Source organism: Gilliamella sp. CG16 (assembly GCF_046635785.1).
Taxonomy (GTDB): Bacteria; Pseudomonadota; Gammaproteobacteria; order Enterobacterales; family Orbaceae; genus Gilliamella; species Gilliamella apicola_I.
Map to the genome: position 1 here is coordinate 1 of NZ_JBIDFL010000002.1, position 57,671 is coordinate 57,671.

Annotated in this window: 51 protein-coding genes, 2 CRISPR repeat arrays and 1 riboswitch (1 of these 54 running past the window's edge); of the genes, 14 read left to right on the top strand and 37 right to left on the bottom strand. The window is 35.1% G+C overall.

All coding sequences use genetic code 11. The features are described 5' to 3' along the window. Positions 1-764 precede the first annotated feature (764 nt). The 13 genes from ACGH47_RS02525 to coaA form a co-directional block, all read right to left on the bottom strand. Positions 765-1,067, bottom strand: a complete 303-nt coding sequence (locus ACGH47_RS02525; protein WP_411622626.1) for a helix-turn-helix domain-containing protein — start codon at positions 1,065-1,067, stop codon at positions 765-767. A gap of 136 nt (positions 1,068-1,203) precedes the next feature. Then, a CRISPR array of direct repeats spans positions 1,204-2,270; the repeat unit is 29 nt; unit sequence CGGTTTATCCCTATGTGTATAGGGAACAC. A 455-nt stretch (positions 2,271-2,725) separates the two neighbouring features. Then, positions 2,726-3,430, bottom strand: coding sequence for an OB-fold protein (locus tag ACGH47_RS02530; RefSeq protein ID WP_411622628.1), 705 nt, complete (start codon positions 3,428-3,430; stop codon positions 2,726-2,728). Positions 3,431-3,854: 424 nt separating this feature from the next. After that, positions 3,855-4,268 (bottom strand): type II toxin-antitoxin system HicB family antitoxin, encoded by a 414-nt coding sequence (locus ACGH47_RS02535; RefSeq protein ID WP_411598771.1) that lies wholly within the window; start codon positions 4,266-4,268, stop codon positions 3,855-3,857. Between the two features lie 61 nt (positions 4,269-4,329). Then, complete coding sequence (locus tag ACGH47_RS02540) at positions 4,330-4,503, bottom strand: type II toxin-antitoxin system HicA family toxin (protein WP_267361297.1); 174 nt, start codon at positions 4,501-4,503, stop codon at positions 4,330-4,332. A gap of 123 nt (positions 4,504-4,626) precedes the next feature. Continuing rightward, positions 4,627-5,021: a CRISPR direct-repeat array (repeat unit 29 nt; unit sequence CGGTTTATCCCTGTGTATACAGGGAACAC). A 583-nt stretch (positions 5,022-5,604) separates the two neighbouring features. Then, entirely contained in the window at positions 5,605-6,114 is a 510-nt protein-coding gene (locus ACGH47_RS02545) for a hypothetical protein (protein ID WP_411622629.1), read from the bottom strand. 175 nt (positions 6,115-6,289) lie between these two features. After that, the gene (gene ndk / locus ACGH47_RS02550; RefSeq protein WP_411622630.1) at positions 6,290-6,742 is read right to left on the bottom strand and encodes a nucleoside-diphosphate kinase; all 453 of its coding nucleotides are present in this window, start codon (positions 6,740-6,742) and stop codon (positions 6,290-6,292) included. Between the two features lie 15 nt (positions 6,743-6,757). Further along, positions 6,758-8,989 carry a penicillin-binding protein 1C gene (gene pbpC, locus ACGH47_RS02555; RefSeq protein WP_411622631.1) on the bottom strand — a complete coding sequence of 744 codons (2,232 nt, stop codon included), beginning with the start codon at positions 8,987-8,989 and terminating at the stop codon, positions 6,758-6,760. A 175-nt stretch (positions 8,990-9,164) separates the two neighbouring features. Then, entirely contained in the window at positions 9,165-14,264 is a 5,100-nt protein-coding gene (locus ACGH47_RS02560) for an MG2 domain-containing protein (RefSeq protein ID WP_411622633.1), read from the bottom strand. A 269-nt stretch (positions 14,265-14,533) separates the two neighbouring features. Then, on the bottom strand, positions 14,534-15,217 hold the full coding sequence (locus ACGH47_RS02565; RefSeq protein WP_411597258.1) for a 7-cyano-7-deazaguanine/7-aminomethyl-7-deazaguanine transporter: 684 nt from the start codon (positions 15,215-15,217) through the stop codon (positions 14,534-14,536). A 197-nt stretch (positions 15,218-15,414) separates the two neighbouring features. After that, on the bottom strand, positions 15,415-16,074 hold the full coding sequence (gene queC / locus ACGH47_RS02570; protein ID WP_411622634.1) for a 7-cyano-7-deazaguanine synthase QueC: 660 nt from the start codon (positions 16,072-16,074) through the stop codon (positions 15,415-15,417). 27 nt (positions 16,075-16,101) lie between these two features. Continuing rightward, on the bottom strand, positions 16,102-16,575 hold the full coding sequence (gene queF, locus ACGH47_RS02575; protein WP_220216824.1) for a preQ(1) synthase: 474 nt from the start codon (positions 16,573-16,575) through the stop codon (positions 16,102-16,104). Between the two features lie 2 nt (positions 16,576-16,577). Beyond that, positions 16,578-16,622: riboswitch (PreQ1 riboswitch) on the bottom strand. 241 nt (positions 16,623-16,863) lie between these two features. Next, positions 16,864-17,301, bottom strand: coding sequence for a DUF1090 domain-containing protein (locus tag ACGH47_RS02580; protein WP_267361285.1), 438 nt, complete (start codon positions 17,299-17,301; stop codon positions 16,864-16,866). Positions 17,302-17,318: 17 nt separating this feature from the next. After that, positions 17,319-18,257 (bottom strand): type I pantothenate kinase, encoded by a 939-nt coding sequence (coaA, locus tag ACGH47_RS02585; RefSeq protein ID WP_267351425.1) that lies wholly within the window; start codon positions 18,255-18,257, stop codon positions 17,319-17,321. 167 nt (positions 18,258-18,424) lie between these two features. Between coaA and yihI the strand changes: the two genes are divergently transcribed. Further along, positions 18,425-18,913 (top strand): Der GTPase-activating protein YihI, encoded by a 489-nt coding sequence (gene yihI / locus ACGH47_RS02590; RefSeq protein WP_267361281.1) that lies wholly within the window; start codon positions 18,425-18,427, stop codon positions 18,911-18,913. 280 nt (positions 18,914-19,193) lie between these two features. After that, the gene (gene hemN / locus ACGH47_RS02595; RefSeq protein ID WP_411622636.1) at positions 19,194-20,597 is read left to right on the top strand and encodes an oxygen-independent coproporphyrinogen III oxidase; all 1,404 of its coding nucleotides are present in this window, start codon (positions 19,194-19,196) and stop codon (positions 20,595-20,597) included. Between the two features lie 90 nt (positions 20,598-20,687). On the opposite strand, the gene rsmC is transcribed toward hemN, so the two are convergent. Continuing rightward, complete coding sequence (rsmC, locus tag ACGH47_RS02600) at positions 20,688-21,728, bottom strand: 16S rRNA (guanine(1207)-N(2))-methyltransferase RsmC (RefSeq protein WP_267351420.1); 1,041 nt, start codon at positions 21,726-21,728, stop codon at positions 20,688-20,690. A gap of 78 nt (positions 21,729-21,806) precedes the next feature. Here rsmC and ACGH47_RS02605 point away from each other — a divergent pair, with 78 nt between their 5' ends. The 6 genes from ACGH47_RS02605 to cyaY all read left to right on the top strand — a co-directional run bounded on the left by ACGH47_RS02605 (position 21,807) and on the right by cyaY (position 25,101). Beyond that, positions 21,807-22,223: a DNA polymerase III subunit psi gene (locus tag ACGH47_RS02605; RefSeq protein WP_267351418.1), complete on the top strand. Its 417-nt coding sequence runs from the start codon at positions 21,807-21,809 to the stop codon at positions 22,221-22,223. Further along, the gene (gene rimI, locus ACGH47_RS02610; RefSeq protein ID WP_267351416.1) at positions 22,192-22,656 is read left to right on the top strand and encodes a ribosomal protein S18-alanine N-acetyltransferase; all 465 of its coding nucleotides are present in this window, start codon (positions 22,192-22,194) and stop codon (positions 22,654-22,656) included. Before ACGH47_RS02605 ends, rimI begins: the two co-directional genes overlap by 32 nt. A gap of 25 nt (positions 22,657-22,681) precedes the next feature. After that, positions 22,682-23,317: a thiamine diphosphokinase gene (locus ACGH47_RS02615; protein ID WP_411622638.1), complete on the top strand. Its 636-nt coding sequence runs from the start codon at positions 22,682-22,684 to the stop codon at positions 23,315-23,317. 71 nt (positions 23,318-23,388) lie between these two features. Further along, the gene (locus tag ACGH47_RS02620) at positions 23,389-24,159 is read left to right on the top strand and encodes a hypothetical protein (RefSeq protein WP_411622639.1); all 771 of its coding nucleotides are present in this window, start codon (positions 23,389-23,391) and stop codon (positions 24,157-24,159) included. 19 nt (positions 24,160-24,178) lie between these two features. Then, positions 24,179-24,694, top strand: coding sequence for a surface-adhesin E family protein (locus tag ACGH47_RS02625; RefSeq protein ID WP_267351411.1), 516 nt, complete (start codon positions 24,179-24,181; stop codon positions 24,692-24,694). A 98-nt stretch (positions 24,695-24,792) separates the two neighbouring features. Next, positions 24,793-25,101 carry an iron donor protein CyaY gene (gene cyaY, locus ACGH47_RS02630; protein ID WP_411622640.1) on the top strand — a complete coding sequence of 103 codons (309 nt, stop codon included), beginning with the start codon at positions 24,793-24,795 and terminating at the stop codon, positions 25,099-25,101. Positions 25,102-25,190: 89 nt separating this feature from the next. On the opposite strand, the gene uvrD is transcribed toward cyaY, so the two are convergent. The 7 genes from uvrD to lptM all read right to left on the bottom strand — a co-directional run bounded on the left by uvrD (position 25,191) and on the right by lptM (position 32,512). Continuing rightward, complete coding sequence (uvrD, locus tag ACGH47_RS02635; RefSeq protein WP_267351407.1) at positions 25,191-27,419, bottom strand: DNA helicase II; 2,229 nt, start codon at positions 27,417-27,419, stop codon at positions 25,191-25,193. Positions 27,420-27,609: 190 nt separating this feature from the next. After that, a complete protein-coding gene (gene yigB / locus ACGH47_RS02640; protein ID WP_411598819.1) occupies positions 27,610-28,323 on the bottom strand; it encodes a 5-amino-6-(5-phospho-D-ribitylamino)uracil phosphatase YigB in 714 nt (237 codons plus the stop codon). After that, positions 28,323-29,246 carry a tyrosine recombinase XerC gene (gene xerC, locus ACGH47_RS02645; RefSeq protein ID WP_065559259.1) on the bottom strand — a complete coding sequence of 308 codons (924 nt, stop codon included), beginning with the start codon at positions 29,244-29,246 and terminating at the stop codon, positions 28,323-28,325. Before xerC ends, yigB begins: the two co-directional genes overlap by 1 nt. Positions 29,247-29,255: 9 nt before the next feature. Then, the gene (locus ACGH47_RS02650; protein ID WP_411598820.1) at positions 29,256-29,990 is read right to left on the bottom strand and encodes a DUF484 family protein; all 735 of its coding nucleotides are present in this window, start codon (positions 29,988-29,990) and stop codon (positions 29,256-29,258) included. 118 nt (positions 29,991-30,108) lie between these two features. Then, a complete protein-coding gene (gene dapF, locus ACGH47_RS02655) occupies positions 30,109-30,933 on the bottom strand; it encodes a diaminopimelate epimerase (RefSeq protein WP_267351401.1) in 825 nt (274 codons plus the stop codon). A 142-nt stretch (positions 30,934-31,075) separates the two neighbouring features. Next, on the bottom strand, positions 31,076-32,329 hold the full coding sequence (gene lysA / locus ACGH47_RS02660) for a diaminopimelate decarboxylase (protein WP_411622641.1): 1,254 nt from the start codon (positions 32,327-32,329) through the stop codon (positions 31,076-31,078). Positions 32,330-32,344: 15 nt separating this feature from the next. Beyond that, positions 32,345-32,512, bottom strand: a complete 168-nt coding sequence (gene lptM / locus ACGH47_RS02665; protein ID WP_267351398.1) for an LPS translocon maturation chaperone LptM — start codon at positions 32,510-32,512, stop codon at positions 32,345-32,347. 170 nt (positions 32,513-32,682) lie between these two features. Between lptM and ACGH47_RS02670 the strand changes: the two genes are divergently transcribed. After that, the gene (locus ACGH47_RS02670) at positions 32,683-33,018 is read left to right on the top strand and encodes a zinc ribbon domain-containing protein YjdM (protein ID WP_220216805.1); all 336 of its coding nucleotides are present in this window, start codon (positions 32,683-32,685) and stop codon (positions 33,016-33,018) included. Between the two features lie 67 nt (positions 33,019-33,085). Here the strand turns inward: ACGH47_RS02670 and ACGH47_RS02675 are convergent, their stop codons facing one another. The 5 genes from ACGH47_RS02675 to ACGH47_RS02695 form a co-directional block, all read right to left on the bottom strand. After that, a complete protein-coding gene (locus tag ACGH47_RS02675) occupies positions 33,086-33,982 on the bottom strand; it encodes an L-ribulose-5-phosphate 3-epimerase (protein WP_411622643.1) in 897 nt (298 codons plus the stop codon). A gap of 67 nt (positions 33,983-34,049) precedes the next feature. Then, positions 34,050-34,694, bottom strand: a complete 645-nt coding sequence (locus ACGH47_RS02680; protein WP_267351393.1) for a 3-keto-L-gulonate-6-phosphate decarboxylase UlaD — start codon at positions 34,692-34,694, stop codon at positions 34,050-34,052. A 19-nt stretch (positions 34,695-34,713) separates the two neighbouring features. After that, complete coding sequence (locus tag ACGH47_RS02685; RefSeq protein WP_411622644.1) at positions 34,714-35,406, bottom strand: L-ribulose-5-phosphate 4-epimerase; 693 nt, start codon at positions 35,404-35,406, stop codon at positions 34,714-34,716. Positions 35,407-35,409: 3 nt separating this feature from the next. After that, the gene (locus tag ACGH47_RS02690) at positions 35,410-35,883 is read right to left on the bottom strand and encodes a PTS sugar transporter subunit IIA (protein ID WP_267351391.1); all 474 of its coding nucleotides are present in this window, start codon (positions 35,881-35,883) and stop codon (positions 35,410-35,412) included. 25 nt (positions 35,884-35,908) lie between these two features. After that, positions 35,909-37,678, bottom strand: a complete 1,770-nt coding sequence (locus tag ACGH47_RS02695; protein WP_411598826.1) for a PTS ascorbate-specific subunit IIBC — start codon at positions 37,676-37,678, stop codon at positions 35,909-35,911. 426 nt (positions 37,679-38,104) lie between these two features. Between ACGH47_RS02695 and ulaR the strand changes: the two genes are divergently transcribed. Together ulaR and ulaG are read left to right on the top strand one after the other, a co-directional pair. After that, a complete protein-coding gene (ulaR, locus tag ACGH47_RS02700) occupies positions 38,105-38,866 on the top strand; it encodes an HTH-type transcriptional regulator UlaR (RefSeq protein ID WP_267378223.1) in 762 nt (253 codons plus the stop codon). A gap of 26 nt (positions 38,867-38,892) precedes the next feature. Continuing rightward, entirely contained in the window at positions 38,893-39,960 is a 1,068-nt protein-coding gene (gene ulaG / locus ACGH47_RS02705; RefSeq protein ID WP_065559249.1) for an L-ascorbate 6-phosphate lactonase, read from the top strand. A gap of 152 nt (positions 39,961-40,112) precedes the next feature. Here ulaG and recG read toward each other — a convergent pair whose 3' ends face one another. The 6 genes from recG to pmbA all read right to left on the bottom strand — a co-directional run bounded on the left by recG (position 40,113) and on the right by pmbA (position 49,154). Next, positions 40,113-42,206, bottom strand: coding sequence for an ATP-dependent DNA helicase RecG (recG, locus tag ACGH47_RS02710; RefSeq protein ID WP_411622646.1), 2,094 nt, complete (start codon positions 42,204-42,206; stop codon positions 40,113-40,115). Next, a complete protein-coding gene (gene spoT / locus ACGH47_RS02715; RefSeq protein ID WP_267351382.1) occupies positions 42,206-44,320 on the bottom strand; it encodes a bifunctional GTP diphosphokinase/guanosine-3',5'-bis pyrophosphate 3'-pyrophosphohydrolase in 2,115 nt (704 codons plus the stop codon). The genes recG and spoT overlap by 1 nt, the downstream gene beginning before the upstream one ends. Positions 44,321-44,338: 18 nt before the next feature. Further along, on the bottom strand, positions 44,339-44,629 hold the full coding sequence (gene rpoZ / locus ACGH47_RS02720) for a DNA-directed RNA polymerase subunit omega (RefSeq protein WP_220216796.1): 291 nt from the start codon (positions 44,627-44,629) through the stop codon (positions 44,339-44,341). A 154-nt stretch (positions 44,630-44,783) separates the two neighbouring features. Beyond that, on the bottom strand, positions 44,784-46,007 hold the full coding sequence (locus tag ACGH47_RS02725; protein WP_411622647.1) for a CinA family nicotinamide mononucleotide deamidase-related protein: 1,224 nt from the start codon (positions 46,005-46,007) through the stop codon (positions 44,784-44,786). 49 nt (positions 46,008-46,056) lie between these two features. Continuing rightward, entirely contained in the window at positions 46,057-47,793 is a 1,737-nt protein-coding gene (locus tag ACGH47_RS02730) for a SulP family inorganic anion transporter (RefSeq protein ID WP_267361245.1), read from the bottom strand. Between the two features lie 8 nt (positions 47,794-47,801). Continuing rightward, positions 47,802-49,154: a metalloprotease PmbA gene (gene pmbA / locus ACGH47_RS02735; protein WP_267361243.1), complete on the bottom strand. Its 1,353-nt coding sequence runs from the start codon at positions 49,152-49,154 to the stop codon at positions 47,802-47,804. A gap of 84 nt (positions 49,155-49,238) precedes the next feature. Here pmbA and yjgA point away from each other — a divergent pair, with 84 nt between their 5' ends. From yjgA to ACGH47_RS02750, 3 genes are all read left to right on the top strand, one after another. Further along, positions 49,239-49,772: a ribosome biogenesis factor YjgA gene (gene yjgA, locus ACGH47_RS02740; protein ID WP_267361241.1), complete on the top strand. Its 534-nt coding sequence runs from the start codon at positions 49,239-49,241 to the stop codon at positions 49,770-49,772. 72 nt (positions 49,773-49,844) lie between these two features. After that, on the top strand, positions 49,845-50,372 hold the full coding sequence (gene ppa, locus ACGH47_RS02745; protein ID WP_065559243.1) for an inorganic diphosphatase: 528 nt from the start codon (positions 49,845-49,847) through the stop codon (positions 50,370-50,372). A 733-nt stretch (positions 50,373-51,105) separates the two neighbouring features. Further along, positions 51,106-51,315, top strand: a complete 210-nt coding sequence (locus ACGH47_RS02750; RefSeq protein WP_065559242.1) for a cold shock domain-containing protein — start codon at positions 51,106-51,108, stop codon at positions 51,313-51,315. Between the two features lie 134 nt (positions 51,316-51,449). On the opposite strand, the gene gapA is transcribed toward ACGH47_RS02750, so the two are convergent. From gapA to ACGH47_RS02775, 5 genes are all read right to left on the bottom strand, one after another. After that, positions 51,450-52,448: a glyceraldehyde-3-phosphate dehydrogenase gene (gene gapA / locus ACGH47_RS02755; protein ID WP_065559241.1), complete on the bottom strand. Its 999-nt coding sequence runs from the start codon at positions 52,446-52,448 to the stop codon at positions 51,450-51,452. A gap of 394 nt (positions 52,449-52,842) precedes the next feature. Continuing rightward, a complete protein-coding gene (locus tag ACGH47_RS02760; RefSeq protein WP_411622649.1) occupies positions 52,843-54,228 on the bottom strand; it encodes a hypothetical protein in 1,386 nt (461 codons plus the stop codon). A 416-nt stretch (positions 54,229-54,644) separates the two neighbouring features. Then, complete coding sequence (locus ACGH47_RS02765; protein ID WP_411622651.1) at positions 54,645-55,679, bottom strand: hypothetical protein; 1,035 nt, start codon at positions 55,677-55,679, stop codon at positions 54,645-54,647. Positions 55,680-55,720: 41 nt separating this feature from the next. Beyond that, positions 55,721-57,499, bottom strand: coding sequence for a restriction system-associated AAA family ATPase (locus ACGH47_RS02770; protein ID WP_411622652.1), 1,779 nt, complete (start codon positions 57,497-57,499; stop codon positions 55,721-55,723). A 20-nt stretch (positions 57,500-57,519) separates the two neighbouring features. Further along, positions 57,520-57,671: the end of a restriction endonuclease subunit S gene (locus ACGH47_RS02775; protein WP_411622654.1), read on the bottom strand. It continues 1,492 nt past the right edge of the window; 152 of the gene's 1,644 nt are visible here — the last part of the coding sequence; its start codon lies beyond the right edge, outside the window; it ends in the stop codon at positions 57,520-57,522.

Sequence of the window (57,671 nt, forward strand, 5' to 3'; positions counted from 1 at the left end):
TCTTTACCTTCAAGTGATAATATTGATATTGTTGTCAGTAAATCTACACCATCAATTGAAAGGGAATAATTATTTTGTGCTGAATGTCCAGTTAATAAGTTTCCTGCTAAAGAAGACAAACTGTCTATCAACTGCTCCTTTGTTTTCATAACCTTGTTCCCTTATATTCTATTACTTAACTTTAATAACAAAACTCTGCATTTATTTTCATCATATTATCATAAAATTTACATAATAATACTTACAAAATACATTTTTTTAGAAATGTATCACAAAGATATTTAAATACGAGTTTAATCAAGAAAACATCCATTTAAATAGTATGGGTAATCAAAGGGGAATAATAATTTTATTTTTTGTCACAATTACACGATTCAACTTTTTAATAATCTTTTATTTTGAGCTGATAAACTTTGCCTGTATTTAAGGTTGGTCACTTTACACAACGCAATTAAGTTTTGGTTTATCCCTGTGTATACAGGGAACATTTTTTTAAGTCATCGTATATATTACTAATACAAATCCCTGGTTTATCCCTATGTATATAGGGAACACTCCGCTTTTGCTATGTCCTGCTCCAGCGAATCCGGTTTATTATAGGGAACACATCAACAGCGCTTTTTAAATTTATAACAAACACTTTCATCAATTAACAATTCTCAATCACAATTTGCAATATCAATAATTGTTAACTATATGATTAATTCAATTAATTGACAATAACCTGTAACTAATAATTTAGTATAACTTATTGTAAACGATCGTTATTTGTTGCCAGGTATTACAAAATCGACGTCCGCGTTACACGCGTCCAGATATTTAAAAATTGTTTTTATATTGGCATGATCTGGGTTGTTTTCAATTCTACTGATATTTGACGGCGACACGTCTAACTGTGCAGCCAAATCGGTTTGTGTAAACCCCGCGCGTTCACGCGCGTTAATCAGAAATGCCCTCAATTTCCACGTTTTTTGGGATTCGCGATACGCGGCTAGGGCTGTGGGGTTTGCTAAAACCCTATTTTTGAGTTCTTCGAATGTTGTGCTATGTTTTTTTCTAGTGGTCATTTCCAATCATCTCCTGTAGTCGGGTTCTGGCTATTTTTAGAGCATTAGCAGGCGTTTTGTTCGTTTTTTTGACAAACGCGGATCCCTATGTTTATAGGGAACAGCTATATAGCAAAGCCGATACGCCGACCAAAAACGGTTTATCCCTATGTATATAGGGAACACTCTGAGCTATCAAAATAAATTTAGTTCCATAGCGGTTTATCCCTATGTGTATAGGGAACACTCCAACCCGACTTTAAACGTTACCGTTCTATCCGGTTTATCCCTATGTGTATAGGGAACACGCGGCGACAATTACCCGTGATTTAATTTTACCCGGTTTATCCCTATGTGTATAGGGAACACCCAAACTCATCAACCTGCGTTGGCAATTCCTGCGGTTTATCCCTATGTGTATAGGGAACACGATTCGCCCCGAACTTTTCCGTTTCGCAAAAACGGTTTATCCCTATGTGTATAGGGAACACGAAAAAAACGAATCAAAGAACAAATTATGTCGCGGTTTATCCCTATGTGTATAGGGAACACCTGGAGAGGTTTAATCTCGTTGCGTGCAAATACGGTTTATCCCTATGTGTATAGGGAACACTATCCCGCCCTTTAAAACAACATACATCCCACCGGTTTATCCCTATGTGTATAGGGAACACATGAACAATATTTACAAAAAGGTTATGTGATGCGGTTTATCCCTATGTGTATAGGGAACACACCAACATAAAATTGATTAGGCCGTCAATATCCGGTTTATCCCTATGTGTATAGGGAACACAGGAGCTGATAATAATAAATTGAGTTTTTGTCCGGTTTATCCCTATGTGTATAGGGAACACGACCTACTCGCTGTTTGCTCCACCTCTCAACCGCGGTTTATCCCTATGTGTATAGGGAACACCAATTTTTTTGTCATTAATTCGTGATAACGGGAGGTTTATCCCTATGTGTATAGGGAACACGATCAACTTGTTATTTATATATAACTTTTCGATGGTTTATCCCTATGTGTATAGGGAACACCGCCCCAACACTCATAAAATCAGGATAATACCCGGTTTATCCCTATGTGTATAGGGAACACCCCTTTCCATTCGTCTATTGCCACCATGTCCACGGTTTATCCCTATGTGTATAGGGAACACGTCGTTCCCTCTCGCTTTTTTTAACAATCGCTCGGTTTATCCCTATGTGTATAGGGAACACTCTTATTATAACTTATTGTTTATTAATTAAAATAGGGAGGTGTAAAATTCTACCGATTTTTTTGATTCTTTTTTGAACAATTAAGAATTGAGCAATAACAGATTAAATTTATAATTTAATCAAACTGTTAAATATGATTTATAAGGGACTTTTTACGATACACATTCTTGTAATTTTTTTGTCTACCAACCAATTTGGAATCATCATATGTCTGTAATCGATTGGTTAAAGGTTAATAACAAATTACCGTGCATCATACATCTTTGTATTATTTAATCTTATTGGTCTTTCCGTAAATATTTGATATCAATTCATTTGTTGATATCATTTAAGTGAAAAATATCGTTTAGTTTTGTTTAATATTTTATTATTCTACATAATATTGGTGTAACGTTTATTATTGAATTGCGTAAAACATGTAACTGGCATAGAAAAAAAGCCCTAAAAGGGCTTTTTTATGGTTTTGGTAATGTAAATTTTTTGACCCCATCCTTCGCTTTAGTCTGTGCAATTGTCATAATTTCGATGAAATCTGCTTGATTTTTTTCAAAATCCTCAGCTGTTTTAAATTTCTCTAATGTATTTGGTTTTTGCTTATCAAATTCCCACATTGCTAAATAAACAGCCTCAAGTTTATTTGATGGTTTATCATTTATATCTAATTTATCTAGATCGCTCATTACTGAGTTGAGGAACTTATCGAAATAACTATCAGCAGTTACGCAACTTTTCAACGAAGGAAAAATGACATTATTTTTAGAGCCAAGACAAATCATATCAAGCTTAGTTCCTTTATTGATATTCATGGCATCATCTTTATTTTTTAATTCAAGCGAAACATATTCAAATTGATTTTTTCCATTTGCTACTACATAAGGTTCGCCAGTCAAACTGGTTTTTACTCCTGATGCAACTGTTTTAATATTAACCAAATTTTTATCATATTTTTTTTCATAAACATATTGGTTATCACCATATTCTTTAATTAGCTGTGCAGCATTAACCGTTGGCATTGCATCCATAAAACCTGATTTTCCATTCGCTCTGAACACCTCTATATCATCTTCTATTAAAAATTCAATGATCCTTTTTGCATTTTCATTTGCTGAGACATTAAAACCAATACAAGCAAGGATGGCGCTAAAAACTACTTTTTTCATGTGATATTTCCTGTAACTTAAAATTTATAATGAGCATAACTTAACAAATTAAATATAACTTTTCAAATTTTTTCAATAATATAATTTGTATTTACCATGTCAGTTAACATCACACAAGTCATCGTAATGGTCTGTTGATCCAATTGTTTGGTCACCGTTTTATTGGTTTGGTTGGTTTGCTTGCTTGACCTATAGTGTAAAGTAAAAAAACTATAGTCGGCAGATTTAGTTCACCCTAGGTTAGGTTGGATAGATAACTATATTTGGTGGTTTATCCCTGTTTATACAAGGAACATTTATTTTATAAAAAATAATAAGTGTCGCTATAACCTTATAAAAGTTTATATATAAGGCAAAAAATAAAAACCCACTAAGGGGCTTTTATTTTAATGATTTTTATTTACGTTAAATTAAATTTTTTACCTTAGGTTACGTTTAATTCCAGACGTTTTCCAAGAGCAAAGAGCGCTTTGCTGATGGTATCAATTTTTGTTGAATGTCCTAAGTTAACAATCCGCTGAACTTCTTGAGGTCTTACGTGGATCCTCTTAGCTAATTCAGCATTAGATATGTTTTGTTCAATCATTTCATTTAACAACAATACTTTAGCAAAAAGACTAACTGGTAAATCAATTAAATATTCACCTTTTTTTTGCTTGCTGGGTAATGGGACTTTTCGATGATCTTCAAAGTAAAAGTCAATGCTTGTAATCAATGCATCTCGTGCCATTTTCAAAGCATCGTTTAAGTCATCACCACAGGTTATTGCTTCTGGTATATCTCTAAATGTTACTGTATACATATCCCCTTCATTGGTTAATGTTGCAGGATATAACATACCCCCTCCTTTGCTTTTAAGTTGAATTCTCTTATCAAGATAGCCCCTTTCGGGGCATCTATTAAAGATTGAGTTGCTTTCTAATCGCAATCATTGTACCTTTCGCTAATTCCTTATTTGGATGCCTTGGCATGGTTGATCGCCTTCCTTGGTAGTAAAGTTTTAGGTGATTACTACCTTGCTTTACTTCGACTCCTTGAGCAACTAGCCATCTTAAAAACTCTGCATGTTTCATAATTAATTTCGAGCTGATTTAAGATTAGACCATAGTAAACAAAAATGTTTATTTTTTCAATTAAAAGTAATCAAAAATGTTTATTTTTTTAATCTAATAAATAAACTTCGAATCGTATGTTCTCGGTTTATCCCTGTGTATACAGGGAACACCATTTCGATAGTTTCAATCGACAGCTTGTACCCGGTTTATCCCTATGTATACAGGGAACACATTTTTGTATTTAGTTGATTTATTGTCAGCCCCGGTTTATCCCTGTGTATACAGGGAACACTTTGGCGTTGAGCTCATCAGCTGAACCCACTGCGGTTTATCCCTGTGTATACAGGGAACACGCGGCAACACTCAAACCAAGTTTTTCTAATCGCGGTTTATCCCTGTGTATACAGGGAAAACGTAACTACCGAGACCTCCCAGAGGTCGATCTCCGGTTTATCCCTGTGTATACAGGGAACACGTAAACGTGACTTAATTTGCCGCCATCATATTCGGTTTATCCCTGTGTATACAGGGAACACCCTTATTATAACTTATTGTTTATTAATTAAAATAGTAAGGTGAAAAAATCTACCAAATTTTTTGATGCTTTTTTAAGCAATTGATAATTAAGCATTATCGGCTTAAATTTATAATATTATCATCATGTTAAGCGTAATTTGTAAGGAATTTTGTACGACATTCTTTTCTATAATTTTTGTTCGCACCACGCAATAGTGAGTTGATCGGCATATTCCTTAGTCATTTTTTCTGTGGCACTGCTTAACTGTGTAAATTTTTGGCTTATGATCTCTTTACTGGGTAGTAATCGAGCCCTTTTATATTATTATTTTTTAAATGAAATCTAGTCATTCATGTCCCACTTAAAATATGCGTTTTCTCATCTAGATTATTATTATTTATAGAAGGATATTCCTTGTGGTAACAATTACACTATTGTAACGAGTTTTTTTGATTACGATACTCTATGACCCTTTTGTTTTGTATATTTAGTCACATGCCCTAAATTTTAAGGTCAATCTATATTATTTTTTGACTTTTAATAGAAGGTGTTATGCTTTTAGAAGTAATAATAAGATAGCTTTTACTGTTTTCATTGGGGTGTTAATTAAGTTTCTCAATAATTAATTTTTTATATTTATAATCAGTACTAAAAGAACCTTTTTCGTTCCATATAGTATCTGTGACTTTTATGTATAGAATATTGTCATTCCAAACCAAATCCCAAATAATCCATTTTTCTGTTTCGAAACAAAAATTATGCTCTATATGATCATGTTTAATCTTATATAAGTCTATAATTGATTTTGATCCTTCATAATCTAAATAAAAGGTAGTAAAATGCGTTTTTGCCTTATTTATATAGGGTATTCCTTGTAAAGTAATGGTATTATTTTTGTTATCCTGAATTTTAACCTCGCTATCTTCATAAGATGAAACTGTAATAATATCCTTATTCAAGGGCTTCCAATAACCATAATAGTCATGAATTTTCATGGATTCGTTATCGTTCAAATTATTTACATAGGTTTTATTGTTCACTTTTAGGTATAATTCTGTTTTTATGAATCTTTTATCATTTTTTTCAATCATTGGGTCATAAATTTTTTTCATATGACGGAACTCTTCTGCGCTGCTTTTTTTTTCTATAAAGTTTATTGAAAACTTTTTTAGATTATTAGCTTCACTATTTGTTGTATAACTACCTACCAGAAATAAAAAAATAGATAAGAAAAGGTGTTTTATCATTTTTGTTTTAACGCTATGTAATTTGGGTTATATCGGTGATTTATCTTTGTGTATGCGGGGAAACATGGTCGCTGCCGAAGATTTCACTGTCCACAAAAAAATAGGCAATTTCTTTTTCAGCTGATGATAATGAGTCAGAACCATGAACGGCATTTTCAGTTACGTTGTCAGCAAAATCTGCACGTAATGTGCCTGCAGGGGCTTTTGATAAATCCGTTGGGCCCATAAGATCACGATAACGTTTGATAGCATTTTCACCCTCTAATACTTGTACTATAATCGGACCAGAGATCATAAATTTAATTAAGTTATTGAAAAACGGTTTTCCTTGATGTTCGGCATAGAAACCTTCTGCTTGTGTTTGGGTCAATTTAAGCATTTTTATTGCAATGATATTAAGATTTGCTTGAGTTATTCGAGTTTCTATTTCGCCCATTAAATGTTTTTTTATGGCATTGGGTTTAATAATTGATAAAGTACGTTCAATAGCCATTGTGCGTTATCCTTGTTAATCTGAAGTAAATTGGATTCGTGTTATTTGTCCACTTTCATCGAGTAATAATAATCGATGTTGTCCTTTTTTCACGATTGTTAATGCGATTTTATCATTATCAGTTGATTGGGCAACAAGTTCTCCATCTAGAAACCACCATTTTTCGCCCACTCCACCTTCGGCAAACAGTTCGATATTTATTTGATTTTGTCCCGGTAGCGATTTAACAAATTGCTGGTTTTTCAATCCGATAATTGTTAATGTAGAAAAAATATTTTTTTCCATTATAGGACAATCTTTATCGATTGGTGGAATAAGTGAATTTCTTCGCTCTTTCGGTAATAACCAGTTTTCCAGTGCTATCGGCCAAAGTGCTATTGTTTTTTTCTGAGCACCAGCACAATCAGGCGCAACACGTTTTCCTTGATCATTAATCCATACATTTATCCAACCAGTGCGATAAATAGTTTTAAGTTCATTTAATGAATTTTGCGTTGGTGGAATCATGTTATTTAATACCCAAGCCGTTTTTTGACGGTGACAATTATCATCTGTTACAGGTAATATTTGTCCAGTAGGCCAACATATTTTTTCTGATGTGACCGAGTCCGGTTTAACCGAAATTGGTAACGGTCGATTAATTCGATTTTCTTTATTTAATAATATTGAGTTTACTTGTTGCAAAATTGGGGTAGCGGTAATTGCACCATATTGACCTATTACTGGTGTTCCGTCAGGACGACCAACCCATACTCCAATTAAGTAACGAGGATTGATGCCGACAGCCCATGCGTCTCGATATCCATAGCTGGTTCCTGTTTTATAATAAACGCGATTATTATTAATAAGCATTTGTTTTGTGATCCATGCACTACCCTCAGAAATAAACGGTTGATTAATGATAGGTTCATTTTGAGTAAATCTTAATGGGCTAACTTCACCTTGTCGAGCAAAGGCACTGTAAGCACTCACTAAATTATCCATTCTTAACGAAGCCCCACCTAAAATATAAGCGATATTAGGATTGTTGCCTTGTGAAATCAATGGCAACCCCACGCTAAAAAGTTTAGCTGCAAATCGTTTTGGACCATAGAGTTCAATAAGCTGTACTGCCGGAAGATTAAGGGATTTTCGCAGTGCATTTGAGGCGCTGACGGGTCCGTTAAAATCTTCGTCAAAATTAGTGGGTCGATAATCAGTACTTATACGCGGCACATCTTGCAGTAAAGATTCAGAATGAATCATTCCATCATCAATCGCAAAAGCATAGATAAAGGGTTTTAATGTTGAGCCTGGTGATCGTAGTGCTTTGATCATATCAATCTGTCCAAAGCGTTCTTTATCATTAAAATCCGCTGATCCTAAATATGCTTTCACCGTCATATCAGTATGATCGACAACTAATATCGCAAGCGATGTTTTAGGGGGTAACTGTTTTTTGCGGTTTAATACCATATCTTCAAGATGATATTGAAGTGAAGGATCAATAGTTGAATGAATAATTTCATCATTAGGATATTGCTGCTTTAAACGATAAGATAGCAATGGTGCTAGTTGTGGGGATTTGCGAGGATGTACCCACACTTCATCTTGCTTAACTTGCTCAATAATTGCTGGTGTCCAGACTTGATATGTTGCTAGGCGATCCAAGACTTTGTCGCGTGCTTGTTTGGCTCGCTCTGGATATTTATCCGGTCTTAATCGGCTTGGCGCTTGGGGTAAAACCGCTAATAAAGCAGCTTCGCTACGAGTTAACGCACTGGGTTTTTTACCAAAATATGACCAGCTCGCAGCCCCAATACCTTCTATTGTTCCCCCATAAGGAGCATGGTTAATATATAGCGTGAGTATTTCTTTTTTACTGTAATGCAGTTCAAGTTGTAAAGTTCGAAATATTTGCTTTAATTTACCTGAAAGCGTTCGTTCATGAGGATAGAGTAATCTGGCAACTTGCATTGATATTGTACTACCACCAGATATAATTCTATCATTATTGATATTTTGCCAAGCAGCACGAAGCAAAGAAAAAGGGTTTATCCCAACATGTTCATAAAAATAGCGATCTTCGTAATTTAATAAAACATCCAGATAATAATCAGGAACTTCATCGAGTTTTACGGAATAACGCCAAATACCATTTTCATCAGCAAATCGCCACAAGGGTGTTCCGTCTTGCGCAACTATTGTTTGAGTAGGTTTATTTTTTGAAATTGATATGGGAAAAAGGTAATCAGCGATGAGAAACATAATTAACCCAAAAAATCCGAAAATGAATAGCCAAATAAGAAGTTTAAAAAGGCGTTTTATTATCTTCATTGTCATTATCTAATTTCAGGAGTTAACAGAGATTTTTACACAAAAAACACCGCCAATTTTATTTGGCGGATGTTTTAAAGATTATTAATTTAATGAGTTTATACTACTAATCATTTTTAATTTTAGGTTGAAATATTGTCATCATATCTAGTGTTTGACCAATCGCAAATCTTTCCGGACGATACATTGATTCAACAAATGGTGAAGGCACCATATAGCTACCTGGCGTCACTGCTCTAACTAAATAAGCCATACGTTCACCGTACAAATTTCTGCCGATATAATTTTGGATATCAACAGCCGCTACGTATCTATCATCACGATATTGCTGATAACGAATATGACTACTATCTTGATTATTGAGTAAATTGGCTAACCCAGGAATAGAATCTAAACTGACATTACTGCCTATAAGATTTTGATTTTCCAATTCTAATCCAGCAGGTAAGAAATCAACAATTAACGCATCTTGAATTCTTTCTCGCGATTTTACATCTAAGATGACAAGCATCATTGTACCCACTTTTACATCTGTAGGAATAATAGGGTTGCCTTTCATATCATAATAACTTCGACTGATCCTTAAGATGTTCCCATTTGATGTTGGTGCAGGCGCTGTTTTAGCATAACCTGATACGGTTAATTTAATATATAGCGGTTTATCATTTTGTGGGTTACTGATAGTTAATCCATGATTTATATCGTTAAAATTAAAATTACGTTTAAACGAACCACTAGCCGAACTGACTTCATTATTCACTGCCACTTTAAACTTCTGTGTGCTTTTGCGTTGTTCTAACGACCAACCCGCAATAAACAGTGAATTTAATTCTTGCGTTGATAGATAACGTTTGTCACTTAATAAATCAGATAGTTTAAATAGATATTCAGTTTGCAAATTCGTACCAATTTTATTTTCAACAAGAATCGCTAATACTAAAGCGTCATCACGAAGTTCACTACCGTAATCACCATAATAATTAATGTCGTTTTCGTAATTTGTATTTTTCACTTCTTCCATCAAAGCTCGATATAATTCTTCATAACCGGTAAGTTTTGCCGTTAATGCTAACTGCATTATAGGTAGTGGAGATAACGCTATGTTGTTGTCTATAATTTTTCGAGATAGATTTTTAATTTCATTACGCATTATCGAAGTAATTTTATCTTGTTTTGCCATTAACATTAACGCATAAGCTTTTATCGAAAGCTCTACATGATCATATCTATCTGAATTTTGATAATAATATCTCATGTTATCAAGAACTGAAGCGGAATAGATATACTCTCCAATTCGTGTCATCGCTGAATTAAGTGCTTTATCATTCACTTGATAACCTCGTTCTTTAGCTTGAAGTAGAAAATCAGTGGCATAGACAGTAAGCCAATATTCCTCATTACTTTCACTACTCCAAAGACCAAAACTACCATTGCTTCTTTGCATTGATAAAATACGAGAAATCCCTAATTGAACATTTTGACGACGTTCTTCATCCGAATCGGTTTTGATGCCTAATGCAGCTAGCTGTTCACTATTAGCATATAAAGATGGAAATAAGCCACTTGTAGTTTGTTCCAGACATCCATAAGGATACGCAAACAATTCTTTGATATATTGGGCAACATTTAACGGTGGCTGATTAGAAACAATTAATTGAGCGCTAACAGTATTATCAATTAAATTATCTAAATTAGACGGGGATAGCATCCAACTTTCACCTGCATCAATTGCTTCAACATAACTTTTGTAGGTTGCAGAATAGGCAGGTCTGACTCCTAATTTCCATGAACGGTTGATTTTATAATCCGATCCATCATTCAATTTAATTCCTGTTACGGTGACTGTTATGGTTCCTTGACCATAGCCGTAATCAGCAATAATAGGGATTTGAATAATATTTTTCTGCTTTGTATCAAGCTTAAGATTGATAGATTTCGATTCCGTTTGATAAACCAGTCCTGAGGTTGCGACATCAATTTTCATGGTTTGAGTTGTATCAGTCAAATTATGGATATCTAATGCTAATTCAGCACGATCTCCACCTGATATGAATCGAGGAATAGACAATTCAGCAATCACAGGAGAAGCAACAATCATCGCTTGCTCAGCTTTACCAAAGCGGTTGTCATCCCATGCTTGCGCCATTAAACGTAATTCTCCATTAAAATTTGGTAATGCTAACTCAACAATTCCTTCACCATTTTCATTTAATTGGATCGTTTTGAGTTGTTGAGCAACGATGTTTACTTCCGTTAATGGTCTTTTACCGCCTGCGGCTACCGCATCACCACCAAAACTCATTTTAATGTTTCGTCCTTTTGCCTCAATTAACTTGCCATATACGTCATACTGATCAACATCATATCGTTTACGTCCTAAAAATGAGGTATAAGGATCGGGCGTTGCGAAATTAGTTATATTCAACACGCCTGCATCTACCGCAGAAACTAAAACTGTTACGGTCTGATCTTTATTAATTGCCTGTTTATCCATTCTTATTTTAATTGGAATGGTTTTTTCTGGCTCGGTTTTATTCGGTGCGTCAATCGTGATATTTAATTGACGATTTGACGTGTCTAACGGTAAATAAAGTAGACCAACCGCCCGTTTAACCGTTTGTACTTCAGCATTCGTCGATGGTCGGATAATCATTGCATTTATATAAATATCGTGACGTTTCCAATCATTAATTGGGATTTCAACTTCAAGACCTTCATCGTCAACGGTAATTTCTTTTTTCCATAATGTTCCATCGTTGGTTTCAAGTGATATGTAACCTGAACCGGCAGCCGGCGCTTGTACGTGTACTTTTGCTGTATCACCAACCGAATAAAATGCTTTGTCTATACTCAATTTTACCTGATCTGGACGCAAATTATTTGTACCTTGAGTATTATCTTCCCAGTCATAGCCAGCCCAAAAACGAATGTTACTTACTACATTGGTATTTGGATCAACAATTTCCATTCGATATGCCCCATAATCATCAGGTTGATAGCTGACTTTAGCTGTGGCGTTTTCATCAATGGAAATCCTATTTTCTGAAACAACAAACTCTTTTAAAGTTGAATGTTGCTCCCAACCACTACCATCAGACCAAGACCAATAATAATTTCGACGCTCACGCACTACACGGGCTATTAAATTATTTGTAGCAAGTTTTTCACCTTGCTTATTCACGTAAGCAACTTCAAACTCAGCTAAAGCGCCAATGTCAACAGTTGGACGCTCACTATAAGTATCCATCTGCCAATTGTAATAAGGTTCGTCGCTAAATAAAGTACGTAAAGCAGGAAGTTGATTTGCTGGCCAAATATCTTGAGTTGCATAACGAGTAACTGGTCTTCCACCCGAATCCAATAAACTTATATTTGTCACGATTCTAATAGGTTTTTTTACACGAGCCCACTGATCTGCACTAAGCTTGATTTCTGTTTTACCATTATTATCCAAAGTTTCATCAATTTCGGACAACTCAGTATAATCTGTTTCACCTTGAACATTTCCGATTTTAAAATCATTTAATCCCTGAACAGTTCTTAAATTTTTATAATAGTTCCTACCATTCAATTTATTCCCTGAAGCTGGTGCACCATAGAGATACCAACCTTTTATACTAAATTCCACGTCTTGATCAAATGATATAGGTTCATTAGAAGGCGCTTTGATTTCCATTGCCATTCTTTCTGGCAGGAACTCTTCTACTTTAAAATAAGAAAAACGATAGTTGTCATCACCGACATTAATACGAAGTGACCATTTACCTGTTGGCGCATCATTTGGTATCGTGAACTCAACTTGATATAAACCATGCGTGTCTGGTTCTTTTTTTACGTAACCACTTGCTATAACATTATCGTCAGAAGAGAGCACCTCAACCATGATTGGTTGATCAGGTAATTGTTGTCCATCAGCATCACGTAATAATGCGTTAAAATAAACCGTTTCACCGGGACGATATAAATCGCGAGGCCCAAAAATAAATAATTGTTTTGAATAAAAAGTTGAACCAGATAGATTAAAGTCCGTTAAATTTAGGGCATTACGATTAATGGTGACAAATGAAGTCTGGCTTCCATCATCGGCTGTTAATAAAGAATAATTAGATCCTTCTGGTAATGTGATCTCAGCAAAACCTTCATTATTCGTTTGGAATGAAAGGGTATTACAATTATTATTGTTGTCATTTGAGGAGTTAACACAAAGTAGCGATAAATTTATGTTTGGTAACGGTTTGCCATTATCTAATCCATGAGTCATCACCAATAATTTACCATTGTTGTAAGCATGAATAGCTATCCCAATATTACTGATTGAAAATAATGTGGCAGGCAATTCATCATTATAAGATCCAGCTTTATCCATTATTGCAAGATAAATGCCTTCTTTATTTATTTCTGAAAACTTAGATAAATCCAGCAATAGTGTTTCTTGAGTATTTGGTGTAGGATTGAGATCAAACCTTGAAGAAAAAGATAAATCCATATATTCTTCAAAATTTTGTGAACGCCAAGTATAATAATGGTTTATAAATCCGTAATTCGTAATAAATTTAGCTAACTTTTCTGGTTTGATTCGATAAAAATTTATATCGACTTTATCAATATTCAGTGTCGTAACCGGTAAACCATTCATGGATTTGCTGGGTAATAATACTCCACTACTTGAAAAAGCGATAAAAGGCTCACGATTTTGGGTATTAATTTCAATTTGATACACTGAGGATAAACTCTTATCATTGATAGCAGATAGCATTTTATCAATGGTCAAGGTTAACTTACGATTCGGTTCAAGGAATCGATGCCTTAATTCCAAACCGTTATTTGAAAGCTCCCATGCGCCATCAACCGTTCCTTTTTCCTTATCGACAAGTCTTAGAAGATTAGAAAAATTGAGTTTAGGGTTAACCGGAACAGAAAACGTAACAACTAAAGTACTCGAACCATCAAGTATCATTTCTGAGGTATCAAGGACAGTAAAAGGGTTATTTTTATATTTTTCTTTTAACTCAGGAGTAACAGTAAATATACTTTGAGTTTGATTATTTTGATTCGAATTAATCTTTGAAGTATTGTCATTGACAGATTGAGTTGTTGTCTGACTATCTTTGTTTTCATTAGCTATCGATGAAGATTTATTATTATTATCACAACCGATTAAAACCAAAATTAAGCTCAACACGCTTAACCCTTTAATAAAGCTCATTATTTTTCACCTATTTTCTATTCCAAATATTACATTATCAACATTTTTTGATTATCTATATTATGCACTGCCTAAAAACGTTTGGCAAAAGTTGTTTTTAAAGACAATGCCACTCCTTCGAGTATGTCTGATAAAAAAATTATCTTTTATTAAAACATATTGTTAATAGAAACCATTGCCATTAGATGAAGAGACAAAACTCATTTATTCATGAAAATAAATGAGTTTTGTAAATAGTGGAAGGCGCTTCGTTACAAAAGCGAACAAAATTATGAATTGGCGCTATCTAACGTCATTAATCTTTTCATTAAAAAATTTAAAATAACACCATAAAGGGGTAAGAAGAATAATCCACAAATTAAAATTTTAAAGCTATAGTCAATCGAGGCTATTTCGATCCAATGATTCGCCATAAATTCGTCGTTACTTTGATAAAAGGCAATAGCAAAAAAGACAATAGTATCAATACCATTACCTAATACCGCTGACGCCGAAGGCGCAACCCACCACGCTTTATTTTTTCGTAAATAATTAAACACGGTAATATCCATCAGTTGCCCAACCAAATAAGCAGCAAAACTGGCTAATGCAATACGAAAGACAAAACTGTTAAAATCACACAACGCTGAAAATCCCATCCAATGCCCTTCGAAAAATACAACCGAAATAGAATAAGAAAACAGTAAGGCCGGTATCATGACAACAAAGATAATTTTTCTGGCAAGGCTGGCACCAAATACCCGAATGGTTAAATCGGTGGTTAAAAAGATAAATGGAAAGGTAAATGCTCCCCATGTGGTATGAAAACCGAAGATATCAAACGGGATTTGTACCAAATAATTGCTTGATGCAATAACTAAGATATGAAAAAAAGAGAGCCAACAAAGTGCTTTACGCTGCTGAGCTGGAGTAAATTTTTTCTGTAATGAGTCTGAGTGAATATTCAAATACATATTCGTTTCCTTTTTTGAATGGGGTGAGAGAACCCATGATGTTTAACATAAAAATAATGTAATTAAGGTTAAAAATGTCGGATTACCTGAATTTAATTACATCGATATTTAATATTGTTAACTTGTTATACAAAAATACTTTTTATACAAAATAATTGTTGATGATTTGCCTGCATTCATTTAACCGTCAGACACGACTATGTTGTGACATCGGATAAATATTGATTTAACCCTTTTTCACGTAGCTCACAACTTGGGCACTGACCACATCCGCCGTCAACCCCGTAATAACAAGTGTGAGTGTGTTGTCGAATATAATCAAGATAACCGAGTTTATCAGCCATTTCCCATGTTTGCGCTTTAGTCAGATACATTAAAGGGGTGATGATGTTAAACGTGTAATCCAAGGCTAAATTCATCGATACATTCATGGATTTAATAAAGATATCTCGACAATCCGGATAACCACTAAAATCAGTTTCACATACGCCAATAATAATATCTTGAATAGCGTGTTGTTTGGCATAACACCCCGCTAACAATAAAAATAGCATATTACGCCCGTCAACAAAGGTATTCGGATAATTCCCTTCTTGAGCGGCTTTGATTTCTTGTGAATCATCAATCAAGGCATTATTGGTCGTTTGTTTGATCACTGAAGTATCAATGAGGGTTTGCTTTACACCAAGATCGTCAGCAATCCATTTGGCTTTTTCAAGCTCAATGGCATGTCGTTGACCGTATTGAAAGCTGATTGTTTCAACGTTTTCACGTCCATAATCAGCAATGGCTTGCAGCAGGCAAGTGGTCGAATCTTGCCCACCCGAAAATATCACAAGTGCTTTACGATGTTGCATTAAAAAATTCCTGTTAGGCTGATGAGATTAGCGATTATCGACTTTTTCAGGATAAAGATCGTGATTAGCTAAACGATTAAGCGCAATTTGTTCCCAGTGAGTACCGGGTTTACCGTAATTAGCATAAGGATCAATAGAAATACCACCTCGAGGCGTAAACTTACCCCAGACTTCGATGTATTTGGGATCCATTAATTTAATCAGATCTTTCATGATGATATTAATGCAATCTTCATGATAATCACCATGATTACGGAAGCTGAACATATAAAGCTTAAGTGATTTACTTTCGACCATTTTGATATTCGGTACATACGAAATGTAGATCGTTGCAAAATCAGGTTGACCGGTGATAGGACAAAGACTAGTAAATTCTGGGCAATTGAATTTTACAAAATAGTCATTACCAGGATGTTTATTATCAAAGGTTTCCAGAATTTCTGGACAATAAGTTGTAGGATAGCGAACAGACTGATCGCCTAGCAGTGTAACGTTACTCATAATTTTCCTTAGTTTTTTTGCGTGGGAGGTTTACGAACCACGTGATAAGGCGCACACCTTACCTTTTTTTGTGATAAAAGTCTAGCCTATTGCTTAATCACTTAGCATAACGGCGTTAAACGCTAAGTTAACTTAATTTGCTTGAAAATTGGGTCATTTTGGTTAAACAATAGCAATGCGTGTTGAATAAGAAAGTTGTCATCATCAACGGGATAACTCACAATGTTATCACTATTTTGATGATGACAAATTTGGAGGATAATCTTAATAAAAGCTAAAAACTAAGATTTACTTCGATTTCACTGCTTTGTAAAAGTTGTCCAATTTATCTTTAGCTTCCGCAAGTTCTTTTTCAGCATCATTTAATTTTGCGGTTTTTTCGGCAATTTTTTGGTTATCACCCTTGAGTTTTGCCTCTGCTAAATCTTTTTGTCTTTCTGCCACTTTTTCAGTCTTATCAGTAATATTCTTTTTGTATTCGGCTTCTAAATTATCATCTTTACAATGCATTTTGACATTTAACAATGCTTTTTCTAATCCTTGAACACGTTCAACATTATCTGTTTTTTGGGCTTCAGTAATTTGTGCTTCAATTGCCTCTTTTTTGCCGGCACAGGTTTGCCCTTCATGATCATCAACGTTTGCGGCACAAACACCTAATGTAAGGGTTGTTAAAAAAGAAAGCAGTGTTAATTTACTTACAGACGACTTAATTGTTGATTTCATAATAATTCCTCTTAAGTTTATTTTCTTAATTGAACACAATCGACTTTATGGTTTTTGCCTTTCGTTAATATTAAACTTGCTCGCTCTCTTGTCGGTAAAATGTTTTCGATCAAATTTAATTCATTGATTTCTCGCCAAAGACGATTAGCGATATTTATCGCTTCTTGCTCTGGAAGTTGTGAATAGTGATTAAAATATGAGTTAGGATCACTAAAGGCGCCAGCTCGAAATTTTAAAAAACGATTCACATACCAATCATGTAGAAGCGACAAATCCGCATCAACATAGATCGAAAAATCAACATAATCCGAAACAAAGACTCGGTTGGTATTTTGTGTAAAATTTAAGGTTCCTTGTAATACGTTTAATCCTTCTAAAATGAGAATATCAGGACTATCTATAACGATTTCTTCATTATCAACAATATCATAAACCAGATGTGAATAGACGGGTGCTTTAACTTGAGATTGACCTGATTTTACATCAGCAACAAAATTGATCAACCTTTTAATATCATAAGATTGTGGAAAGCCTTTTTTGTTCATTATTCCACGCTCTTCAAGATATTTATTAGGATATAAAAAACCATCCGTGGTGACTAATGCAACTTTTCGATGTTCAGGCCAACGACTTAATAGTGCTTGTAAAACGCGTGCAGTTGTACTTTTACCTACTGCTACACTCCCTGCTATACCGATAACGTAAGGGATTTTTTGGGTTTTACCTAAAAATTTGGCAAGAACAGCCTGACGGCTAAAACTATTATTAATATAATAGTTGAGCAATCGGGATAAGGGTAAGTAAATTTCGCTGACTTCATCTATGGACAAATCTTCATTAATTCCTTGCAATGAGGTGAGTTCCTCAGGGGTTAATGTCATGGGTTCAGCATTACGCAAACTAGCCCATTCTTGGCGGCTAAACTGCATATAAGGACTAAGATGATTTTTCATCATGTCGTGTTCTCAAATTCCATCTATTTAAATTGATTGGGTTAAGATTATACATAAATCTTAACTTTTACAATCATAAATTAGCATTAATGCATGATCGTAGCTATATTGAAGACTTACTGATAAAATAGCCTAAATAAATATTTGTCCTAATATTAAACAGAGATTATATGTTAAAAACCAAATCGAAACAAAAACCGAAAAAAACCCGTCAAGAGATTAATGAAGAATCTTGGGCACTCAAGCGAAAACGCAAACATAAAGGCTTACCAAGTGGTTCTCGTTTCAATAATGAAACCAAAAAAAATAAACCAACTACTAAAACCGTTAAAGATCCGCGCATTGGTAGTAAAAAACCGATTTCGTTAATTGCAGATGAATCAGTGAAATCGACCAATAAAATCAAACAACCGAAAACGCAAAAATTAGTTTTATCACCCGAGCAAGAATTGGAACAACTGGAAAACGATCCTAAATTAGAGCAATTACTTGATTTAGTCGAAAGTGGAAGCCAATTAACAAAAGAGCAACAAACATATCTCGATACTAAATTAAATCGTATCGATGAATTGATGCAGCAACTCGGTTATAGTGTTGATGATTTTGAAGATGAAGAAGAGAAACAAGAAGATATTGTAAGTTTATTGAAACGTAATTGACGTCATATCTGAACAAATTTACATTAATTTATTGTGATATATAATGCAATGAATTTGTGATAGTTTGGCTGTTAAAATATCAACATCAATCTGTTCCGTCGACTGAATGTACAATCAAATATTTAATAATGAGAGCCAATCATTATGCCTATGTTAATCATGCTTAGTTTATATATTGGACTATTTATTTGTACTTTACTCTATCTTCGAAAAACGAATCGGATTAAATTTCGTGTTAAGGCAAAACAGAAAACGATTTTAAAAGGTCATGGAAAAAGTCATGTCAAAGACAAAATTAGACGAAAATAATAGCTTAGCAGAAGCACAATTGTGGGATCAAAGTTTAATTGAAAAATACAATTATTCAGGCCCACGCTATACTTCTTATCCTACTGCGTTAGAGTTTAATGAAAATTTTAGCCAACAAGACTTTATCTTGTCCGCCACCCGCTTTGCGGATAGACCTTTATCGCTTTATGTTCATATCCCATTTTGCCATAAACTTTGTTATTTTTGTGGGTGTAATAAACTGGTTACCCGACAAACCCAAAAAGTCACCCAATACTTAGATATACTGGAACGGGAAATAGCTTCACGTTCTCAGTTATTTAAAGATCGCACCGTCACTCAAATGCATTGGGGAGGCGGTACACCGACTTTTTTAACGCATGACGAGATTACTCGACTTATTACCTCGTTAAAAAAGCACTTCCATTTTGATACCCACGCTGAACTTTCAATCGAAATCGATCCAAGGGAAATTACCCCACAAACTATCGATCATCTAGCCAATTTGGGCTTTAATCGATTAAGTATGGGGATTCAGGATTTTAATCATGAAATTCAGTATTTAATTAATCGTGAACAAGATGAACAACTCATTCGATCCTTGATCCTTCAAGCAAGAAAAAACCGTTTTCATTCAATTAGTTTAGATCTTATTTATGGATTACCTAAACAAACGGTTGACAGTTTTACCGAAACATTGGATAAAGTGATTGATATCTCACCCGATCGTTTAAGTGTCTTTAATTATGCCCATTTACCTAGCCGTTTTGCAGCACAACGCAAAATTAAAGACCACGATTTACCTAATGCTCATGCAAAATTACAGATTTTACAGACCAGTATTCAAAAGTTAACCCAAGCAGGGTATCGCTTTATTGGTATGGATCATTTTGCAAAACCGACTGACGAACTGGCAATTGCCCAGCAGCAAAATAAATTACATCGAAATTTCCAAGGTTATACTACCCAAGGGGAGGCGGATTTATTAGGACTTGGCGTATCAGCAATTAGTATGCTGGGTGATAGTTATGCACAAAATCAGAAAGATCTTAAACTTTATCAACAACAAGTTGAATTAAGTGGTAATGGTTTATGGAAAGGGTTTTCCTTAAAGGAAGATGATAAAATTCGTCGTGATGTGATAAAACAGCTTATTTGTCATTTCTATTTAGATAAACAAGCGATTGAACAGCAGTATCAAATCCGATTCGATCACTATTTTGCCGAAGATTTAACCTTGCTTGACCCATTAGTCAAAGATGGATTAGTCACAGTAACAGACGATGCCATTATCGTTAATCCTAAAGGTCATTTGCTTATCCGTAATATTTGCATGTGTTTTGATAGCTATATGAGACAACAAGCACGGCAACAGCAGTTTTCAAGGGTGATTTAGTCACTAGTCAAACCGCCCTCTTTCGATGATGTATTAAAGGGCAAAGTTACGGTAAAAACCGTAACTTTTTTGCTTGTGTGGAATTATCAGTTAATGACAAGCTAAATAAACTCTAAATTTAGTTGTTTGTGCAATGACTTCAACACTTTTGAAGGTTTCGTCTAAAATAGCTTGATAAGGTAAAAATGAGTTTGCCACAATACAAAGGTAACCATTTAGTTTCAAGTGTTTTTTCGCTTCTTTAATCAGTGTGTTTACTGCCGTATAACTGGTTTCTTTACCGTCATGAAAAGGGGGGTTAGACACAATAAGATGATATTTATCATTAATATTTGAAAATACATCGCTGGCAACAACTGTTGCATCAATATGATTGGCAATTAACGTAGCTTTACTTGATTCAATGGCAGCAACGCTAACATCAGACAAAGTAAGATTGATTTCAGGATACAATTTACCCAACACGGTTGATAACACCCCTGCTCCGCATCCTACATCTAATACATTACCTTTAATAATATCAGCATGATCAACTAACGCATTTAATAGCAGTTCACTTCCGGCATCTAATCCTTTTTGACTAAACACGCCCGGTAAACTCTTAATCTCAATATCTTGATCTTCAATGGATAAATGATAATTTAACCACCATTCACTAAGATCAAATGCCAAACGACTTTCAGCTTGAAAATGATACAAACCACAACGCCTTGCGCTGTCAATTTTTTGGATGACACCAAAATCAGCGAGAAGCGACTCAACACTTTTCACCCCCGTTCGATTTTCACCAACAATAAAGATATCACTATCTTTTGGCATATTATTTAATAGATAAGAGAGCTGAAATTGGGCTTCGCTTTTTGTTTTTGGCCAATAATAGATTAACGTATTCATGCCGTTATAAAAATCTTTATCAGGCAGAAGAGAAAAATCGATTTCAGTGCCCTTGCGACTATTTTTTAGACGCAAATAGGTATGAAATTGTGAACAATGAATTTTAACTTGATTAGCCGCAATAACAATAGGATAACTATCTTGAATATCACCAGCAATAATAACTTTTTTATCGCTAAAAAATGTTTGATGACGTTCAAGTACTTGACTTGCAGGAGTAAAAGCGGATGTTGCCATAATGCCTCAATGAAAAACCTTTATAAATTGATGCGATGATTATACAATTAACCATCTTTAATCTCTAATAAAAACCGAATGTCGATAATGTCACAACGTGATTGGTACTTACAACAATGCAATATTACGCAATATGTGTTGCGTAAAGCAAATGTTTTTAAAGGTGAAGTGGTAAACCATATTGACGATGAAATTCGTTTAATTGTTGTCGCTGAGCATAAACCCACGCAAAAAATTTATTTTGATATTTTAAATGCCATTCGCCTTAATCAAGAGCAGGTACTTTTTTTAACGCCTTCACAATTAATCATCCCCTCCGATGATATTGATAAGGTTATATGGTTTATTGACATAAATCCTGATGAATCTTGGAAACGTGCATTAACGATTCAAACAACGGATTTAATTTCTTTAGCTAAAGCTCCACAACAAAAACGCCAACTTTGGCAACAATTATGCGAATATGAAAACTATTTCCACCCTGACCGACAATGATTTACCCGATGCTTTTGAGTTAGAACAACAATGCCACTTGATTCCTTGGTCAAAGCAGACGTTCTATTCAAATCAAGGCGATCATTATTACAATCTTAAATTGACTATCGATAACCGTATAGTTGGTTTTTGTATTTGTCAAATGGTTGCTGACGAAGCTAATTTGTTCAATATCGCTATTCATCCAAAATACCGACAACAAGGGCTTGCTAAGGCGTTACTGAATCATTTAATTGATCACCTGACTAGCATCGATCACCCGATTGCGATTTCCACATTGTGGTTAGAAGTAAGAAGATCAAATACACCCGCAATCGAACTTTATCATTCCCTTGGTTTTAACCAAATTACCGTTAGGAAAAACTATTATCCAACAACCAATGGCAAACACGAAGATGCAATTATTATGGCTTACACATTAACTTTATCATAACGATAAATTACAGAAGGAATAATCAATGATAGCTAATCGGGCTCTACTTTTTGTCAATGGTGAACCGCCGCATCACTTTCCAAGTGATTTAACCGGCTATCATTATGTTGCTTGTACTGACGGCGCTTATCATAATTACTTAGCCTTAACCGCTATCATACCGGATTTTATTATTGGCGATTTAGACAGTTACCATCACACTATGGCTGTGCCAGACAAAATCCAAATAATACAAACTCCCGATCAAAATAAAACTGACTTTGAGAAAGCTATCATTTTTTTAGCAGATAAAGGGATTCAACACTTTGATATTTATGGGGCAACTGGACATGCTAGCGACCATTTTTTAGGTAATTTATCGGTAGCGTTGCAGTATCATTCACAATATCAAATCACTTTTTATGATAATTACGGCCACTTCTTTTTTGCCAAAAAGTATCAAGAAATCGTTAATATCAACAATCATATAGTTTCTTTTATGCCATTTTGTGAAGTGACGGACTTGACCATTACAGGCGTGCAGTATCCTTTAGTCAATCAAACGCTCACTTTTGGAAAATTTATTAGCGTACGCAATAAAGCCATATCAGATTTAGTTAAAATTACTTTTCAACAAGGTAATTTAATCATTTTCATTGAAGATTTTAGTAGTAAACATTGACGGCGTGATTTACAATAATTTACAATATCATTATACTTTTTTAATAAAAAGATTACCAAAAGGACATCACCATGCTTTTAAAAAAACTTTCTGTGCTTGTGAGTACATTATTGATATCTTGCATGGCTTTTTCTGCTCAAAATCAACAAGATATCAATAAAACTGACAAAATAATGAAAGCTTTTTTAGCATGTGATAATCAATTTTTTAAGCAACTCGCTTTATACAAAGATGATTTTAATCAATATGTTGACTTAGCCACTGCCGATAATGTGACCTATATTCCTGTCGAATCTATCGAAAGTCATGATAAAAACAAAGTGATGTTTAAAAAACCGTTTCAATATCGTGGGTTAACCATTTCGGGTTATCAAAATGTCTACCTTACTACCACCGCATCAGGCCAATTTTATTACTGGGGATTTATTGTTGATAATGCCATTGACGATGTAAAAAACGCATTAGATACTCTCCATTGGTCTAAATTCAATGCACAAATTTATACTGCAAATACTAAAATTTATGATACCCAATCTCATTCTCCTAATTGGCAGGATAATCCTTATTCTATAGACGGTGTGCTTCCTAAAATTGGCACTATTGAAAAATCACTTTATTTAGAACCGATTTCTGACAAACAAAGCTTGGTGTCGTGCTCGATTCAAGGTGATGTAGACAAACAGATTCTTTATGTTACAAGACCAGATATAAAACCAATTTTGAAAAAAATGGAACTTGAACGTAAACAGAAGTTAAAACTAGATAATAAACAGAAAGAAATAGAACAAAAAAGACAATTTCAACCTCAAGTTAAGCCTAACCAAAGCTTAAAAAATAATTAAAAAATGGAGATGAAATTTAATGAAAAAATTAGGAATACTGTTATTTCTTTTTTCTTTTTCTGTACTAAGCCTTCAGGGAGTAACAAAAAATAAAACGGAGGTAAATAAAGTTGACTTTAATAAAGAGTATCAAAAATTAAAAGACGCCAGTATTGGAGAGCAATTTATTTCAATCAATAAAAGTTATGAAAGAGATTCGGTCGGTTACACTTTTATAGATAAAAATTCGGTCAGATTGCATCCGTATAATAAAAACATTCGTCAATTTAATAAAGTAACTAATTATATACCTTCTCTTAACTATGAACAGATTAATGGGAATAAAGTACCTTATCATTCAATGGTTATCCAAGAATTTGCGAATTGCGATAAAATGGAAATTGCCGAAGGCAAGATACAAATTTATGCAAACTATTTTGGTGACGGTAAATTGATTTCTGAAAATCAGTTAGTAAACCGTTGGGTTGCAACCAATCCAGGAACTGATATGCGGGTGTTACTGGTTATAGCCTGCTCGTTACCCCTTGTGAATTAGTCAAGAACTTTGTGCATTGCATTTAGGCGTACGGTAGCGAAGAATAGGCGTTTATGCTAATATTCTGGCATTATTTTTAACGAATTGATGACAATGAAATGAATATTACGCAATTTCACATTCTAACAGAACAATTATTTAATAGTGTTGAACTTTTTTTAGATAACTTCGCTCAAGAACATGATGTCGATATTGATTATGAAACTAATGGTAATGTGATTACAATCAGCTTTCCAAATGGCAGCAAAATCATTGTCAATACTCAAGAGCCGCTTTATCAAGTTTGGTTAGCAACCTCAAAACAGGGTTATCATTTTGATTATCATGATCAGCAGTGGATATGTAACCGAAGTGATCAAACCTTTGACACGATTTTTTCTGAAGCAGTAAAAGAACAAGCAAGCTAATTAAATAAGCAGTTAAAAAAGGGATCCTACAATACTTTATTAAGATCCCTTTTCAGGTTCAAACAATATTCATTTTTTTGCAGGTATAATCAAAGTAGGGTTAAATTGGCTAATTTAATCACTAACCATTTGATTCCTTCGTTAACAAATGCGATTTGAACGCGTCGATGATCCCCTTCGCCATCAAGATTGATTATTGTGCCTTCACCAAAACGATGATGTTTAACTTTTCTGCCTAATGTATAACCATCACTTTCACGACTTTTATCCAGATAAGATTGTCTACGATTTTGCTGAAATTGCTTTTCTTGACTTAGATTATCTAATTTGCCTTCAGGAGGCGCAAAGAATCCCCGATAGCTAATTTCGTTTAACCTGTCGACTGGCAATTCAGCTAAAAAGCGAGAAGGTAAATTACGCTCTTCACGACCATAAAGGCGTCTTAACTCGCATAGCGATAAGGTTAAATGCTTGCGTGCTCGTGTTATACCAACATAAGCAAGGCGTCTTTCTTCTTCCATTCTGTCGATTTCTAGTGCTGAACGTTGCGCCGGAAACAGTCCTTCTTCAAGACCGACAATGAAAACATTATCAAATTCAAGTCCTTTTGCGGCATGTAATGTCATCAATTGGACTGAATCTTGTTCTTTTAGCACGTCTCGACTTTCTAACGAAGTATAAGCTAAAAATGATTCAAGCACGGTTAAGGTCTGACCGGTTTCACTATCTTCAATCACGGTATTTTCATTATTACGATAAAACTGTTCAGCCGCCGACACTAACTCTTCAAGATTTTCAAGTCGAGATTGTCCTTTAATGCCTGGTTCTTGCTCATACATTTGTTGAATTCCAGACGATTTTATCAGGATATCGAGTTGTTGATAAAACGGCATTTGCGCAACTTCATCATAAATTGATCCCATAAGTTCAAGAAAACGACTTACTCCAGATCGCTGCCGTTCGGTTAATCCATTCATTTGAATTAACATTAAACACGCATTCCATAATGAAATATTATTTTGTTTGGCTGTTAATCTGATTTTATCAAGGGTCACATTACCAATACCCCGCGTTGGAGTATTCACCGTTGCTTCAAATGCCATATCGTTATCGTGATCATGCAAAAGCCGTAAATATGCAAGTGCTAATTTGACTTCTTGCCGCTCATAAAACCGGATCGAACCATAGATCTGGTAAGGTAACCCAGCTTGTAATAAGGTGTCTTCAAACAGTCGGGATTGCACATTATTGCGATATAAAATGGCACAACTGGAATATTTTTCACCAGCATCATGATATTTTTTTATCTGCCCAATAACAAATCTGGCTTCATCAATATCATTGAAACCAACATAAAGAGAAATCTTTTCGCCTTCATTGCGATCTGTCCACAAATTCTTACCTAATCGATTCTGATTTTTAGCAATAAGTTGATTAGCGGCATCTAAAATCGTACTGGTTGAACGATAATTTTGCTCTAATCGAATAATTTCGGTTTCGGGAAAATCATGAATAAAGAGTTGTAAATTATCGGCATTTGCACCACGCCAACTATAGATTGATTGGTCATCATCGCCAACAATCATGACATTAGCTGTTGTGCCCGCTAATTTTTTTACTAAAGAATATTGTATATGATTCGTATCTTGGAATTCATCAATTAAAATATTTGAAAAACGATGTTGGCAGTAACTTAATACATCTTTGTCACTGCACAATAATTCATAAGCACGTAAAATAAGCTCCGAAAAATCAACATAGCCTACTCTGTCACAAATCGCTTGGTAGTCATTGTAAATAGTCTGCCACATTATCTGTTTAGGATCTTCAGGTATCAAATCTTTAGCGCGTAAACCTTTCTCTTTTTGATTAGAGATAAAACTTGCACACTCTTTTGCCGACCACTGTTTTTCGTCAATTTTTAATTCACGAAAAATCCGTTTGATCAGACGAATCTGATCTTCCGTATCGATCAATTGAAAATTGGATGGGAGTTTAGCTTGCTGAGAGAACATGCGTAATAAACGATGCGTTAACCCATGAAATGTTCCAACCCACATACCATTAAAATAACCTTCACCAATCAGATGCTGTATACGCTCTTGCATTTCAGCCGCAGCTTTATTGGTGAAAGTGACGGCAAATATGGAATGAGGCGAATAATGTTTTTCCATACAGAGCCATGCAATACGGTGAACTAATACCCGTGTTTTACCACTGCCAGCCCCTGCAAGAACAATAGTGTATTGATTATCAGTGGTCACCGCATCTTTCTGCTCGGTATTAAGGTCGTTTAATAATGATTGTCTGTTTTCCATTATGTTAAAACCTGTTGTCATCATAGCAATTATTGATAGGTTTTGAATTTAAACCTAGTATCAATCAATTCTTTTCAGTTAATCTGTCGTGTTTAGGTTGTCATCAAAAAGGATGTAAAGATAGGCGTTTTTTAAAGCAATTGATGATGATCGTGTAGCTTACTGTCTATTTATACATATTTAAAATAAATTATAGCAGATTATCCAGTTCTGATAAATGATTGATTTCAATATGTGGCAAACATTTGGCATCAGCAAGATGATAAATATCTTGACCATAAATATTAATCCAACAAGCTAATAAACCATTATTTACTGCGCCGTTAACATCTGTTAATAGATTATCACCGATATGTAAAACGTGCTTTGCTGGTACGGCTAACTTGTTAACTGCCAAATCGAATATCTCAGGAAAAGGTTTAGAACGGCCATCCGCCCCACCTCGCAGCGAAAATTGAAAGTAATCTCCTAATCCTATTTTATGAATATCCACATTGCCATTGGTGATCACCGCTAAGGGTATTTTACTGGCCAGTGTTGCCAATAATTGATGCGTCGATTCAGTGATTTGCATTTTATGACGCCAAAAGTTAAAGCACGCCATAGATTGCTGAACGATATCATCAATGTTAAATGTGGATACACCCATTTTAAGGAGTAGAGATTTAATCGTTTCGATTCGCCAAATAACCACATCGTGATAGATTTCGGGATTTAGGGCTAATACCTGTTGTTTTTCAGTATGAAGATCTGACAAGGTGATATTTTTTAGCTGTTCATGTTGTCTTAAAGACTTGATGATTTCATCTTCAGCTTTTTCAACAATCATGCTGTTGTCGTATAACGTATCATCAAGATCAAATGTCATTGCTTGAATGCGGTTAATTGATCGGTAAAAACGCATTACTTTCTTCCTCTTTTTGCTCTTGGATGCGTCGAATCATAAACATCAGATAAGTGTGAAAAATCAAGGTGGGTATAAACTTGAGTTGTAGACAAATCAGCATGCCCGAGTAACTCTTGTACTGCACGCAGATCTCGACTGGATTCTAGCATATGCGTTGCAAAAGAGTGACGCAATTTATGCGGATGAACATGTGAACTTAATCCCTGTTTGATCCCCCACTCAGCAAATCTTTTTTCAACATTTCGTGGGGAGATTCGACGACCTAATTTTGATATAAATAAGGCATCATCTTGAGGTTCTAATAAGTTACGCATGGATAACCAATGTTGGATCCATTTAATCGATTCTCTACCTAATGGTAATTTCCGTTCCTTATTTCCTTTCCCCATTACCCGAATTTCCCCCTCTTTTAGGTTTAATTCACGGCAATTTAGATTCACTAATTCTGACAAACGTAATCCGGATCCATACATAACTTCAAGCATTGCCCGATCACGCACAGATAAAGGATCGTTATATTCAATGTCCAGTAATTGATTTATCTCGTCAATATCAATATTTTTAGGCAGATGTTGACCGATCTTAGGATTTAAAACGCCACGAGCAGGATTTGCGCTGATCAATTGATTCTTGACCATCCAATCACAAAAGCTCCGCAATGCCGATAACCTTAATGACAAGCTTCTTGCTTGTAACCCTGCTTGTTTACTTCTACCAATTAATAAGCGCACCGCGGATGAATCGAGATCTTGCCAGTTAGCAATTTCGACTGTTTTTGCTAATTCAATAATGGCATAGAGTTGTCGACGATAATTAATTTGCGTGTTTAAACTGAGTTGTCTTTCGGATTTTAAGTAGTTTAAAAATTGCTCAACGGGTTGGGTTAATAATGATAGTTGTTCTTGATTAGACTGAATCATCATTAGTCCTTATTTTGTTCGCATAATCCACTTTTCAATCAAGATCGGTAATAACTCACTTATTTTTTCCAACAAGAGTGTCCCTTGACCTGCTTGATAATGATGTGGATTTGCACTGGTAAAAATCAAGATGCCTAAATCACCAAATTTTCCTAATAGCGATAAAGCAACTGATCCAACATAGTTATGTTCCGGTAATAAAAAATCTAATTCCGTCGAATTTAATGCACCTAAATACTGATGGCTATACTGCAAATGACGAACACGAATAAAATCAAATTGCGAAGAATTCAGCGCCAAGTAGTGATAATTTGATGGCGCACTAAGTAGCCATTTATCGTCAAAAAGGTAGAGATAAGCGCCGTTCAGTCCCAATGATTTTGCCCATGAATTAAGTGACTGAATTAATTCATTGAGGTCTGAGGTTTGAATCAATTTCAGTTGAAGATCCATCAATTGGCTAAACAACTGCTCATTCGCTGTGGCATGTTCCATTAATAACGTTATCTCAGACTCAAGTTGCTTTATTTTATTTCGTTGCCTTGCCATGTGCCATTCGGGTAATGAGATGACGCCACGCACAGGATGAGGAATTTGCAAACTTTCAATCTGGTTGGCATTGCGAATAAAAAAATCAGGGTTATTGATAATATACTGACTGACCACTTCATCATTTAATTTGAGTGGTTTAGTTTGAGTTTGACTGTTTTTAGTTTTTAAATTCCGCGTGTTTTTTACAACCATAGTTAAATTCTTTTTTCATTTGTTAACATTTTAAAGATAGATTCATTTAATATTCAAATACGCGAACTCGGATTTTTATTGACCCACGCTACAAATTAATTGCCAAATAAGCACTATTTTAAAAAGAGATAAAACCGTCATAAACATGTGTTGCCGGCCCCGTCATAAAAAGTGGTTGATTTTCGCCTTTCCACTCAATCAGCAACTTGCCACCGGGTAAATTGACATTCACAGTCGAATTTAACAAACCTTGATTAATTCCTACCGCGACCGCTGCACACGCACCAGTCCCACAGGCTTGGGTTTCACCCACTCCACGTTCGAATACGCGCAAATTGATGTTATTACGATCAATAATATGCATAAATCCAATATTAGCCCGTTCAGGAAAACGTTCATGTTGCTCTAATAATGGCCCTAGCGTGCTCACTTGAGCAGTTAAGATATTATCGACTTGTATTACACAGTGTGGATTGCCCATTGAGGCAACTCCACATAAAATGGTTTGTTCTTGTGCTCTGATAATATAGGTCTTTTCTTCTTTAATCGCTTTAAAAGGTACTTTATTTGGCTCAAAAACAGGTACCCCCATGTTCACTCGAACGGTTTCATCATCGTTAACGGTTAAGACAATGTTCCCTTTCATGGTACTGACTTTTAACACACGCTTTTTGGTCAAACCTTTCAAACGAACAAAACGCGCAAAACAACGTGCACCATTACCACATTGCTGAACTTCTGTCCCGTCCGAATTAAAAATACGATAGTGAAAATCGCTATCAGGTGAATAAGGGGGTTCAACAATCAGTAGCTGATCAAACCCTATACCGGTATATCTATTAGCCAGACGCTTAATTAAATCCGGAGACAGATGAACATTTTGCGTTACCGCATCAATAACCATAAAGTCATTTCCCAGTCCATGCATTTTTGAAAAGTTCATCATCATCTACCTTTTATCATCAAAGATTACTCTATCTTGAATAATTGTTTATTGATTCGTTTGAACTAAAGAACGTCATAAACAACTTATTAAGATTCATCATTCTTGTTTAACCAGTTATAACTTATACATCAATGGATAGCTAGAAGACGTGTTCTCCACGCCATAAGTCGTCAAACGTTTCGCGTTGACGAATTAACTTATGCTGTTGTTGGTCAATCAGCATCACTTCTGCCGGGCGTGGATGGCTGTTGTAATTTGAAGCCATGCTAAACCCATAAGCACCTGCGCTACATATCACGACTAAATCATCTTGTTTGACAGATAGCTCACGTTGATAAGCAAGTACATCACTTGATTCACAAATCGGCCCAACAACGTTGTATATAAAGGTTTTATCTTCCGCTTGTTGCTCTTTTTCGGATAATATACGCATCCAAGCTTTATAAAGCGCTGGACGAATTAAATCATTCATCCCCGCATCGACTATTGCAAAATGGTTATCATCTTGATGTTTAGTGTATTCCACTTTCGTAATGAGTAAACCTGCATTAGCCACTATTGAACGCCCCGGTTCAAATATTACTTCGAGATCTGGATAATGCGCTAATTTTTTCAATAATTCAGTCACCAGTAGCGATGCCGTTGGTGGTTGCTCATCATCATAACAAACGCCTAACCCGCCACCTAGATCAATATGTTGTATCTGAATATTTTCTGATTTTAATTTATCAACTAATAAAAGTATACGTTCAGCGGCATCTAAAAACGGCGATAACTCGGTGAGTTGTGAGCCGATATGACAATCTATGCCAACAATGTTAATATTGGATAACGCTTTTGCTTGGCGGTACACCTCAATCGCTAATTGATAACTAATACCAAATTTGTTTTCTCGTAAACCGGTTGAAATATACGGATGCGTTTTTGCATCAACATCGGGATTAATTCTTAAAGATATAGCAGCGACTTTACCAAGACGTTTTGCAATATCATTGATTCGATATAATTCTGCTTCTGATTCAACATTGAAGCATTTTATACCTACTTGTAAGGCTCGTTCAATTTCGACAATGGATTTCGCCACGCCCGAAAAGACAACTTTTTTGGGGGCTGCGCCCGCTTTAAGTACTCGTTCTAACTCACCTTGTGAAACAATATCAAACCCTGAGCCTAACTTAACTAATAACTGTAATACCGCTAAGTTACTATTCGCTTTAACCGCATAACAAATTAAGTGTTTACGATGAATAAGTGCATGCTTGTAAGCTAAAAACTGCTGAGTGATATAGTCAGCTGAATAAACATATAAAGGGGTACCATATTGTTTGGCTAAATCATCAATAGCAATCTGATCAGCCAATAAATGACCATTTTGATAATGCAAAAAATTCATTGTTTCTTTCCTAATTTAAGCAACTTTATGTATTATTTGTTCTTGATTCAAACTATTCATAGTTGATTGGTCTGTTTGATTATTGGATGCTTCTGTAGGATGATATAAAGGCCCTTTTAGCCCACAACCCACAATAGATAGAATGAACAAAAACATCGAAAGTAATTTTATTAATGATTTCATATAATATTCACAATATTCTAAATTTTTATGATAACGACTATATTACACGATAGCCCTAATCGTGCAAAGCGCTAATAATAGGTTTGCCAAAGAACAAGGCAAAATCTAAAGTCAGGAAATTTGACAATAATTATGCTATAATTAAACTTTTTAATACGACAGGAAACAAGATGGAATCAACAAATCACTGCCCTACCTGTGGATCAGAATATACTTATCCCGACGGTAATTTAATTGTCTGCTCAATGTGTGCTCATGAGTGGGATCCTAATCAAGCAACGACTGAATCATCTCAACGTGAAGTGAAAGACAGCAACGGTAATTTATTAGCGGATGGCGATGATGTGTTATTGATTAAAGACCTTAAATTAAAAGGTTCATCGACTGTGCTAAAAAAAGGGGCAAAAGCGAAAGGGATTCGTTTAGTCGACGGTGATCATGAAATTGATTGTAAAATCGATGGCATGAAAATTATGCTTAAAGCCTGTTTTGTCAAAAAAGCTTAATGCATTGAATGCTTCATCTTTTTTTAATAAGATGAAGCGTTGATTCACAATCAAATCATGTTTGATTTTATATTGAATTAAATATAGGAAATCCTGCCTGTTCGCCGATTGCCTTTAATCTTTTTTGAGCTGTGATAATATTTTCTTTCCATTTGTCATCTTTTGCCCACATCTCAATGACTAACGGTGCGGAATAGTTCATCATTTTAAGTGTTTTAAATATGGCCAGAAAATCAACCTCACCTTCACCAATGACAAGATCTCTAAATTGTCCTGAATAATTCTTTTTCACTTTTAAGGTGTCTTTCAGATGAATTTGGACGATATGATCACGACTTAACAATAATTCAGTACATGTATCGTAGTTCCAACCCGTAATATTTCCAACATCAGGATAAGCCATGAAGTAAGGGGAATTCACTTCCCGTTTTAAAATTTCAAATTTACTGAGTGAATTTAGATAATTAGTATCCATAATTTCAACTGCCAACATTATCCCAACTTTTTCCGCTTGTTTAGCTGACCATTGCATACCTTCAATAAAACGTTGGTGAGTCTTGTTATTGGCTGGTTCATAATAGACATCATACCCTGCTAACTGAATCACTCGTATTCCAAGCTTATAAGCCAAAATGAGCGCTTTATTCATGATGTCTTTAGCTTGGTTGCGGACTGTTTCATCTGCTGAGCCAAACGGATATTTACGATGTGCACTTAAACACATTGAATGTAGTGGTATTTGATTTTGCTCACATAATCGTTTTAAAGCATAGATTTCGTCATCAGACCAATCGAGCCTTGCTCGACGCTCATCAGATTCATCTATTGATATCTCAATAAAATTAAATCCTAATGATTTTGCTTCCTGCAATTTTTGTTGCCATGAAAGTTCATTAGGCAATGCTTTTTCATAAATACCAATATGATTGGTCTGTAGTGTGGGATCGATTGCAAATGTTGACATAGTTAAAACCTGCTCATATCTTTATTATTTTAAAAATGCAGTCGCCGTAACGACTGCAATCTATCACTTACCAATATTTTGCTATTTGCTCTCTTAATGCTTGAGCCGTTTTTTTACCATTTTCATTGGCAAGAGCTCGACCAGCAATGAAGGCTTTGGTTTTAATGCCAGCAAACAAGTGGATATCTTCCGGTACAATTCCCCCTGTGATTGAAAGCTCTAGTCCTAAATCTGAAAGCTGACGCATTTTAACCAAATCCTCCTCCCCCCAACCTACGCCAGCTAATTCCGCATCTCGAGAACGATGATAAATTGCCTGTTTTATCCCCAGTTTTCGCCATGCTTTCGCATCTTCTAATGTCCAATGCCCATACAATTCAATTTGGATTTCGCCTTTAAACTCATCGGCGATTTTCTTACATGCTTCAACGGTGGCTATGTGCGCAGCTGCCGATACGGTTAACCAATTAGCGCCAGCAGAAAAAGCCATTTTTGCTAATATTGCTCCGCCATCGGTAGTTTTTAAATCACAGACTAAAATATGATCGGGATAAAGTTGTCGTAATGTTTTTACACTTTCCATGCCTGCCCCAAACGCAAGAATAGTGCCGACTTCAATAATGTCGACAAATCCTGACACATTTTTAGCAACATCTAATGCCGGTTTTAATTCAGTTTGATCTAAGGCGATTTGTAATTTAGGTGCTGTCATTTTTATTTCCTTGTTCATTTTATTTTTGACCGTAATAAGCGTTTGCGCCATGTTTGCGAAAATAGTGCTTATCAGATAAGGTTTGTTGAATTTTAATGGTTTGATTGAGCTGACGAGTTGCAATTGCCATCATAGCGACTTCTTCCAGTACCACAGCATTATGTACGGCGTCGATAGCATTTTTTCCCCAACAAAATGGGGCATGTCCAGAAATCACAGCGCCAGGCATGGCTTTTGGATCGACGCCTCGACGCTTGAACTCCTCAATAATGACCAGTCCTGTATTTTTTTCATAATCGGTCGCAATTTCACTATCAGTTAACCGACGAGTACAAGGTACATCACCATAAAAGTAATCGGCATGCGTTGTGCCTAAGGCTGGGATGTCTAACTCTGCTTGAGCCCAAATGGTGGCATAGCGCGAATGGGTATGGACAATGCCACCAATATTTTCAAATGCTTTATAGAGTTCAAGATGTGTGGCTGTATCACTGGAAGGATTGAGTTTACCTTCTACAATTTCCCCTGTTAATGCAACCACAACAATATCATCAACCGTCATCACACCGTACTCCACGCCTGAAGGCTTTATAGCTATAACGCCTTTTGTGCGATCAATTTCTGATACGTTGCCCCAAGTAAAAGTGACCAGATTATATTTAGGTAACAGTAAATTAGCGTGTAAAACTCTTTCTTTTAAAGCTTGATACATAAACTAGCCTCCATTTAAAGCCCGATCAATGACTGCATAGACATCTTCTTTACTGTGACAACGTCTTAATTTATCGAGATCAACACCTGTTGCGCTATTTTCATCATCTAAAATTTGTGTCACTTCCATTAACCCTTCCATATGTTGATCAGACGTACTTCCGGCTAAGGTGACAAGCACATCAACCGGTTCATCTTCTCCGTCAAAATAAACCGGTTTTTTTAAGGTTACTAAGGCAAAAGCGGTACGATTGACACCATCTTCAGGTCTGGCATGCGGCATAGCCAGATTAGGCGCAATGATAATGTAAGGTCCCATGGATTTTACACAACGGATAATGGCATCGTGATAAGATGGTTCAATGGCTTTTGATGCTACTAACATATCGGTTCCAAGCTTGACCGCATCTTCCCAATTTGCCGCTTCTGCGCTGAGTAATATTGAGTTATTTTCAATTAAAGATTCTTTGAAAGCCATATTGCGCTCCTTTTTCATATTCTATCTATTTATTCGTATTAACTTGGTTAATTAGTTCGATAAGCTCATCGCCAAACGTATGTGGATTAAGCATATTTTGTACACCGAGTGCATGTTGACCTTCATTCACTTCAATTTCATGTATCAGATGCTTCGATGCTACGATGATATCAACATTCGGTAATCGGGATTTGTAGTCGGTAACTGCACAAGAATCCATAATGTTAGGGATCCCTTTCTTATCCAGAAAATTCGCAATTTTCATTTTCATCATCATTGATGACCCTTGACCACTACCGCATACCGCCAGAATACGAATTGGTTGGCCTTCACTTATTGCAACTTCATCCATTTTTTCAACTACTGCTTCATTTACATCCTGATGTATATCATTTTCGATAGGTTGATTTTTTTGTTGTGCTTCTTCAGCGCGTAGTGTTTTAGCGGCAAAGAACATATAAACCAATGCTAACGCAATGATTAAATAGATAAACAAATGAGAAAATGATAACCCTTGTAAGATTGGTGGGAATAGAATTGACCAATCCGCCATCCCCATCCATGAGTCAATAGGCGTGCCGTTTTGCGCAAAAATATTGATCACCCAAGCAGAGCCCAGAACTTCAATTATTCCCATTGCAAAACAGATTTTCATAACTGCTTTCCAACCACCAAAATGGTTGGCAAATACGCCAATTGTCGCATTTGAGAAAAACATTGGAATAAATCCCGGAATAATCATTATTGGGGATTTAAAGATAAGCAATAATGCGATCGCTAAGAATTGCCCTAATGCGCCCCAAATAAAACCAAAAACCATGGCATTAGGCGAAAATGCATAAATGGCTGCACAATCAATAGCAAGCACAGCATTGGGAATTAATTTTTCAGAAATACCTTTAAATGCTTCGGATAATTCAGCAACAAACATTCGTACACCGCCCACAATAACTTGTATTGCAACGGCAAATTTAAGCCCTGTTTCGAAAATATAGATTGTCCAATGGGTTGAACCAGCCATTGTTTGAAGATTATCTAAACCAAATGAAAGAAGGATGATGCCAAAGAAGAATGTCATGACAATGGTTGTGGCAGCGATACTATCATGGAAAATATGTAACCATTTAGGTAATTTAAGATTATCAACCGAATCATTTTTATCACCCAGTTTTGGCGCTAATTTTACCGCTATCCATGAACCGAGTTGCTGTTGATGACCAATGGAAAAACCAGCTCCACCTGTTACCGCTTCGGTTGGTTTAAACATCATATTTGAAAATATCCCCCAATAGAGTGCAGTAATAATGGCGGAATAGATAATGGTTTCCCACATGCCATAACCAAATAAAAAGTAAAATAATGCAATAAGACCGACTTGCTGAAACATAATATGACCTGTCAGCATGATCGTTCTGATACCGGTTAAACGGCGAAACAGCACAAGTGCAATATTGATAGCAAGAGCCAATAGTACTGCATAGCCAACCCAAGAATATTGATCACCCATACCCTTTTCGACAGCCACCATCGAGGCATACGTATCAATAATCGATCCTTTAATACCATGATATTCTGATAGTTTTGCAATGACGGGTTTAAAGGTTGAAACTAACACTCCTGAACCGACTTGTAATAACATAAAACCAACAATGGTTTTAATGGTGCCTTTTAAAACGGTTGTTATGTCTTTACGTAAAAGGCAATAACCTAACATTGTCACTAAGCCAAGCAACAAAGGCGCTTTTGTCATAACTTGGCTATAAAAAATATAAAATATGTTGTAGATTACTTCCATATGTTCCTCTCATTGGTTTATCGACATCTTTAAATATCTAACGCTTTACTGTGGAGAACTAACTTCGTTTTTAAATTTTTCTATAATATTTATTGTTATATGAATAGATAAAATTTCTGATTACACTTCGTTATTCATGATTAAATAACACTTGTTATATTCTACAATCACAATTAACCATTCAATGATTATTTATGATTATTTTGATAAAGATCACTTTTCTAAATCTATCACAGCCACATCTGTGATTATCATCACATTTTTAGGAAAAAACAGCGGTAAAAATTAGAAATATAATTATTATTATCAACATATTGAATCAACAATGAGTTAAATATTGGTTATAAATATTTGACAATATTATGAATGAAAATTATTATCATTTTTGATCAAAATTAATCACTTTAATTCAACAAAGAGGTAATAATGAACGAAATATCACGACATAATGAAATAGTGGCAATGGTTAACGACAAAGGGATGTTAAGAGTGACTGAGTTAGTTTCATATTTTTCTATCTCACCGGCTACAGCTCGTCGTGATATCACTAAGCTCGATCAGGAAGGAAGAGTAAAAAAAGTACGTAACGGTATTATGCGCATCGAAGAGAAAAAGCCAATATGGGCACCAATCGGCAATAATAATACCGATCATTATCATGAAAAGGCTCGTATCGCTATTCGTGCAGCTAAGTTATGTGGTGCTGATGAAAATATTGTCATTAACTGCGGTTCAACGGCGTTTTTATTGGGTCGAGAACTCTGTGGTAAAAATGTTTCAATCATTACTAACTATTTTCCGTTAGCGTGTTACTTGATTGAACATGATCATGAAAATGTCATCATTATGGGAGGATTATATAACAAAACACAAAATATTATTCTTAACCCCATTGCGAACATTACTGATTCTTATGCTGGCAAATGGATGTTTACCAGTGGCAAGACGTTAACACCCAATGGACTTTATAAGAATGAAATATTAGGTGCAGTGGCTGAACAACAGATACTTGAAAAAATTGAAAAATTAGTTGTTGTTGTCGATAGTTCAAAAATTGAAACCAAAGCCAATTCTGGCATGCTTTTTTGTCCTGTGAATAAAATCGATATTTTAATTACCGGTAAACAAGCAAACAAGGAAGTCATTGAAAGCATTAAGGAGCAAGGTGTAGATGTTATTTTAGTTTAATTATTAAAATGTAAAAGGAACAAAGTATGAGTAAAGTGAACGAAATTACCCGAGAATCGTGGATATTAAATACCTTTCCTGAATGGGGTACTTGGCTAAATGAAGAGATTGAAGCAACAGAGGTTAAACCCAATACGTTTACCATGTGGTGGCTTGCTTGTACTGGCATTTGGTTAAAATCTGCCGGTAATACCAATATCTCAGTCGATTTTTGGTGTGGGACCGGTAAAAAAACACACGCGAATCCCTTGATGAACAAACAACATCAAATGATGCGTATGGGGGGAGTACGCGAATTACAACCTAATTTAAGAACCAGTCCATTTGTATTAGATCCTTTTGCTATTAAAGAGATTGATGCGGTAATGGCAACCCACGATCATGCCGATCATATTGATGTCAATGTGGCGGCTGCGGTCATTCAAAACTGTTCACCAAAAGTGAAATTTATTGGCCCTAAAGCTTGTGTCGAATTATGGAAAAGTTGGGGTGTACCTGAAGATCGTTGCATTGTTGCCAAAGTAGGCGAAACCATTAAAGTCGGCGATATTACCATTCGAGTGCTAGATTCTTTTGACAGAACATCGTTAGTGACACTACCAAAAGGGGTATCCTCAACTGATAAAGCAATTTTAGATGGCATGGATGACAGAGCCGTTAACTATCTGTTTGAAACCTCAGGTGGTTCGCTCTATCACTCGGGTGATTCTCATTACTCTAACTATTATGCCAAACATGGTAATGATTACAAAATCGATGTTGCGTTACTTTCTTATGGTGAAAATCCACGTGGGGTCACCGATAAAATGACCTCTTCAGATATTTTGCGTGCTGCGGAATCACTAAAAACCCAAGTTGTGATCCCTTTTCATCATGATATTTGGGCGAATTTCCAAAGTGATCCTCGTGAAATTGAAGTGCTTTGGCAAATGAAGAAAGATCGTTTGGAATATCAATTTACGCCATTCTTCTGGCAAGTTGGCGGTAAATACACGTATCCAACAGATAAAAAGAAAATGCATTATCAGCATTATCGTGGATTTAGAGACATCTTTACCGATGAGCCTGAATTACCTTATCGATCTTTCTTGTAATTTGTTTCGAAATTAAGATCAATAATTTTTTGTGGACAGTGAATAAAATTCAATGTCCACTTTTTATATTCTCTGCCATGAATAAATGTGGAATCAATTCACTGAAATTATCTATCTGTTTTTATGAATAAACTAATAAGAAAATGAAAATACTAGGCATTAATATATTTTTGTCTATCCGGAAGCCAACAGTCAATCAGCTCTTTCACACTTTCGGGGTGTTGTTGTTGTAAAAAATAAGAGGCTTTTTGAACTTGACTTATCAAATGTTGATCACGGATTAAATCCACAACTTTGAAGTTAGCTATCCCCATTTGACGCGTGCCCAAAATCTCCCCACTACCACGTATTTCTAAATCTTTTTGCGCAATCACAAAACCATCATTACTGTCACGCATGACTTTCATTCTTGCTTGTGCAACTTTGCTTAATGGGGCTTGATACATTAATACACAATGAGATACCGCCGTTCCTCTACCTACACGACCACGTAATTGATGCAATTGCGCCAGACCTAATCTTTCCGCATTTTCAATAATCATCAAGCTTGCATTTGGCACATCGACACCCACTTCAATAACCGTTGTGGCGACGAGCAATTGGATGACACCTTGTTTAAAATTCTGCATTACCGATTGTTTTTCGTCCGACTTCATTTTGCCATGAACCAGTCCAATCGTTAAATGAGGCATTTTTTCTTTGAGCTCTTCAACCAGTATTTCAGCGGCTTGGGCATCTAATGTTTCCGACTCTTCGACTAATGTACAAACCCAATAGACTTGACGATTTTCCAGGCAAGCTTGATTAACGCGTTCAATAATTTCATCACGCCGAGAATTTGGAATCACAACAGTTGTGACAGGTGTGCGCCCTGGGGGTAACTCATCAATGATAGAGACATCTAAGTCAGCATATACCGTCATGGCTAATGTTCTGGGAATCGGAGTAGCTGTCATAATTAGCTGATGAGGATAGTCATTATCTTTGATTCCCTTTTCCCACAAACTCAGTCTTTGATTCACACCAAAACGATGCTGTTCATCGATAATCACCAGACCTAACGAAGCAAATTCAACTTTATCAACAAATACGGCATGTGTGCCAATTAACAATCTAATATCCCCACTTTTTACTTGTTCATAACGCAATCTTTTATTTTTAGCAGTCAAACGCCCTGATAACCAATCAACGGTAATACCCAAAGGATCAAACCATTGTTTAAAGTTATTATAATGTTGCTCAGCTAATATCTCGGTCGGTGCCATTAAGACAACCTGCGCACCATTTTCAATCGCATTTAATGCCGCTAAAGCCGCGACTAATGTTTTGCCAGATCCCACATCCCCTTGAATTAATCGCATCATTGGGACAGGTTTTGCCATATCGTGATAGATATCGTGTACAACACGTTGTTGTGCGTTAGTGGGTTTAAAGGGTAACGAGGCTAAAAAAGGCTCAATAAATTGTTGCGTTGGGCGATAAATACGGGCTTGCTGTTTTTGGTTATCGACTTTTAGCATTAACATACTCAGATGATAAGCAAGTAACTCTTCAAAAATAAAACGTTTGATAGCAGGATGTTCCCCTGCAGATAATTGAGTGATATTGGTACCAATAGGAGGGTTATGAATAATATTTAACGATTCCAATACCGGTAAAAAAAGAGTTGCTAATGACTCAGGCAGAATTTCTTTGGGTGGATTACGTTTTAACAGTAATAACGCAGAAGCAATTAATTTACGAATGACATTTTGAGTTAATCCATAGGTGGTTGGATAGACTGGGGTATATTTTTCTTGATCATCCAATAATTTTTTAGATTTGTCTGCTGGATTAGCAATAATTTTATATTGAGGATGAATAATTTCAGCGCCTAATTTTCCTTTTTTTATCTCACCATAAGCACTAACCCAATTGCCAAGTGCTAAACTTGCTTTTATGCCTGCATTGAAATGCATGAATCTTAATATTGCTATGCCCGAATCATCTTGAATATGACAAATTAACATTTGTCGACGTCTAAGCACCACTTCACACTTGATGATTCGACCTTCTATGGTAGTGTGCTCACCAATAGCAACCTCACTTATAGGACAAGATGAGGTGCGATCTTCGTAACGTAACGGAAAGTGTAATAAAAGATCTTGAACAGTATAGATACCTAATGCATTGAATTTTTTTTCAAGGTTAGAGCCAATTCCGCTCAATTTTATTATCGGAACCTGACTTAAAAATCGATTTGCCATCATCGTTTATTAATATTACGTGAGACACTTACAACATCTTGCTGCAATGAAATTTTCCGCATTAACTCATTGAGCTGCTGACGATTTTTAACTTCAACTTGCAAAATGACTGTATAAATTTGTCGATCTTTCTGTTCGGTATTAAGCCATTGCAAATGCGCTTTTTCATCATTAATAATTGAAAGAATATGCCCAAGTGCTCCTTGGTTGTTGGAAATGTCTACCCATATTTCAGCAACAAATTGTTGAGTGATATCAGTCGCCCATTTTAAAGAGATGTATTTTTCAGGATTGTTTTGGTATCCCGTGACATTTCGACATGATTCATGATGAACAATTAATCCTTTTTCAGGACTCACTTGACCGACAATCGGATCATCGGGAATTGGGTGACAACATTTCGAAAATGTGACTAAAACCCCTTCACTACCAGTAATAACTAAGGTTTTATTTGTGTCGTTGTTATTTTGAAACAATTCTTTGTGTTCTAACCCTTTGACAATAAAATGGCTCATTATATTACCAAGACCAATCTCGGCTAAGACATCATCAAAAGATTGTAACTGCGTTATCTCAACAATTTTCGCAATTTGTTTAGCTTTAAGTGAATTGATGCCACCTGTTTTTAATAAGGACAGATTCAATAGTCTTCTACCTAATTCAATTGCATCATCACGTTTTAACATTTTTAACGCTTGTCTAATACGTGATCTGGCTTTAGCACTCACAACAAAATTAAGCCAATTTGCATTCGGACGACCTTCAGGCGACGTGATAATTTCAACGGTTTGACCATTACTTAATGGCTGTGAAAGTGGATAAGGTTTTCGGTCAACAATTGCGCCGATACATTGATAGCCAATATCAGAATGGACAGCGTAAGCAAGATCTACGGCGGTTGAACCTTCCGGTAACTGTACTATTCTTCCTTTAGGGGTAAAAACATAAATTTCTTTCGGAAACAGGTCAGATTTCACATTTTCAATAAATTCAAAAGAGTTACCCACACTTTGTTGCAACTCTAATAGACTTTGCATCCAACGCTGTGCTTTGATTTGCGCCGTTGTATTATTCAGCTCATCATTGGCATTATAAACCCAATGTGCGGCAACGCCCATTTCAGCCATTTGATCCATATCTTCAGTACGTATTTGCACTTCAACTGGCGTACCATGTGGTCCAATTAATGAAGAATGCAATGACTGATAACCGTTAGCTTTAGGAATTGCAATATAGTCTTTGAAGCGATTAAGGCGAGGTTTATACAGATTGTGAACAAGACCAAGTGCACGATAACAGGCATCAACATCTTTCACAACGATCCGAAAAATATAAATATCCATGATAGAATGAAAATGCTGTTCACGCATTTGCATTTTTTGATAAATCACGTAAATATTTTTTTCTAATCCTTCAACTTCCGCCTCGATATTTGCTTCAGCTAAACGACCACGTATTTCCGATAAAATCTGTTGAATTAATTCTTTACGTGTACCTCGAGCTGCTTTTATCACATTTTCAATTACTTTGGCTCGATTAGGATGCATCGCCGTGAATCCTAAAATTTCGAGTTCAGTTTTAATATGGTGAATACCTAAACGGTGAGCTAATGGAGCATAAATTTCAAGCGTTTCTTTTGCAATACGACGGCGTTTGTCTGGTCTTAATGCCGCAAGTGTTCGCATATTATGCGTACGATCAGCCAGTTTAATTAAAATCACTCGCACATCTTCGGTCATGGCGAGCACCATTTTCCGAAAATTTTCAGCTTGAGCCTCTTGTCGATTACGAAATTTTAATTTATCAAGTTTGGATACACCTTCAACTAACACTGCAACATGTTTACCAAAATGATTTGTGATATCTTGGAAAGTAACCGGTGTATCTTCAATCGTATCATGTAATAGTGCAGCAATGATGGTTTCATAATCAAGCCGCATATCGGCTAAAATCGATGCCACAGCAACAGGATGCGTGACATAAGGTTCACCACTAGATCGAAATTGCCCTTCATGTGCTTTCTGAGCAAAAAGATAAGCATCTTTAATAAGTTCAACTTGTTTGGGTGGAAGATAAGATGCTACAACCTCTTTTAAGCTATCAAAATATTGCATAGGCAATTCCTATAGCGCTTATTCGTATGATGGCGTATTTTCAAGAAGGATCGATTCATGCAGTGTAGAACGCACTTCTGCTTCTTCTTCCTGACGAGCTTGAAAATCAGCTGTATCAAGAATTTGTTTATTAACAAGACCATCTTCAATTTCACGTAAAGCAACAACGGTTTCTTTATCGTTTTCTTCTGGAATTAATGGTGATTTGTTTTCAACTTGCAATTGACGTGCGCGTCTTGCTGCAACTAAAACTAGATCAAAGCGATTACCAATTTTTTCTACAGCATCTTGAACAGTTACTCGAGCCATTTTTACCTCTAATGTATTTACTAGTTTATGTAATTTGGAAGATCCGTTATTTTACTTAATTTTGTGGGGAATTGTCTATATTAATATCATACTATTGTTAAGATAGTTAAAATTAACCATTCCTAGTCTAAAAAACATCACATTATCGTTTAACTTAATCTAAAATATCGAGCCAAACATTAGAAGCAATTATTGGTTTATTTAACAAATAACGACGTAAAGCATCTAACGCTATTGCTGAAAAAGTTTGTAACTCTTCATGCCGTGAAAGTTTTCGACCAATATATTTTAAATTAACTTGGATAGTTTGCTTTGCAGTGGTAATGATTAACGTAAATTGACTGTTCTTTTCTTTGAAATTAACCATACCTAATACAATATCAACTCTATATTGGGTCATAATATGCCAAAGATAATCTTTGGGATCTTCAAATAATAATGGGATCACTTCTGATTTTGCGATGGGTGCATCGGTTTCAAATAATTGATAACTAATTATCCCTGCTGATTGTTGTTCGACCACTGCGATAGTTAAATCTTTTTCATGTAACAGTCCTGAAACAACTTTGGCTAAACCGAGTTCACTGTCTTTGCTAATCATGCCTTCGTAAAGCAAATTGTCATCAACAATTGTTTTAGTTTTTCGCCATAAACTATCCAACGTGTCTTTTTTATGTTGAGGACCACTCAATTTTAATTCAATAATAGGCATCGCAGCACGATAACCAATCACGATATCTTTTGGAATATCTAATTTAGATGTTAGCTCGGTGGCTAAATCACTTTCAGTGCGCCCGATAATAGTTAATCGATAACAGAGCGTTTTTTCTAATTTTGGAAAGGATAATTTAATTTCTGGTAATACAAGAGTTTTGATCATCTCTTTAAATTCAGCAGGCACACCAGGCGTAAAAAACACAATACAGCCGTTGATGTGCATTTTAAATCCGCAGGCTGTTCCTATTGGATTATCAATTAATACAGCACTTTGCGGCAATAAAGCTTGTTTAAGGTTGCTTGACGGCATCACGTTACCGCAACTGGCAAAATAACGTTCAATTTGTGTTAACCACTGCTGATTGAGTACCAGTGCTTCATGATTGGCTAAAGCTGCCGCTTGTGCTGTTAAATCGTCACTGGTTGGCCCAAGCCCCCCATTAACAATAATGATATCATTGATCAGACTACGTTCTTGTAATGTTTGGGTAAGCTGGTTAAGATTATCACCAACTGTGTGGCGAGTCGTGATTAAAATACCTTCTTGAAAAAATAATTCAGAAAGCCAAGCTGCATTCGTATCGGTTATTTGACCATATAAAATTTCATCGCCGGTACTTATCATTTCGATCTTAACGTGATTATTGTTCCTATTCATCATGGTTCTGCACCTTTTGACATCATTAATTGAACAAAAAAGGGGTCGTTAATTAATCCGTATCCTCGTCTTCATTTTTATTGTCCATATGTTCCCTACTTTGAACTAACTTAACAGCAAAATAGAGATCGTAAGTAAATTCAATGTAATCATGATCAGGGGTAATATTCATTTGTTTAAACCAATTTTTAAGGGTTTTGCGTCTACCTGATAAGATTAAAACCACATTACGTACTTTTAATGCATTAACTAATTCGTTAATACCCGATAATACACTGACATCTTTATAAGTAAAGCAAGGAATCGCATCGACGATAACATAATTAACAGGTTGCTCTGATTCGTCAATATAACTAATGATTCTTCGTTTAAAATAAGCAATATTGAAATACGTTAAAGGTGAATTGAATCGATAAATTATCGTATTACTAACAGGTTTAACATCTTTGCCTAATGAATGAATTCGCCCGTCATCATCAACCCCTAATAACTGATCTTTAGGTCGAAAAACGCGACGTAGAAACAAAAAGATGCCTAATAATACCGCTAAAGCCATACCCGGTATAATACCGATAAGTAATACCGCAATAAATGTTGATAAGCTTAAATAAAATGCGTCACGGTCATATTTAAAAAAACGCAAAATTGTTTGTACATTAATTAGCGAGATCGAGGAATATATCAAAATCACACCAAGGACACTTGTTGGAATATATTGTAACGGTGACAACAAAAAGAGTACCACAAATCCTATTAATGCCGCAGCAATGATCGATACAAGCTGAGTTTTTCCACCATTCGCATCGTTCACTGCCGTTCGTGACGAAGTACCACTTACAACAAATCCTTGTGATAGACCTGCTGCAATATTTGCCATGCCTAATGCCTTAAATTCAACATCGGCATTCGTTTCATAATTATTTTTTGTCGCAAAACTTCGTACGGTAATCATCATACTCACAAAACAGATAACAGCAATGTTCAATGAGGGAACAACTAAATCACGCATTAATCCTTTGTCAAAATCAATCCAAGCTTCCAATGGTATAAAATCACCAGTTACATTACCAATAATGTGGATATCAAAATGTTCAAAATTAAACAGCCATGAAAATAAAGTCATTATCACAACGGCAAAAAGTGGTGCCGGGTAACGTGGTTTATATTTCTTAAAAGCGATTAGAATCAATAATGTTATGAAAGATATGAATGTCGTACCTAAATGTGATTGATAAAGCTTAACCGGTAAATAAACCACACGTTCAATAAGGTAAGAATAATCATAATGAAAACCAAATGTTTTCGCTAATTGATCGACAATGATTGTAATAGAAATACCATTTAACAAACCAATCAAAATAGGTTGACTGAGTAAATCTGCTAAGGCGCCAAGATGAAATTTGCCGGCAATGATGCACCAAATACCAATCATAATTGTCAGCAGCACCACCAGTTGCCAACGTAACATGGGATCATCTGCAGCTAAAGGAAAAACAACCGCAGCAACCACCGCACACGTTGCGGTATCGGGTCCTACAATCAACTGTTTAGACGATCCAAAAAGGGCATAGACAATAAGCGGTAAAATAGTTGAGTATAGCCCCGCAATAGCACCAACACCTGTTAGCTCAGCATAAGCAATCGATACCGGTAAGGATACCGCGGCTACGGATAATCCGGCTTTTATATCTGCGTTTAAATATTCACGTTTATAATGTAAGAAACTGATTAGTCCTGGCATCCATAATGTGATTTTTTGGAAAAACGTACTACTGACTAACTTTCCCATTTTTCATCCTATTTCCCTGCTATACTCATTTTATCTATTAATATTGAACCACATTGAATATTACTGCGTGTTTCAAGATCATTCCCTATTGCCACAATATTTTTATACATATCTTTTAGGTTATTAGCAACGGTTATTTCATTTATTGGATATTGAATTTCACCATTTTCAACCCAAAAACCTGTCGCACCACGTGAATAGTCGCCCGTTACATTATTCACACCTTGCCCCATAAGCGAAGTAATCACAACCCCTTTATCCAATTTTTTTAACATGGTTTTAAAATCAGCATCATGCTCACTTGGCGATACAAGCCAGTTATGAATGCCTCCCGCATGACCTGTTGATGTTAAACCAAGCTTTCTGGCTGAATAATGACTAAGCAAGTAGGTTTGCAATACACCGTTTTCAATGATATTTCGTTTAATTGTTTTGGTTCCTTCACTATCAAAAGGCGATGAACCAACACCTTTTAAAATATGTGGATCTTCAAAAATAGTTAGCCATGAAGGAAAAATCTGTTTACCCACGCTATCAAGTAAAAATGAAGATTTGCGATAGATTGCACCGCCACTAATTGCACCCACTAAGTGCCTTATTAATCCAACTGCAACTTCTGCACTAAACAGTACGGGTACTTGCATGGTAGAAATTTGTTTAGCTCCTAAATGCGCAATTGTTCTTTCTGCTGCTTGCTGCCCAACCCAACTAGGGGATTTGAGAGCCTTAATATCACGCGATGAAGTGTAAGCATAGTTTCGTTCCATTTTTCCCGCCTGTTCAGCAATCGCTGTACAAGACAACGAATGAGAACTTGCACAGTAGCCTTGTAACATACCAAGACTATTACCATATACATACACACCATATTTACTACTAAAATAACCGCCGTCACTACTCATAATGTCAGCATTGGCAAGGGCTGCTAGCTCAGCTTGTTTTGCCTGCTCAATAGCCTTATCCACGTCTAAATCACTGGGATAAAAAAGATCTAAATCAGGAGGATTCAATGCCATCTGATCTAAGTTTCCTAAACCAGAACAAGGATCAGCAGAAGTATATTGCATAATATTAATTGCCATATCGATAGCTTGATTTATTGCATGTGGCGATAAATCATTAGTTGATGCATTTCCTTTGCGTTGTTCTTTATAAACGGTTATAGATAATGCACCATCACTATTAAATTCAACATTTTCAGTTTCCCCTTGTCGAGTACTTACACCAATACCAGTTGCTTGGTTAATTGAAACTTCAACTGAATCAACACGAGGTTTAGCCAGTTCAATAGCTTGAGCAACAATATTTGATAACTTATCTTGTTGTCTTTGGGCATCTTTTTTAATCTGTTCAATACTCATTTTATTATTTTCTACAATTCTGCTAGTGATACGTTATAATAAGCCAGAATTCAATTTTAGTTAACTATTAACAAAAGAAATCCTATGAATAATCCTAAAGATTTAATCATTGACCAAGAATTTGATACTGATATGGATGATGAAATTATTTATGTCAGTAAAAGTGAAATCAAACGAGATGCCGAAATTTTGAAAAAAATGGGCGTAGAATTGGTCAATTTAAGCAAAAATGAACTGACTAAAATCCCTCTTGATGAAGATTTACTTTATGCTATCGAACTTGCTCAAAAAATCAAAAAAGAGGGATATCGAAGACAAATACAATATATTGGCAAATTGCTTCGTAGCCGCAATATCGATCCTATCACGCAAGCTTTAGACAAGCTCAAAAACCGTCATAACCAACAAGTTGCCTTATTTCATAAACTAGAAAAGTTACGTGACGAATTGATTGAAACAGGTGATGCAGAAAACATTATCGAACTCTTTCCTATAGCAGACAGACAACAACTGCGTACGCTTGCCCGTCAGGCTAAAAAAGAACGAGAATCCAATAAACCACCAAAAACAGCCAAACAGATTTTTCAATACTTAAAAGAATTGAGCAACGCCGAATAATCTTTATAATGTTCGCTCATTTCATATCAGAAACAATATTGTAAATTATTAACCAAGATAGAGGATACAAAAATGGGACTTTTAAATGTACCAGCAGGTAAAGAATTACCGGATGATATTTATGTAGTAATTGAAATTCCAGCAAATTCGGATCCAATTAAATATGAAGTAGACAAAGATACAGGTGCAGTTTTTGTTGACCGTTTTATGGCAACAGCAATGTTTTATCCATGTAACTATGGTTATATTAATAACACATTATCGCTTGATGGCGATCCTGTTGACGTTTTAGTTCCAACACCGTATCCATTACAACCTGGTTCAGTGATTCGTTGCCGTCCTGTTGGTGTATTAAAAATGACTGATGAAGCCGGTCAAGATGCTAAATTGGTTGCCGTACCACATACTAAATTATCTAAAGAGTATGATCACATCAAAGATGTGGATGATTTACCTGAATTACTAAAATCTCAAATTAAACACTTTTTCGAACAATACAAAGCATTAGAAAAAGGAAAATGGGTAAAAGTTGACGGTTGGGAAAATGCCGATGCTGCTCGCAAAGAAATTATTGAATCTTTTGAGAGAGCTAAAAAATAATTAATATTTGCTATCAATTTTCATAATAATGGTTAATTAAAAGCTATAAGTCTTTACTTATAGCTTTTATTTTTAAATAAAGAATAGCAGAAAGTAATTAAATCAATAACAATGCCTTTTTAACAGATGAGATGAAAAATAAGTGAATATCCAATTTAATGATATTTAGCTTAGATAATTTACGCTGGCAATCTTATCTCAATAAGGCAAATTGCAAGCCTTATATGACATAAATGACATAATTAACCACATTGTGATTCACATCTTTAACAGTAAGTTGTAAACCTACAGATAAAACGTATGTAAACGTTTGATATAAAGAAAAGATAAAACAATGTATTTAAAAGAAACCTAAAAGTAATCGTTAATACTAATTTTTAAATTTACATCTTACATGCCTTAATCTGCTTAAATAATCTTTACTTTCGAAATAAATTTAAATCAAAAACCCTTCAATAATTTGCTATTTATCAAATTTAACCATTATATCTAAAAATTTTATAAAAAACTTCATCCTAAGATGAAAAAATTGTCATTAATATCTTGCTTTCGATTATAAATTATGCGGTAATAGTAACAGACTTATGAAGCAATATTTTTTTATGAAAACGTTTAACAATTAGGGGGTGTTTTTAACGCATCATCTAGTTTGTAAGTTGATTAATTTATATTGCATAAAAGTCTATACGTGCCTTAAAGGCAAAATATTAATTATTGTTAGGATATCTAGTAAATGAATAAGAAAACAGGCCAAGTAAAATGGTTTAACGAGAGTAAAGGTTTTGGATTTATCACACCAACCGATGGGAGCAAAGACGTATTTGTTCACTTTTCAGCAATCTCGGGGGAAGGTTTTAAAACTCTAGCTGAAGGTCAACAAGTCGAATTTGCTATTCAAGATAGCCCTCGCGGACCAGCGGCATCAGAAGTTGTCGTAATCTAATTAATATCGTAGTATATATATTAGTGAAAACGCTCATTTTTAAAAAATGAGCGTTTTTATTTTGTAAGGCTATAAGATTTTAGCGAAAAAAAAGTGACCATTTGGTCACTTTTTAGAAAACTAAAAATTAGTCATTATTTTTTAGATACAACCGCAATTAAATCTAAAACTTTATTTGAATAGCCAACTTCGTTATCGTACCAAGAAACTAATTTAACAAAAGTATCGCTGATTTGGATACCCGCTTTTGCATCAAATACAGAAGTACAAACTTCACCTAAGAAATCAGTTGAAACAACATCATCTTCAGTGTAACCAAGAACGCCTTTCATTGGGCCTTCTGAAGCCGCTTTGATCACTTTACAGATATCTTCATATTTAGCAGGTTTTGCTAAACGAGCAGTTAAGTCAACAACAGAAACATCCGGAGTTGGAACACGGAAAGCCATACCAGTTAATTTACCGTTTAATTCAGGAATAACTTTACCTACTGCTTTAGCTGCACCAGTTGATGAAGGGATGATGTTTTGTGCTGCACCACGACCACCACGCCAATCTTTGTGAGATGGACCATCTACCGTTTTTTGAGTAGCTGTAGTTGCATGAACAGTTGTCATTAAGCCTTCAACGATACCAAAGTTATCATTGATTACTTTAGCTAAAGGCGCTAAACAGTTAGTGGTACATGACGCATTAGATACGATATCTTGACCAGCATAATCTTTATCATTAACACCCATAACAAACATAGGCGTGCTATCTTTAGAAGGACCAGTTAAAACAACTTTTTTAGCACCCGCTTGGATGTGTTTACGAGCAGTTGCATCATCTAAGAATAAACCTGTTGCTTCAGCAACAACATCAACACCCACTTCGTTCCATTTTAAGTTTGCAGGATCTCTTTCAGCTGTAACGCGGATTGTTTTACCGTTAACGATTAATTTGCCATCTTTAACTTCAACAGTACCATCAAAACGACCGTGAGTTGAATCATATTTAAGCATGTACGCCATATACTCAACGTCTAATAAATCATTGATAGCAACGATTTCAATATCAGAGCGTTTTTGTGCAGCACGGAAAACAATACGACCAATACGGCCAAATCCATTAATACCTACTTTGATTGTCATAAAAATTACCTTCTTTATTTGTGTTAAATGATAAAATAACTAACAGTAAACTACCAAATTTTTAATGTTTATTCAAGCTGATTCAGAATAATTGGCAAGAATAAATTAAAATGAAAATTATCTTAATAATCATAGGATATAGGTTAGTTATATTTTATATAAGACTGTGATTGGATTGAGCAATGACAATGATAATTTTTAACTAAATTGTCAGAGTTAAATTGATCATAATTAAGGTGCTAAATTTTAGATAATCGCACGATTACATTTAATAAATTAAAAGGTATCAATTAATCCATAGCAGACGTTAAGTTACACTAAAAGACGATTAAAATAAAAAATCCCACATTATCAATTTTGTGGGATTCTATTTTTGAGCGATAATTAACAATTATTATAAAGAACTCATCTTATCAATAAATTGTTTTAAATGGTTTCTGATATCCTCACCTTGCGTATAATGTGCTTCAGATTTTAACGTTGATTTGGACTTCCACTCGCCTGCTTGTGAGTTATGAAATTTACTTGGAACATCGCCCGAATAGATATAATCCGTTTTAGAAGAGATGGCTTCGCTTATCAAACGTTTAGAATTACTGATTTCTCCGGTTATTTCGATATCAGTAGTAAAAATGTATTTTTTTGAATTAGTGATAGTCTTTAAGTTGAATTTTTGCTCTTTATAAATTGGAACTTTAATTTTATTACCCTTATCATCGGTTTTTTCGCTCATTCTTTCTACATATTTTTCTGTTTTTACTTCATTTTTTTCATACGGTTTCATATGAATATAGTCAGATTTGGCATTAATATCTATAATGATATTAGCTTGTGAACTATGATCAACAAAGTATATATAATCAGCGTTAAAAACTTGTTTTACCCAGCTAAGATAGTCGGAATCTTTAACATACACATTAACGCGTCCCTTTAATTTACAACGACTCGCTCTAGCGCTGGCATCACGGTATGAACCGAACTGTTCATAGGCTGAATTGGCTGCCTCATAATATTTAGCCGCTTCACGATAAATTTCGCGTTTATAAGCTATTTTTTCAAGTGACGAGGCTTTTTCATAATACTCTTTTGCTAGCGCAGTAACATGTTTTCTTTTATTATCCTCATAGAGTTTAAAACTATCTTTATATTCGCCTATTGGCTTATAAACTTCCCAAGCTTTAAGATATTCTAGGGATGCTTCATGATAACTACCCTGTTGCGAAAACGTTTTACCTAAATCATAGTGTTGTTTTGCTTCAATATCCAAATGTTGCTTTTTAGCATTTTTATATAAAGTAAAAATATCTTTATATTTATACCGTTCTGAACCTTTTAAATATAAGTCAGCTTTTATTTTGTAACTTTCACTATCCGTACCTTTTATCGAATTACCATAATCGTAATACTCTTTTGCAATAAGTTGATCTAATTTACTCACTGGATATTTATCGTTAAAAAATGCGACAGTTTGACTATAAAAACGATTAATTAACATTAAATTGATTTTTCGAAGCGATTCATAACTATCAATACGTGCTTGATAATCAGTACTAGCACTACTATTAATGATTGTCTCGTAATGTTTCATCACATTACTAACCAATCCCCGTAATTTTTCGGCACTTTCTTCATTAAATTTTGCTTCGCCTTTTTCACCAATAGTAGCCGTTAATAAACTAATACTTTCTACATATTTCCCTTCGTTATAAGCTTGATCAGCCGTACGCACATGGCAAGCCGTTAAACAAAACACCAACAAAATCGCTAAAACTATCCGCATATTATTTCCTTTCTCTATTTATTAATTAATTATCAGACAGTTAGAATAAAAACAGTTTGATTTAGTGATCTTATGAAAAAAATTAACCTTATTTTTTTCATTTAATGCTAAATTTTTAAACAATAAAAATGATTAATTTTAGAAATAATAAGACTTTTAAAGCAAACTCTTTATCATCAGTAATATTTCTGATTGGTCATATCTTAATAAGCCGAAAGAATCGAAAATTATGCTAAATAGTCAGTAAAAATAGAGAGAGTAATCGCCTGAAATGTTAATAAAAAAAGAGAGATAATATGAGCGAATATGACAACTTCACCGAGTATATACCAATGATGCGTTTGTATGGTTAATTTGATTTTTAATGAATTCTTATAAAAACTAAGATATGTTATAGTTTTTGTTACACTAATAACTTATTTTGTTATTTCAAACAAACCACTTCGTACACATGCTTCTAAAAAAGGTTTTTTTAGAAAACGGTTGTCTGTATAAGGTGAACGTTGGGTATTAATAATTAGATTATCCATAAATGTTTTAATATTTCCCCCTTTGCTTTGCCATTCATCATGTAGTTGAACTAGCCAATCTTTTCCATCTTCTTCTGCACAGCATTTGGCTTTATAACGTTCTTCAATTCCGTAAATCTCTTTCCATGCTGCAATTTCTTCATTCAATATGGCAGGACCAAATATTAAATCAATATCCTCAGGTTGAATATTTTGCCAATCTCTATTTTTTAAGTTGATCGTTAACTCTATGTTATATGATTGGGTATTATAAGGATAAAAAACCTTGCGCCGACCTAGAGAATTATGGCATGGGTCTTTTTGAGTTTTGTAAGAACTATTGCATTCATGACAGGTTGGTACTAGATTATGAAAATTAATTGAGTTAAAGGGATAAATACCTTTTGGTAGGTAATGATCATAGGCGTCACGATACCGATGATGAGTACCTTTCATGTTATTAATACCGCAAAATGGGCACTTAGTTATCTTATTTTGATCACGAAATACTTTATAGTGGTCATCAATAGTACCAATTGTATCTTTAAATATTTTTAAGGTTAATAACTTGTTATTATAAAGTTCCTTAAAAAATCTGGAGAGTTTCTTATATAAATCACTGTTCGAAAGTAAATTACATAAACATGAATATTTGGCAATTGATGTTGCAGGATCATTGGAACAAACTCGTTCAATATTGTTATTATTCCTATACCATGTTTGTAATTGTGAAAGTGTCGTTGGGTCTAGTTGGGAAAATAACCCATAAATTTGCTCCACATGGCTAGCAAAAAAATCAGCATATTTACTATCATTAAAATGACAATACTCCATCACATCGTATAACTCTTCATTGGCACCGAAGAGTTCTAATTTATAAGAGCCATGTGTTGAAGCCTTACACCAAACTTCTAGAAAGATAAAATCGATAAACTTCTGCATTTTATCCATTGTATGGGGAACATATTCATAAGGGAAAAGCACTATTGTTCCTCCAGCCTGTCATTAAGCGTTTTAAGTAATAACATTTTTTCGACTGAATCGCCCAATGTTTGGTCTATTTCTTCAAGTAATGATTCAGTTTGCTCACCTTTTTCAAACCGTAATTGTAATTTATCTAATAATGTTTGAGCATAACCGCCAATAGTTTCTTTTTTGCCGAAAGCATTCATAGTAATTTTATTCACTGAAGCGCCCAAAGTGTTAAAATTTGGATGCTTTGTAATGACTTGATCATTTTCTTTTTTAAATAAAAAAACTTTTTCTGGTGTACTGTCAGACACTAAAAACGGCGCATGAGTAGTAATTAACATTTCATGACTTGGATCGTATTGTTGCTCAGAAAAACATTGCTTCAATAAACTGACAAACTTAGAACGCCAGTCAGGATTAAAATGGGTTTCTGGCTCATCCAAGAAAAACAAGCTATTGGTGTTTTTAAATAACAAACATAAACCAAGACTATGTAATAATTGATGTTCGCCGTCCGATAACGCTTTGAGTAACACAGGTTGCGATATGTTTTTTTTCGTTAAATAAACATCCTTGAACCGCATAATTCGTTCATCTGACGCTAATGTTGGCACCGTTTCGCTAACATAATGACTATTAGAGCAATACAATTCTGACTTTAATTTATCACTGACTGAATATAAATTGAGCGATAATAACACTTGAAAAGCTTGAAATAATTCAATAGGTGAGCTGAAGTTTTTTTGGAAAGCTTGCTTAGTTGCTTCATTAACATAGTAGTCTAAATATAAAGTATCAGAGTCTTCATCAACAAAAAAACAAGTCGCACACCGTTTCAAACGGCTAATCATTGGATCAAAATTTTTAGCAGAATCGTCATCAGCCTCAAGCAGCTTAACCAACTTAAGCGATATAATGCCTGTATCGTCATCTTTGACAATTGCTGGATGTGGTTGACTATTGTTAGCTGATAAAAACGCTTCAGCCTGTAGCTCGCTAATAGGAATCTGACGTTTAATAATAATACGAAACATTTTAACATCAACAAGTCCGACTTCTTCTTGAAATGGTTTCAATATTTCGTTGTCATAAAAAAGCAGGTTACATAATAAAATGGCCTGACTGAACGAATTATCAATATAAGCTAAACGCGTTTCGGGTCGACCTGAATAAGGTAGCTGTGCTTGTAAAGCGTCCCAATATTCATCAAATTGAATAAACCGCATCTTAAAAAAAGGTAGACTAAGAATTTCATTTTCACCAGAGGAGTAGCCCAATATATATTGCGGTAGTAAAAACTCTCGTTCACGATCACTGACTTTGGTAAAATTTTCTATATTAAACTGCTCATAATTTAGCCAATCGATATTTGGTGAGCTATTTATTTTCTTGATTATTCTTACATGAGCAAAAGATTCCCCTGCTGGATTGATATATTCATTAGGTACTTTAATCAAATATTCCAGCTCAAATGCTGCCGGAGACCCATTATTCTCCTTATAACCATTAGGATTATCCTCTTCATCATAGATAAAATTACGCGGTAAAAAGTGTCGCCTAACTCTTAGAATTTCAAGTTGATAAAAAATTGCTGCCAAAAGCTCCAATACATTCGATTTTCCACAACCATTTGGTCCAATACAAATAATCGGTGCGAATTCCTGTTGCATAAGCAAATCTTGACTATTTTCATCATTCAGTTGCCATTCATCACGGAAATAGAGCTCAAAGCCTGTTTGTAAACTTCGAAATCCCACAGGATCGGTTACTTTTAAACGCAGCAATTTCATATTAAATCCCTTAGAGCATATTATTTTTTTAATATTATTGTATTTTTAGTATCCAAATCATTTTCATTTGTTAATTGAGCCAATTCAACTTTTTCAACTTCTGACAATTCCTGATGTAGTAGTCCTTCATCTAATTTTTCAAAGATTAATGTTTTTAAAAAATCGTATTCTT

Excerpts from the sequence above, each read along its gene's own strand:
- ACGH47_RS02525 (WP_411622626.1), bottom strand. The coding sequence starts at position 1,067 with ATGACCACTAGAAAAAAACATAGCACAACATTCGAAGAACTCAAAAAT.
- ACGH47_RS02530 (WP_411622628.1), bottom strand. The coding sequence starts at position 3,430 with ATGAAAAAAGTAGTTTTTAGCGCCATCCTTGCTTGTATTGGTTTTAAT.
- ACGH47_RS02535 (WP_411598771.1), bottom strand. The coding sequence starts at position 4,268 with ATGTTATATCCTGCAACATTAACCAATGAAGGGGATATGTATACAGTA.
- ACGH47_RS02540 (WP_267361297.1), bottom strand. The coding sequence starts at position 4,503 with ATGAAACATGCAGAGTTTTTAAGATGGCTAGTTGCTCAAGGAGTCGAA.
- ACGH47_RS02545 (WP_411622629.1), bottom strand. The coding sequence starts at position 6,114 with ATGAAAAAAATTTATGACCCAATGATTGAAAAAAATGATAAAAGATTC.
- ndk (WP_411622630.1), bottom strand. The coding sequence starts at position 6,742 with ATGGCTATTGAACGTACTTTATCAATTATTAAACCCAATGCCATAAAA.
- pbpC (WP_411622631.1), bottom strand. The coding sequence starts at position 8,989 with ATGTTTCTCATCGCTGATTACCTTTTTCCCATATCAATTTCAAAAAAT.
- ACGH47_RS02560 (WP_411622633.1), bottom strand. The coding sequence starts at position 14,264 with ATGAGCTTTATTAAAGGGTTAAGCGTGTTGAGCTTAATTTTGGTTTTA.
- ACGH47_RS02565 (WP_411597258.1), bottom strand. The coding sequence starts at position 15,217 with ATGTATTTGAATATTCACTCAGACTCATTACAGAAAAAATTTACTCCA.
- queC (WP_411622634.1), bottom strand. The coding sequence starts at position 16,074 with ATGCAACATCGTAAAGCACTTGTGATATTTTCGGGTGGGCAAGATTCG.
- queF (WP_220216824.1), bottom strand. The coding sequence starts at position 16,575 with ATGAGTAACGTTACACTGCTAGGCGATCAGTCTGTTCGCTATCCTACA.
- ACGH47_RS02580 (WP_267361285.1), bottom strand. The coding sequence starts at position 17,301 with ATGAAATCAACAATTAAGTCGTCTGTAAGTAAATTAACACTGCTTTCT.
- coaA (WP_267351425.1), bottom strand. The coding sequence starts at position 18,257 with ATGATGAAAAATCATCTTAGTCCTTATATGCAGTTTAGCCGCCAAGAA.
- yihI (WP_267361281.1), top strand. The coding sequence starts at position 18,425 with ATGTTAAAAACCAAATCGAAACAAAAACCGAAAAAAACCCGTCAAGAG.
- hemN (WP_411622636.1), top strand. The coding sequence starts at position 19,194 with ATGTCAAAGACAAAATTAGACGAAAATAATAGCTTAGCAGAAGCACAA.
- rsmC (WP_267351420.1), bottom strand. The coding sequence starts at position 21,728 with ATGGCAACATCCGCTTTTACTCCTGCAAGTCAAGTACTTGAACGTCAT.
- ACGH47_RS02605 (WP_267351418.1), top strand. The coding sequence starts at position 21,807 with ATGTCGATAATGTCACAACGTGATTGGTACTTACAACAATGCAATATT.
- rimI (WP_267351416.1), top strand. The coding sequence starts at position 22,192 with ATGAAAACTATTTCCACCCTGACCGACAATGATTTACCCGATGCTTTT.
- ACGH47_RS02615 (WP_411622638.1), top strand. The coding sequence starts at position 22,682 with ATGATAGCTAATCGGGCTCTACTTTTTGTCAATGGTGAACCGCCGCAT.
- ACGH47_RS02620 (WP_411622639.1), top strand. The coding sequence starts at position 23,389 with ATGCTTTTAAAAAAACTTTCTGTGCTTGTGAGTACATTATTGATATCT.
- ACGH47_RS02625 (WP_267351411.1), top strand. The coding sequence starts at position 24,179 with ATGAAAAAATTAGGAATACTGTTATTTCTTTTTTCTTTTTCTGTACTA.
- cyaY (WP_411622640.1), top strand. The coding sequence starts at position 24,793 with ATGAATATTACGCAATTTCACATTCTAACAGAACAATTATTTAATAGT.
- uvrD (WP_267351407.1), bottom strand. The coding sequence starts at position 27,419 with ATGGAAAACAGACAATCATTATTAAACGACCTTAATACCGAGCAGAAA.
- yigB (WP_411598819.1), bottom strand. The coding sequence starts at position 28,323 with ATGCGTTTTTACCGATCAATTAACCGCATTCAAGCAATGACATTTGAT.
- xerC (WP_065559259.1), bottom strand. The coding sequence starts at position 29,246 with ATGATTCAGTCTAATCAAGAACAACTATCATTATTAACCCAACCCGTT.
- ACGH47_RS02650 (WP_411598820.1), bottom strand. The coding sequence starts at position 29,990 with ATGGTTGTAAAAAACACGCGGAATTTAAAAACTAAAAACAGTCAAACT.
- dapF (WP_267351401.1), bottom strand. The coding sequence starts at position 30,933 with ATGAACTTTTCAAAAATGCATGGACTGGGAAATGACTTTATGGTTATT.
- lysA (WP_411622641.1), bottom strand. The coding sequence starts at position 32,329 with ATGAATTTTTTGCATTATCAAAATGGTCATTTATTGGCTGATCAGATT.
- lptM (WP_267351398.1), bottom strand. The coding sequence starts at position 32,512 with ATGAAATCATTAATAAAATTACTTTCGATGTTTTTGTTCATTCTATCT.
- ACGH47_RS02670 (WP_220216805.1), top strand. The coding sequence starts at position 32,683 with ATGGAATCAACAAATCACTGCCCTACCTGTGGATCAGAATATACTTAT.
- ACGH47_RS02675 (WP_411622643.1), bottom strand. The coding sequence starts at position 33,982 with ATGTCAACATTTGCAATCGATCCCACACTACAGACCAATCATATTGGT.
- ACGH47_RS02680 (WP_267351393.1), bottom strand. The coding sequence starts at position 34,694 with ATGACAGCACCTAAATTACAAATCGCCTTAGATCAAACTGAATTAAAA.
- ACGH47_RS02685 (WP_411622644.1), bottom strand. The coding sequence starts at position 35,406 with ATGTATCAAGCTTTAAAAGAAAGAGTTTTACACGCTAATTTACTGTTA.
- ACGH47_RS02690 (WP_267351391.1), bottom strand. The coding sequence starts at position 35,883 with ATGGCTTTCAAAGAATCTTTAATTGAAAATAACTCAATATTACTCAGC.
- ACGH47_RS02695 (WP_411598826.1), bottom strand. The coding sequence starts at position 37,678 with ATGGAAGTAATCTACAACATATTTTATATTTTTTATAGCCAAGTTATG.
- ulaR (WP_267378223.1), top strand. The coding sequence starts at position 38,105 with ATGAACGAAATATCACGACATAATGAAATAGTGGCAATGGTTAACGAC.
- ulaG (WP_065559249.1), top strand. The coding sequence starts at position 38,893 with ATGAGTAAAGTGAACGAAATTACCCGAGAATCGTGGATATTAAATACC.
- recG (WP_411622646.1), bottom strand. The coding sequence starts at position 42,206 with ATGGCAAATCGATTTTTAAGTCAGGTTCCGATAATAAAATTGAGCGGA.
- spoT (WP_267351382.1), bottom strand. The coding sequence starts at position 44,320 with ATGCAATATTTTGATAGCTTAAAAGAGGTTGTAGCATCTTATCTTCCA.
- rpoZ (WP_220216796.1), bottom strand. The coding sequence starts at position 44,629 with ATGGCTCGAGTAACTGTTCAAGATGCTGTAGAAAAAATTGGTAATCGC.
- ACGH47_RS02725 (WP_411622647.1), bottom strand. The coding sequence starts at position 46,007 with ATGATGAATAGGAACAATAATCACGTTAAGATCGAAATGATAAGTACC.
- ACGH47_RS02730 (WP_267361245.1), bottom strand. The coding sequence starts at position 47,793 with ATGGGAAAGTTAGTCAGTAGTACGTTTTTCCAAAAAATCACATTATGG.
- pmbA (WP_267361243.1), bottom strand. The coding sequence starts at position 49,154 with ATGAGTATTGAACAGATTAAAAAAGATGCCCAAAGACAACAAGATAAG.
- yjgA (WP_267361241.1), top strand. The coding sequence starts at position 49,239 with ATGAATAATCCTAAAGATTTAATCATTGACCAAGAATTTGATACTGAT.
- ppa (WP_065559243.1), top strand. The coding sequence starts at position 49,845 with ATGGGACTTTTAAATGTACCAGCAGGTAAAGAATTACCGGATGATATT.
- ACGH47_RS02750 (WP_065559242.1), top strand. The coding sequence starts at position 51,106 with ATGAATAAGAAAACAGGCCAAGTAAAATGGTTTAACGAGAGTAAAGGT.
- gapA (WP_065559241.1), bottom strand. The coding sequence starts at position 52,448 with ATGACAATCAAAGTAGGTATTAATGGATTTGGCCGTATTGGTCGTATT.
- ACGH47_RS02760 (WP_411622649.1), bottom strand. The coding sequence starts at position 54,228 with ATGCGGATAGTTTTAGCGATTTTGTTGGTGTTTTGTTTAACGGCTTGC.
- ACGH47_RS02765 (WP_411622651.1), bottom strand. The coding sequence starts at position 55,679 with ATGCAGAAGTTTATCGATTTTATCTTTCTAGAAGTTTGGTGTAAGGCT.
- ACGH47_RS02770 (WP_411622652.1), bottom strand. The coding sequence starts at position 57,499 with ATGAAATTGCTGCGTTTAAAAGTAACCGATCCTGTGGGATTTCGAAGT.